56 protein-coding genes, 1 rRNA gene and 1 other RNA gene (1 of these 58 running past the window's edge) are annotated in these 57,671 nt (G+C 61.2%); 9 read left to right on the forward strand and 49 right to left on the reverse strand.

Annotated elements, in window-relative coordinates; genetic code table 11:
* Positions 1 to 64: 64 nt before the first annotated feature.
* Positions 65 to 1,584 (reverse strand): 16S ribosomal RNA (locus tag EII26_RS00005).
* Between the two features lie 320 nt (positions 1,585 to 1,904).
* On the opposite strand from EII26_RS00005, the gene EII26_RS00010 reads away from it, so the two are divergent.
* Complete coding sequence (locus tag EII26_RS00010; protein WP_158612050.1) at positions 1,905 to 2,258, forward strand: cupin domain-containing protein; 354 nt, start codon at positions 1,905 to 1,907, stop codon at positions 2,256 to 2,258.
* A gap of 51 nt (positions 2,259 to 2,309) precedes the next feature.
* Here EII26_RS00010 and EII26_RS00015 read toward each other — a convergent pair whose 3' ends face one another.
* The 3 genes from EII26_RS00015 to EII26_RS00025 all read right to left on the reverse strand — a co-directional run bounded on the left by EII26_RS00015 (position 2,310) and on the right by EII26_RS00025 (position 4,781).
* Positions 2,310 to 2,483: a DUF362 domain-containing protein gene (locus EII26_RS00015; protein ID WP_124887081.1), complete on the reverse strand. Its 174-nt coding sequence runs from the start codon at positions 2,481 to 2,483 to the stop codon at positions 2,310 to 2,312.
* Positions 2,484 to 2,591: 108 nt separating this feature from the next.
* A complete protein-coding gene (locus EII26_RS00020; protein WP_124887082.1) occupies positions 2,592 to 3,590 on the reverse strand; it encodes a hypothetical protein in 999 nt (332 codons plus the stop codon).
* Between the two features lie 105 nt (positions 3,591 to 3,695).
* Positions 3,696 to 4,781, reverse strand: coding sequence for an Ldh family oxidoreductase (locus EII26_RS00025; protein ID WP_124887083.1), 1,086 nt, complete (start codon positions 4,779 to 4,781; stop codon positions 3,696 to 3,698).
* A gap of 200 nt (positions 4,782 to 4,981) precedes the next feature.
* Between EII26_RS00025 and EII26_RS00030 the strand changes: the two genes are divergently transcribed.
* From EII26_RS00030 to EII26_RS00045, 4 genes are all read left to right on the forward strand, one after another.
* On the forward strand, positions 4,982 to 5,992 hold the full coding sequence (locus EII26_RS00030; protein ID WP_124887084.1) for a Zn-dependent oxidoreductase: 1,011 nt from the start codon (positions 4,982 to 4,984) through the stop codon (positions 5,990 to 5,992).
* Positions 5,993 to 6,109: 117 nt separating this feature from the next.
* A complete protein-coding gene (locus EII26_RS00035; RefSeq protein ID WP_124887085.1) occupies positions 6,110 to 7,096 on the forward strand; it encodes a TRAP transporter substrate-binding protein in 987 nt (328 codons plus the stop codon).
* 85 nt (positions 7,097 to 7,181) lie between these two features.
* Complete coding sequence (locus EII26_RS00040; RefSeq protein ID WP_158612051.1) at positions 7,182 to 7,661, forward strand: TRAP transporter small permease; 480 nt, start codon at positions 7,182 to 7,184, stop codon at positions 7,659 to 7,661.
* Positions 7,658 to 8,929 carry a TRAP transporter large permease gene (locus EII26_RS00045; protein ID WP_124887087.1) on the forward strand — a complete coding sequence of 424 codons (1,272 nt, stop codon included), beginning with the start codon at positions 7,658 to 7,660 and terminating at the stop codon, positions 8,927 to 8,929. Before EII26_RS00040 ends, EII26_RS00045 begins: the two co-directional genes overlap by 4 nt.
* Positions 8,930 to 9,043: 114 nt before the next feature.
* Here the strand turns inward: EII26_RS00045 and pgsW are convergent, their stop codons facing one another.
* The 36 genes from pgsW to EII26_RS00220 all read right to left on the reverse strand — a co-directional run bounded on the left by pgsW (position 9,044) and on the right by EII26_RS00220 (position 44,527).
* Positions 9,044 to 9,937 carry a poly-gamma-glutamate system protein gene (pgsW, locus tag EII26_RS00050; protein ID WP_158612052.1) on the reverse strand — a complete coding sequence of 298 codons (894 nt, stop codon included), beginning with the start codon at positions 9,935 to 9,937 and terminating at the stop codon, positions 9,044 to 9,046.
* A gap of 98 nt (positions 9,938 to 10,035) precedes the next feature.
* Entirely contained in the window at positions 10,036 to 11,667 is a 1,632-nt protein-coding gene (locus EII26_RS00055; RefSeq protein WP_124887089.1) for a dipeptidase, read from the reverse strand.
* Between the two features lie 102 nt (positions 11,668 to 11,769).
* Positions 11,770 to 12,945, reverse strand: a complete 1,176-nt coding sequence (locus EII26_RS00060; RefSeq protein WP_233572507.1) for a succinylglutamate desuccinylase/aspartoacylase domain-containing protein — start codon at positions 12,943 to 12,945, stop codon at positions 11,770 to 11,772.
* A gap of 21 nt (positions 12,946 to 12,966) precedes the next feature.
* The gene (locus tag EII26_RS00065; RefSeq protein WP_124887091.1) at positions 12,967 to 13,152 is read right to left on the reverse strand and encodes a hypothetical protein; all 186 of its coding nucleotides are present in this window, start codon (positions 13,150 to 13,152) and stop codon (positions 12,967 to 12,969) included.
* Between the two features lie 21 nt (positions 13,153 to 13,173).
* Complete coding sequence (locus EII26_RS00070) at positions 13,174 to 14,469, reverse strand: citrate transporter (protein ID WP_124887092.1); 1,296 nt, start codon at positions 14,467 to 14,469, stop codon at positions 13,174 to 13,176.
* A 17-nt stretch (positions 14,470 to 14,486) separates the two neighbouring features.
* Positions 14,487 to 15,071: a DUF6305 family protein gene (locus EII26_RS00075; RefSeq protein ID WP_124887093.1), complete on the reverse strand. Its 585-nt coding sequence runs from the start codon at positions 15,069 to 15,071 to the stop codon at positions 14,487 to 14,489.
* Positions 15,072 to 15,389: 318 nt separating this feature from the next.
* Positions 15,390 to 16,457 (reverse strand): butyrate kinase, encoded by a 1,068-nt coding sequence (buk, locus tag EII26_RS00080; protein WP_124887094.1) that lies wholly within the window; start codon positions 16,455 to 16,457, stop codon positions 15,390 to 15,392.
* A gap of 82 nt (positions 16,458 to 16,539) precedes the next feature.
* Positions 16,540 to 17,466, reverse strand: a complete 927-nt coding sequence (locus EII26_RS00085) for a bifunctional enoyl-CoA hydratase/phosphate acetyltransferase (protein ID WP_124887095.1) — start codon at positions 17,464 to 17,466, stop codon at positions 16,540 to 16,542.
* Positions 17,467 to 17,540: 74 nt separating this feature from the next.
* The gene (gene buk, locus EII26_RS00090) at positions 17,541 to 18,623 is read right to left on the reverse strand and encodes a butyrate kinase (protein ID WP_124887096.1); all 1,083 of its coding nucleotides are present in this window, start codon (positions 18,621 to 18,623) and stop codon (positions 17,541 to 17,543) included.
* 73 nt (positions 18,624 to 18,696) lie between these two features.
* On the reverse strand, positions 18,697 to 19,518 hold the full coding sequence (locus tag EII26_RS00095; protein WP_124887097.1) for an aminotransferase class IV: 822 nt from the start codon (positions 19,516 to 19,518) through the stop codon (positions 18,697 to 18,699).
* A gap of 115 nt (positions 19,519 to 19,633) precedes the next feature.
* Positions 19,634 to 21,349 carry a hypothetical protein gene (locus EII26_RS00100; protein ID WP_124887098.1) on the reverse strand — a complete coding sequence of 572 codons (1,716 nt, stop codon included), beginning with the start codon at positions 21,347 to 21,349 and terminating at the stop codon, positions 19,634 to 19,636.
* The gene (locus tag EII26_RS00105; protein WP_124887099.1) at positions 21,328 to 21,879 is read right to left on the reverse strand and encodes a hypothetical protein; all 552 of its coding nucleotides are present in this window, start codon (positions 21,877 to 21,879) and stop codon (positions 21,328 to 21,330) included. The genes EII26_RS00100 and EII26_RS00105 overlap by 22 nt, the downstream gene beginning before the upstream one ends.
* Before the next feature lie 37 nt (positions 21,880 to 21,916).
* Positions 21,917 to 23,104, reverse strand: coding sequence for a hypothetical protein (locus EII26_RS00110; protein WP_124887100.1), 1,188 nt, complete (start codon positions 23,102 to 23,104; stop codon positions 21,917 to 21,919).
* A gap of 83 nt (positions 23,105 to 23,187) precedes the next feature.
* Positions 23,188 to 24,336, reverse strand: coding sequence for a hypothetical protein (locus EII26_RS00115; protein WP_124887101.1), 1,149 nt, complete (start codon positions 24,334 to 24,336; stop codon positions 23,188 to 23,190).
* Positions 24,337 to 24,403: 67 nt separating this feature from the next.
* Positions 24,404 to 26,011: a CTP synthase gene (locus tag EII26_RS00120; protein ID WP_124887102.1), complete on the reverse strand. Its 1,608-nt coding sequence runs from the start codon at positions 26,009 to 26,011 to the stop codon at positions 24,404 to 24,406.
* 126 nt (positions 26,012 to 26,137) lie between these two features.
* Complete coding sequence (locus EII26_RS13580) at positions 26,138 to 27,499, reverse strand: peptidoglycan DD-metalloendopeptidase family protein (protein WP_158612053.1); 1,362 nt, start codon at positions 27,497 to 27,499, stop codon at positions 26,138 to 26,140.
* A 510-nt stretch (positions 27,500 to 28,009) separates the two neighbouring features.
* A complete protein-coding gene (gene rho, locus EII26_RS00130; protein ID WP_124887104.1) occupies positions 28,010 to 29,647 on the reverse strand; it encodes a transcription termination factor Rho in 1,638 nt (545 codons plus the stop codon).
* 316 nt (positions 29,648 to 29,963) lie between these two features.
* A complete protein-coding gene (locus EII26_RS00135) occupies positions 29,964 to 30,401 on the reverse strand; it encodes a hypothetical protein (RefSeq protein ID WP_124887105.1) in 438 nt (145 codons plus the stop codon).
* On the reverse strand, positions 30,395 to 31,243 hold the full coding sequence (locus EII26_RS00140) for a DUF4392 domain-containing protein (protein ID WP_158612054.1): 849 nt from the start codon (positions 31,241 to 31,243) through the stop codon (positions 30,395 to 30,397). Before EII26_RS00140 ends, EII26_RS00135 begins: the two co-directional genes overlap by 7 nt.
* 83 nt (positions 31,244 to 31,326) lie before the next feature.
* Entirely contained in the window at positions 31,327 to 32,283 is a 957-nt protein-coding gene (gene pfkA, locus EII26_RS00145; RefSeq protein ID WP_124887107.1) for a 6-phosphofructokinase, read from the reverse strand.
* A gap of 42 nt (positions 32,284 to 32,325) precedes the next feature.
* Positions 32,326 to 33,093, reverse strand: coding sequence for a hypothetical protein (locus EII26_RS00150; protein WP_124887108.1), 768 nt, complete (start codon positions 33,091 to 33,093; stop codon positions 32,326 to 32,328).
* A 139-nt stretch (positions 33,094 to 33,232) separates the two neighbouring features.
* Entirely contained in the window at positions 33,233 to 34,363 is a 1,131-nt protein-coding gene (gene flhB / locus EII26_RS00155) for a flagellar biosynthesis protein FlhB (protein WP_342447287.1), read from the reverse strand.
* Positions 34,345 to 35,136 carry a flagellar biosynthetic protein FliR gene (locus tag EII26_RS00160; RefSeq protein ID WP_124887109.1) on the reverse strand — a complete coding sequence of 264 codons (792 nt, stop codon included), beginning with the start codon at positions 35,134 to 35,136 and terminating at the stop codon, positions 34,345 to 34,347. The genes flhB and EII26_RS00160 overlap by 19 nt, the downstream gene beginning before the upstream one ends.
* Before the next feature lie 57 nt (positions 35,137 to 35,193).
* The gene (gene fliQ, locus EII26_RS00165; RefSeq protein WP_124887110.1) at positions 35,194 to 35,469 is read right to left on the reverse strand and encodes a flagellar biosynthesis protein FliQ; all 276 of its coding nucleotides are present in this window, start codon (positions 35,467 to 35,469) and stop codon (positions 35,194 to 35,196) included.
* Between the two features lie 40 nt (positions 35,470 to 35,509).
* Positions 35,510 to 36,274, reverse strand: a complete 765-nt coding sequence (gene fliP, locus EII26_RS00170) for a flagellar type III secretion system pore protein FliP (RefSeq protein WP_342447288.1) — start codon at positions 36,272 to 36,274, stop codon at positions 35,510 to 35,512.
* Positions 36,275 to 36,293: 19 nt separating this feature from the next.
* Positions 36,294 to 36,569, reverse strand: a complete 276-nt coding sequence (locus EII26_RS13040; protein WP_158612055.1) for a hypothetical protein — start codon at positions 36,567 to 36,569, stop codon at positions 36,294 to 36,296.
* Between the two features lie 96 nt (positions 36,570 to 36,665).
* Positions 36,666 to 37,028 carry a response regulator gene (locus EII26_RS00175; protein ID WP_124887112.1) on the reverse strand — a complete coding sequence of 121 codons (363 nt, stop codon included), beginning with the start codon at positions 37,026 to 37,028 and terminating at the stop codon, positions 36,666 to 36,668.
* A 215-nt stretch (positions 37,029 to 37,243) separates the two neighbouring features.
* Positions 37,244 to 38,350 carry a flagellar motor switch protein FliN gene (gene fliN, locus EII26_RS00180; protein ID WP_158612056.1) on the reverse strand — a complete coding sequence of 369 codons (1,107 nt, stop codon included), beginning with the start codon at positions 38,348 to 38,350 and terminating at the stop codon, positions 37,244 to 37,246.
* Positions 38,334 to 39,347, reverse strand: coding sequence for a flagellar motor switch protein FliM (gene fliM / locus EII26_RS00185; RefSeq protein WP_342447289.1), 1,014 nt, complete (start codon positions 39,345 to 39,347; stop codon positions 38,334 to 38,336). The genes fliN and fliM overlap by 17 nt, the downstream gene beginning before the upstream one ends.
* A 67-nt stretch (positions 39,348 to 39,414) precedes the next feature.
* Positions 39,415 to 39,864, reverse strand: a complete 450-nt coding sequence (locus EII26_RS00190) for a flagellar basal body-associated FliL family protein (RefSeq protein ID WP_124887115.1) — start codon at positions 39,862 to 39,864, stop codon at positions 39,415 to 39,417.
* A gap of 19 nt (positions 39,865 to 39,883) precedes the next feature.
* A complete protein-coding gene (locus EII26_RS00195) occupies positions 39,884 to 40,612 on the reverse strand; it encodes an OmpA/MotB family protein (RefSeq protein WP_124887116.1) in 729 nt (242 codons plus the stop codon).
* Between the two features lie 3 nt (positions 40,613 to 40,615).
* Positions 40,616 to 41,389, reverse strand: a complete 774-nt coding sequence (locus EII26_RS00200; protein WP_199735002.1) for a motility protein A — start codon at positions 41,387 to 41,389, stop codon at positions 40,616 to 40,618.
* A 53-nt stretch (positions 41,390 to 41,442) separates the two neighbouring features.
* Entirely contained in the window at positions 41,443 to 41,670 is a 228-nt protein-coding gene (locus EII26_RS00205; RefSeq protein ID WP_124887117.1) for a flagellar FlbD family protein, read from the reverse strand.
* Between the two features lie 242 nt (positions 41,671 to 41,912).
* Positions 41,913 to 43,490, reverse strand: coding sequence for a DEAD/DEAH box helicase (locus EII26_RS00210; protein ID WP_124887118.1), 1,578 nt, complete (start codon positions 43,488 to 43,490; stop codon positions 41,913 to 41,915).
* 305 nt (positions 43,491 to 43,795) lie between these two features.
* An RNA gene (gene rnpB, locus EII26_RS00215) (RNase P RNA component class A) lies at positions 43,796 to 44,136 on the reverse strand.
* 34 nt (positions 44,137 to 44,170) lie between these two features.
* Entirely contained in the window at positions 44,171 to 44,527 is a 357-nt protein-coding gene (locus tag EII26_RS00220; protein ID WP_124887119.1) for a DUF1622 domain-containing protein, read from the reverse strand.
* Positions 44,528 to 44,973: 446 nt separating this feature from the next.
* Between EII26_RS00220 and rny the strand changes: the two genes are divergently transcribed.
* A complete protein-coding gene (rny, locus tag EII26_RS00225; RefSeq protein ID WP_124887120.1) occupies positions 44,974 to 46,503 on the forward strand; it encodes a ribonuclease Y in 1,530 nt (509 codons plus the stop codon).
* 41 nt (positions 46,504 to 46,544) lie between these two features.
* Positions 46,545 to 47,354, forward strand: a complete 810-nt coding sequence (locus tag EII26_RS00230) for a TIGR00282 family metallophosphoesterase (RefSeq protein ID WP_124887121.1) — start codon at positions 46,545 to 46,547, stop codon at positions 47,352 to 47,354.
* Between the two features lie 126 nt (positions 47,355 to 47,480).
* On the opposite strand, the gene EII26_RS00235 is transcribed toward EII26_RS00230, so the two are convergent.
* The 8 genes from EII26_RS00235 to rplU all read right to left on the reverse strand — a co-directional run bounded on the left by EII26_RS00235 (position 47,481) and on the right by rplU (position 53,546).
* Positions 47,481 to 48,437 carry a TAXI family TRAP transporter solute-binding subunit gene (locus tag EII26_RS00235; protein ID WP_342447291.1) on the reverse strand — a complete coding sequence of 319 codons (957 nt, stop codon included), beginning with the start codon at positions 48,435 to 48,437 and terminating at the stop codon, positions 47,481 to 47,483.
* Positions 48,438 to 48,572: 135 nt separating this feature from the next.
* Positions 48,573 to 48,920, reverse strand: a complete 348-nt coding sequence (gene rsfS, locus EII26_RS00240; protein ID WP_124887123.1) for a ribosome silencing factor — start codon at positions 48,918 to 48,920, stop codon at positions 48,573 to 48,575.
* Between the two features lie 99 nt (positions 48,921 to 49,019).
* Positions 49,020 to 50,345, reverse strand: a complete 1,326-nt coding sequence (locus tag EII26_RS00245) for an LCP family protein (RefSeq protein ID WP_158612057.1) — start codon at positions 50,343 to 50,345, stop codon at positions 49,020 to 49,022.
* A gap of 16 nt (positions 50,346 to 50,361) precedes the next feature.
* Positions 50,362 to 50,958, reverse strand: coding sequence for a nicotinate-nucleotide adenylyltransferase (nadD, locus tag EII26_RS00250; RefSeq protein ID WP_233572510.1), 597 nt, complete (start codon positions 50,956 to 50,958; stop codon positions 50,362 to 50,364).
* 88 nt (positions 50,959 to 51,046) lie between these two features.
* Entirely contained in the window at positions 51,047 to 52,348 is a 1,302-nt protein-coding gene (gene obgE, locus EII26_RS00255) for a GTPase ObgE (protein ID WP_124887125.1), read from the reverse strand.
* A 258-nt stretch (positions 52,349 to 52,606) separates the two neighbouring features.
* The gene (gene rpmA, locus EII26_RS00260) at positions 52,607 to 52,894 is read right to left on the reverse strand and encodes a 50S ribosomal protein L27 (RefSeq protein ID WP_124887126.1); all 288 of its coding nucleotides are present in this window, start codon (positions 52,892 to 52,894) and stop codon (positions 52,607 to 52,609) included.
* Positions 52,891 to 53,217 carry a ribosomal-processing cysteine protease Prp gene (locus tag EII26_RS00265; protein WP_124887127.1) on the reverse strand — a complete coding sequence of 109 codons (327 nt, stop codon included), beginning with the start codon at positions 53,215 to 53,217 and terminating at the stop codon, positions 52,891 to 52,893. Before EII26_RS00265 ends, rpmA begins: the two co-directional genes overlap by 4 nt.
* Before the next feature lie 17 nt (positions 53,218 to 53,234).
* Positions 53,235 to 53,546 (reverse strand): 50S ribosomal protein L21, encoded by a 312-nt coding sequence (rplU, locus tag EII26_RS00270; protein ID WP_124887128.1) that lies wholly within the window; start codon positions 53,544 to 53,546, stop codon positions 53,235 to 53,237.
* Between the two features lie 442 nt (positions 53,547 to 53,988).
* Here rplU and EII26_RS00275 point away from each other — a divergent pair, with 442 nt between their 5' ends.
* Together EII26_RS00275 and EII26_RS00280 are read left to right on the forward strand one after the other, a co-directional pair.
* The gene (locus EII26_RS00275) at positions 53,989 to 55,266 is read left to right on the forward strand and encodes an L-cysteine desulfidase family protein (RefSeq protein WP_124887129.1); all 1,278 of its coding nucleotides are present in this window, start codon (positions 53,989 to 53,991) and stop codon (positions 55,264 to 55,266) included.
* Positions 55,267 to 55,338: 72 nt separating this feature from the next.
* A complete protein-coding gene (locus EII26_RS00280; RefSeq protein WP_158612058.1) occupies positions 55,339 to 56,835 on the forward strand; it encodes an ABC transporter substrate-binding protein in 1,497 nt (498 codons plus the stop codon).
* An 84-nt stretch (positions 56,836 to 56,919) separates the two neighbouring features.
* Here EII26_RS00280 and EII26_RS00285 read toward each other — a convergent pair whose 3' ends face one another.
* Positions 56,920 to 57,671: the 3' portion of an ABC transporter substrate-binding protein gene (locus tag EII26_RS00285; RefSeq protein ID WP_124887131.1), read on the reverse strand. It continues 400 nt past the right edge of the window; the window shows 752 of its 1,152 coding nt (coding positions 401–1,152); the start codon falls outside the window, past its right edge; its stop codon occupies positions 56,920 to 56,922.

A 57,671-nucleotide genomic window follows, 5' to 3' on the forward strand; every position in this document is an offset into this window, starting at 1 on the left:
CGATAAAACAGCAAGACTTTCGTCCATTCGGAATCGAAAATTCCAACGGACTCCGTCTCCTTAGAAAGGAGGTGATCCAGCCGCACCTTCCGGTACGGCTACCTTGTTACGACTTCACCCCCCTCACCAGACACACCTTCGACGGCTCCTCCCATAAGGTTAGGCCACCGGCTTCGGGTACACCCGGCTCGGGTGGTGTGACGGGCGGTGTGTACAAGGCCCGGGAACGTATTCACCGCAGCTTGGCTGATCTGCGATTACTAGCGATTCCAGCTTCATGAAGTCGAATTGCAGACTTCAATCCGAACTGAGATCGGCTTTTCGGGATCCGCTCGGCCTCACAACCTCGCTTCCCTCTGTACCGACCATTGTAGCACGTGTGTCGCCCTGGACATAAGGGCCATGATGACTTGACGTCGTCCCCACCTTCCTCCATCTTGTCGATGGCAGTCCCATTAGAGTGCCCGACCGAATCGCTGGCAACTAATCGCAGGGGTTGCGCTCGTTGCGGGACTTAACCCAACATCTCACGACACGAGCTGACGACAGCCATGCAGCACCTGTGTACGCTCACTGCCCGAAGGCAGCGTCGTCATCCTTTCAGACTCCTACCACGTACATGTCAAACCCAGGTAAGGTTCTTCGGTTTGCATCGAATTAAACCACGTGCTCCACCGCTTGTGCGGGCCCCCGTCAATTCCTTTGAGTTTCAATCTTGCGACCGTACTCCCCAGGCGGAATGCTTATCGCGTTAACTGCGGCACACCAACATCTCTGCTCGCACACCTAGCATTCATCGTTTACAGCCAGGACTACCGGGGTATCTAATCCCGTTTGCTCCCCTGGCTTTCGCACCTCAGCGTCAGTTACCGTCCAGCAAGTCGCCTTCGCCACCGATGTTCTTCCCAATATCTACGCATTTCACCGCTACACTGGGAATTCCACTTGCCTCTACGGCACTCCAGCACCTCAGTCTCAACTGCATAACACGGTTAAGCCGCATCCTTTAACAGCTGACTTGAAGCACAGCCTGCGTGCCCTTTACGCCCAGTAATTCCGGACAACGCTCGCCCCCTACGTATTACCGCGGCTGCTGGCACGTAGTTAGCCGGGGCTTATTCATGTGGTACCGTCACTTCCTTCTTCCCACATAAAAGAACTTTACGACCCGAAGGCCTTCTTCGTTCACGCGGCGTCGCTGGGTCAGGATTTCTCCCATTGCCCAATATTCCCCACTGCTGCCTCCCGTAGGAGTCTGGACCGTATCTCAGTTCCAGTGTGGCCGGACACCCTCTCAGGCCGGCTACCCGTCGTCGCCTTGGTGAGCCGTTACCTCACCAACCAGCTGATAGGACACGAGCACCTCCAATAGCGCATCGCTGCTTTAACCAAAAGGCCTATGGGGTATTAGGGTCCGTTTCCGAACGTTATCCCCCGCTATTGGACAGCTTCTCATGTTGTACTCACCCGTCCGCTACTCCGTATGCCAATCCGTGTTACCACTTCATGACACCGTCGTTCAACTTGCATGTGTTACGCACGCCGCCAGCGTTCGTCCTGAGCCAGGATCAAACTCTCAGTAGATTGTTACATGACGTTTTGCCTGTGTTTATACGCTGTATTCTTTTGTCAAGTTATAGAAACGACGAACCCCTTCGTCCATCGCCTCGTCGTCGCCCTGACGAGCAACGCGAGGTAATATACCATGGCATTTCTCAAAATGCAAGCATCCTAAATGGACTTAATTTTGAGACTATTACTCTCTCTTGCCGCTTTGCCCTTCACTTCATTATTCCATGGATTCCAACACCAGGGAAAAGGGTATAATTCCCGGGGGAATGCCGCCACCCGTGCCACATCGGCGGCTCCAAACGATCCGAATCACGGAAAGGAAGGGATGCGTCGTGCTGTTCAAAAAGGCCGAACAGAAACGGCTTGTAAGACGGGAAATCCAAGGGGGCAAAGGAGAGGCTCACTGCCTCTACGCCATATCCAAAGGGGAGGGGCCCGAGAAAAGCCGTTTCAAGATGGCGGCAACGATGACCCTCGACCCGGGGGCCAGCATCGGAATCCACACCCACGAAACCGACGAGGAGATTTACGTCATCCTCTCCGGCAAGGGGATGTACACGGACGACGACGGATCCCGAAGCGAAGTTGGCCCCGGCGACATCACCCTGACCATGCGGGGACAGAAACATGGGCTCGAGGTCTCGAACGACGGACCTCTCACACTGCTGGCGTTCATTGCGGAATAAAAGACAAGAGAAAGGGGATGACGTCGGTCATCCCCTTCGTGTTTTGATCCCCTACTGGGAAATGGCGCTCACCGGACAGGCCGACACGCAACTCCCACACTCGATGCAGGTATCGGGGTTGACCTTCGCCTTGCCGTCCGTCATCGCAATAGCTTCAACCGGACACGTCCCAACGCACGCCTCGCACCCTACGCAGGTGCCGGCGTCAACAACCGCTTTGGCCATCTGAATGATTCCTCCTTGTTCGTATTCTGAAAAAGTCGTTCAAAACCCCCACAGTTTTGACGTCGTCATTATAGCACAGCGCAGAATCCCAGCCCCAAACCGTCTCCTCTAGGTCATGCGATGTATGGCATGCGACGCGAAGGGCAGGATGTCCCAGATCGTCTCCGCCTGGCCGCCAGGATAGTTCCGAAGCGCCTCCAAGCTGACGCTCCAGATCTCGAGGGGCGTCGCCGTCCCCGGCAGGAAACGAGCCACAGGCTCCAGGAGCTCCAAGCAGCGCCGAGCCTCTCCCTCCCCCGCGAAGGCGAAGAGGAGCCAGTTGACGCCGTCCTGATCCAGTGCGTCCAGGTCGACGTAGCCCGGGAGGTAGAGCCGCCTCAGCATCGTCAGAAACATGTGGAACTCGCCCACCCTCTCCAGATAGGCGGACAGGTTCTCGCCGACCGGGGGCGGCATGAAGGAGAAGAGGAAACGATCGGTATTGAACAGTCGGCAGGGATCTGCGGGAGGCTGCGGAAACGCGGCATAGGCCTGAAAATCGTAACGACTTTTGTAAAGAAGGTCGAACTCCGCCTCGCACAGACTCGGGATGTTCGCGCTCACCCACGCACGAACCGCCTCGGACGATGGGGGCGGGCGACGGCGTGCAGCCGCCCCCATCTCGGGGAAATCCTCCGCCATCCTCTCAAAAGCGGGGGCCTCCGGATAACGCCAAACCAGGCCATCCTCACGAAGGACGAACAGATCCTCCCCCGTCAGGTCGGGGACCGCGAACCGGAACGGGGCGACGTATTCCTTCACCCCCCACCGCTGCAGGTGCCGTCTGTCCAAAAGCAGCATCAGATCACACCGCAGGGCGGACCGTTCACGGTTCGGCCCCGGGTCTCCCGGCTGCAGGGGCAGGCCATACCTTTCTGCGGCCTCGACAAATCGTTCCCTTCCCTCGGCCGAGAGACTATAGATCTCCCTCTCGAACTCCAGCAGCCCCTCGCCGACCAGGGAATCGGCCATCCTCCGGTCCAATCCCGCCATGTCCAGCATCGGCCGCGTCCAACAGGGGTACTGCCCGTCGAAGGAGAGCAGCAGACCTTCCCTATCCGATTCCAAGGGACCTCGCCTCCTCATCTCGTTCCCCAGTCATGCGGACGATAAAAGGATGCAGGCGCCAGGTCCTCGCACGATATGAAGCCCGAAACGCCTACCCTTCTCCGCCTAAGGCTCCAGGTGCTCCACTCCGAACTTGTCGGCGTACTCGTCCAGGCGCTTCCAGGTGGCGGGATCGAGCCATATCCCCTCCTTCAGCGCCTTCTCCCGGCGTTCGAACTCCTTCTCGCCATGAATATAGATGCGCTCCTGTCCCTCCGCCTTGGGGCTCGAACGGATGCGGTCCAGGATTTCGGACACATGCCTCTGCACCGCCCGGGCGTCGCCGAACAGATCCATGCGCATGACCTGGAAGCAATGGCAGATTCCACAGCCGTCACCGTAGGTCTCGAAGGAGGGCGTTCCCATGGAGAGCCCCGAGGTCAGGAGCTCGACGAGCAGGCCGAGCCCGTACCCCTTGTGCCCTCCATGGGTCTCGGTGGCCCCTCCCAGGTAGAGCTGCCCGCCGTAAGGGCTCTTGTTCTTCCGGTTGATGTCCGCGACGGAGATTGCGTCCGTGGTGTCCACGCCCTTCTCGTCGACGGCCCACCCCACCGGCATGGTCCCGCCGCGCCGCGCCGCGACCTCGATCTTGCCCAGCGCGACGGTCGTCGTCGCCATATCCAGCATGAAGTGCGGCTTCCTTCCGATGGGGATGGCCACACAGATCGGATTCGTCCCCAACAGGCGCTCCTTTCCAAAGAGCGGGATCGCCGCCCTCAAGGTGTTGGTGAACGCCCAGCCGATCATCCCCCGATCGGCCGCCAGCTCCGCCCAGTAACCCGCCATGCCGAAATGGCAGGAGTCGCGGACCACCGTCATGCAGGTCCCGTTCTGCTCCGCCTTCTCCAGCGTGCGGTCCATCGCCATCTTCGAGACGGGAAAGCCAGGCGCCCTGTTCCCCTGGACCACCAGGGATATCGGCGTTTCGTGCACAATCTCGGGCCTGGCCTCCGGTATGTTCTTGCCGTCCCATACCTCGTTGGCATACATACTGACCCGGGCCACCCCATGAGAGGCGTGTCCGCGGGCGTCCGCCTCGACCAGCACCTCGGCGGTGATCTCGGCGGATTCCCTGGGGTATTTCAGCCCCACCTCGAACATCCTCTGCATATACCCCCTCAATTTATCGTAGCCGACCGTCGTCCGATCCATACCTCAGCCATCTCCTTTCTGGATTGAGGCCCGTTTTCGCCCCGACGCCTTCTGTTCACCTTCAAGAAGCTCTCTCATGGCATTTTAGCACAATGAAAGAGAGGCATCTTTTCCGCTCCCAACCGAATTTTTGTCCTCAAATTCGCCCCTTGAGATGGTACAATTGCGGTGTATGCACTGCACAAAGGAGGCCTTTCCTTTTGAAAGCCGTCTACGTCGAAAAACCGGGAAATCTGAAGATCGTGGATCTGCCGATCCCCAAGCCGGAGCCCGGCGAGGTCCTCGTCCGCGTCCGGGCCGCCGGGATCTGCGGCTCCGACATGCACATCTATCACGGCACCAACCCTCTGGCGAAATATCCGCGCATCATCGGCCACGAGTTTGCCGGCGAGATAGCGGAGCCTGGGACGGGCGTGACCGGGCTGGCCGAGGGGGACCGCGTCTCCGTCGATCCCGTCACGAGCTGCGGGAAGTGCTATCCCTGCACCATCGGACGCCCCAACGTCTGTTCCGTCCTCAGCGTCTTCGGGGTCCACAGGGACGGGGGCATGGCGGAATACGTCCGCGTCCCCGCCGAGAACGTCCACAGGATCCCCGACTCTTGGTCCTGGAACAAGGCCGCAATGGTCGAACCCTTCTCCATCTCCGCCAACGTAATGGATCGGACGGAATGCACGAAGGGGGATCGGGTCCTGATCCTGGGGGCCGGACCGATCGGCCTGACGATGCTCATGGGCGCAGTCCATCTTGGAGCGGAGGTTGCAGTGGCCGACGTCCTCGACTCCCGCCTCGATGCCGCCCGATCCTTGGGAGCAGCCCTGACCGTCAACACCAAGGAAAACGACCTGGAAAAAGCCATAGCGGACTGGACCCAAGGGGTCGGCGCCTCCGTCGTCATCGACGCGGCCTGCGTCCCCGAGCTCTTCGCCTCGCTCCTCGGGATGGCCTCCCCGGCAGGACGAGTCGCCCATCTGGGTTTTTCCGAGCGCCCTGCGCAGTTTCTCCCCCTGGACATCACCAAGAAGGAGCTGACGATCTGCGGGTCAAGGCTGAGTCGGCGCATGTTCCCGCGGGTCATCGACTGGTTCTCGAACGGGGTCGATCCCGAAAAGCTCGTCTCCCACACCTTTCCGGTCGAACGGGTCGAGGAAGCCTTCCGCCTGATCGAGGAGAGACCCCTCGAGACGAGCAAGGTGCTGCTCACCTTCTGACACCCCTGAAGTTGTTCGTACACCCTCCCGCGGGCGGAATTCCCAAAGGCCGAGACGGGGCCGTGAGGCGCCGAATCGCGACATCATATCCATCATCTTCAAGGAGGCTGTGAGGAAATGAAGGCACGGAACTGGATTCTGGTGAGCGTCATGGTGTTTTCTCTCTTGCTGGCGGGGCGCGCCCATGCGGCGCCGGAGTACACGCTGAAGCTTGGCCATCTCGCCAACGAAAACCACTCCTGGCACAAGGGGGCGCTCAAGTTCGCCGAGGAGGTCGAGAAGCTCAGCGGCGGCCGCGTTGTTTGCCAGGTCTTCGCCAACGAGGAGCTCGGCAACGAGATGGACACCATCCAAGCCATCCACACGGGGATCGCCCACATGGTCATCACCGGGGAGTCCATGCAGAACTGGGCCCCGAAATGTGCTCTGATCGCCGTACCCTACATGATCCGAAGCGCGGAACACCTCCAAAAGGTGCTCGATGGAGAGATCGGCGCGGAGATCGCCAAGGAGGTCGTCGAGAAGGTGAAGCTGCGCCCCGTTTCGGCCTTCGTGCGCGCGCCCCGCAACCTCACCAGCAACCGTCCCATCAAGGCGCCGGGCGAGCTGAACGGGTTCAAGCTGAGGGTGCCCAACGTCCCCCTCTTCGTGAAGGTCTGGGAGGCGCTCGGGGCAAAACCCACGCCCATGGCGTTCTCCGAGGTCTTTACGTCCCTGCAGCAGAACATCATCGACGGACAGGAGAACCCGCTTGACCTGATCCGCAGCGCCTCGCTCTACGAGGTTCAGAAGTGCGTCAACCTTACCGAGCACGTCTACGGCTGGATCTACCTGGCCATCGGCGAAGATTTCTTCCAGAAACTGCCCGAGGACCTTCAGAAGGCGGTTCTGGAGGCCGGAAAGGCCGCTCAGGCTTACGAACACGAGCTCTTCCTGTCCAATATCGCGGAGGACGAGAGGTTCCTGAAGGAGAAGGGCATGGAGTTCGTGACCGTGGACAAGGCTGCCTTTGCGGCCCTTGCGGGCCCGGCCGTCGAGGAGTTTCTGAAGACGAAGCCCGCCGACGTGCTGGAGCTCTACAAGAAGATCGTGAGCCTTCAGTAGGGGTATCGCCGCGACGACAACCGAAGGCGCCGCCTGCGCGCCTTCGGTTGTCGTCTTTTATCGAAGCCATTGGGGGAGGATGTCCTTGCTCAAGAAATTTTTGGAGCGAACGTTGGAATGGACCTCGTCGCTCTGCTTCGCCGGCTTGATAGCCGTGGTGCTGCTCCAGGTGTTCGCGCGGCTGTTCCTGGCCCGATCCCCGCATTGGACCGAGGAAGCCTCCCGCTTTCTGATGCTCTACATGGTGGCCTTTGCCTCCGGGCTCGCCGCAAGGGACCGCGCCTACGTCAACGTCGATTTTCTCCTCAACATGTTCAAGGGGCGTCTCAGAGCTTTCGTCGACCTCTGCATCGACCTCCTGTCCATCGTCCTGATGGTCACCATTGCCCGGTATGGCTGGGACAACGCGATGGTCGGGCGAATCCAGACCTCGGCCTCCCTGTCGATTCCGATGCACCTCGTCTTCATGGCCGTGGTGTTGCATGCCGTCAGTGTGGCCTTCTACACCGCCATTCACATCATCGACGACCTGGCCGCCCTGTTCGGTCAAAGGAGGTCCTCATGATCACGGTGCTGTTCCTGAGCTTCATCATATTCTTGTTCATGGGGGTCCCCGTAGCCTTCTCCCTGGGATTGTCCTCCCTGATCTATCTCGTGGGGTCGGGAATTCCCCTGATGGTCATCCCGCAGCGTATGTTCGCGGGGATCAACTCCTTCACCCTGCTCTGCATCCCGGGGTTCATCCTGGCCGGAAACCTGATGAATCGGGGCGGCATCTCCGATCGGATCATCGCCTTCGCCAACATTTTGGTCGGGCCCATCCGAGGCGGACTGGCCCAGGCGAACGTCGTGGCCTCCATGGTCTTCGCCGGAGTCTCCGGCACCGCCGTGGCGGACACCGCCTCCTTGGGCTCCCTGCTCATTCCCGCGATGCACAAGGAGGGCTACGATCTGGAGTTCTCCTGCGCCGTCACCGCGTCGAGCTCCTGCATCGGCCCCATCATCCCCCCCTCCATGCCGATGATCATCGCGGGGACCCTGACGGGGCTCTCGGTCGGAAAACTCTTCCTGGCCGGGGCCGTTCCGGGCATTCTGATGGGGCTTCTGATGATGATCGTGACCGCGGTTCTCTCCGCCAGGCGCGGTTATCCCAAGGGGGAAAGGCCCTCGTGGAGGAAGTTCTGGCACGAGTTCTACGGGGGCATCTGGGCCCTCATGATGATGGTCCTGATCTTCGCCGGCATCCTGAGCGGCTGGTTCAGCCCCACGGAGGCCGCAATCGTGGCCTGCATCTACGCCATGTTCGTCGGATTGTTCGTCTACAAGGACCTCAAGCTTCGGGACCTCCCGCAGGTGCTCAAGGAGTCGGCCATCATGTCCGCGGCCATCATCACCCTGGTGGGACTGGCCAACGTCTTTGCCTGGATCCTGGCGAGCGAGCGCATCCCCCAGACGATCGCCCGAGCCATGATGTCCCTGACGAGCAACAAGTACGTGATCATTCTGCTCGTCAACATCTTCCTGCTCTTCGTGGGCATGTTCATGGAGACGATCGCGGCCCTGATGACGCTCTTCCCCACCCTGCTGGCGGTCCTGACCCAGGTGAGCGTCGACCCCATCCAGTGCGCCATGATCTGCGTCCTGAACCTCATCATCGGCTTGATCACCCCGCCCGTGGGAATCTGTCTCTTCGTGGCCTCCAGCATCGGCAAGATCCCGGTGAACCGGATCGTCTCAGCAAACCTCCCCTATCTTCTGGTCTGCCTTCTGGTGCTGGCCCTGGTCTCCTTCATCCCCGCCGTCTCCACCTGGTTGCCCTCGATGCTGATGTAAGGCTTTTGATGCAAAGCCTCTATCCTATTTTTAGTTTTGGGGGAGCGCCGGATATCCTCGGCCCTCCCCTGCCGACAGGATCCTGTGCCTCAAAGAGCCCGGGGACTACGAGCATCATTCCTCTCCATAAGGGATTCCGAAATCCCGACAGATCCCCTTGGCATAGAGCAGGTGCACCACCGGGACACCCCGTTCGAGATATTCGAAGATCAGCCCCCGTTCATTTCCCTGAGGGACGGATACGGGCCTTTCCAGCAACCCGTACCCCACCTCCAGCACGCGCTCGGACAGCCCCATGCTGGTCCAGGCGCCGCCGCAGTTGACGAAACAGCGGATGGGGCGCGGCGTCTCCCCGAAAATCTCAAGTCGCCTGCGGATCGCCTCGGCAAGGCCGGCCGCTTCAATTTTTTCCTCGCACCGGGAATCCAGCAGGACACGCAAGGTCGGCAGGGGATCCTCCAGCAGAACCTCCCCCATCCGGTCCCAGGCTCCGCCGGGCGCGACGGCCCGCAGGCGTGTCCGCAGCAACCCCGACGCGTTCAGGAGATCCAGCATCACGGGAAACGTGAACTCCGGCTGCGTGCCCCCATACATGGAGGACCCGTAGGAGAAGACAAATTGCACGTGGACGCCCAACGTCTCGGCGGCGCAGAGCGCCGCCAGGCAAAAACCCGGAAAGGACGCGCTGGCATTGACGGCCACCCAGTCCCCGGAGGCGACCCCAGCGCGGCGCAGATATTCCGCCACGGCATCCGCCATCTCGGGCCGGGCCGCGGCCCGCTTGTCGGCCAGCTCCCCCAGACTGGTCGTCAGAGGGGAGAACTCCACGCCGATCAGGCCGCTCCGGCCGGGGTCCGCCTCCGGATCGAACAGGCCGCGCCGCTCCTTCTCCGCACATATCAGCGCCTCGCATTGCCGCATCAGATCGGAGGCCGGACCGCGCTCCAGCGCCCGCGCCGGACCTGTCGCCAGGAAAAGCCCCAGCAGGAAAACAGCTATTTTTCTCACATTCTTGGTCCCCCCGCAAGGACGCTCGGAAATTTCGTCCCCCGCCCCGGCATAAAAGACGGAGCAGCCCGTCGGCTGCTCCGTCTCGGTTGCTGCGCTTACTTCTTCTCCTTGGACTCCCGGCGCGGGGTGTCGTACCCCACCGCCTCGTTCCACCATTCGGGGTACGGCGTGGTCTTGAAGTTCGTGTAGCCCAGCGCGTACTTCGCAAACAGATGATCGCCCAAGGCCAGCCAGCGCTGGTTCCAGTCCACGGCGTGGGCGTAGGCGAAGTCGGTGATGAGGTCGATCGCCTCGTCCTTCTTGCCGTCCTTGAAGAGCTCCGCGGCCTTGTCCTGGATCATCCGCGTCTGAACGTAAAGGGGCATGAGCTTGGCGTCACGAGCCTTATGGATATCCTCGCGGGCGGCCTGATAGCGAAGCCCGGCGATCTCCTGCACGCGGGTGTTGACCCACCAGCCGGACTTGGGGTCGTAGTCGTGGAAGCGGTCCCCGATGGAATAGAGCGGCGGCAGTTTCCTCATGATCGGCCACAGCGGGGTGATGTAGGTCGTGTCCGGGGCGCCGTAGCCGTACCAGCTGATGCCGCGGACCTCCTCGGGAAGGTCGCCGCGGACCTGCGCGATGTGGACGTAGCAGGTACGCATCATGTTGATGGAGCGCTCCCAGCTGGCGTCGGGGTTCTTCTCGCTCTTGTTCGCGTAGCGGATGGGGTTCCCCCAGGGACCGGCCTGGATGCCCTTGCTCAGATCGAAGGAAGTCCCCGCATACCAGTCGCCCTTGATCTCGAAGATGTCCTGGACGCTCAGTTTCTTGTCCGGCTTTATGGACATGGGGTAATCGTACTCGTCCGGCCCGAGCTTGAAGCTCTCCGGTGCGAGCAGGGAGAGGGCGCGCCACTCGCGCCGCGTCGCGTAGAGCTCGGTGTTCGGGGAGTAGACGTCCGCGGGGCTGAAGTCCTTCTCGTTCACGTCCTTCGAGTCGATGAAGCCGTTCTTCACGGCGTACTCGACGAGGTCCGGACAATACATCACGTTTTCCTTGTCCGTCAGATCGAGGTGGCGCAGGCGGGCGCGGTTGGCCGCTACAAACACATGATCGTCGGGCATGCGCCATGCCGCCCAGATCTTGTTGCCATAGAACTCGATGATCCAGACCTCGTTGCCGTCCGTCAGGGGCATGGTCTCGCCGGAATCGAACCAGCCGTGCTTCTCGACCAGTTCGCCCATGATCTTGACGGCCTCGCGCGCCGTCTTGGCTCGCTCCAGCATCACGTCCTGAACGATCCAGGCGTCGATGGAGCCGGTCGCGTCCTTCTCCATGATCTGCTGAACCTTCTTGCTGCGCTCGTCGGTGACCTCCACCCCGTTGGTGGCCTCGCTGATCGCCACCCCCTTCTCGTTCATGAAGGAGTAGCGGGAGAAGAAGTAGCGGTAGGTGTGAGGCACCTGTGGCGTCTCGTCGATCTTCTGGGCATCCCCCTCGTAGCCGTGGGCGTCCTTGACGATATCGCGCATGGAGCCCTCCGGCCAATCGGCCTCGGGTACGATGAACAGACGGGAGTTCGCCGTACGGGAATCGTCGTTGTGCGTGATCATGGCACTGCCGTCCACGGTGGCGTCCTTCCCCACCGCGATGACGGTGCAGGCCAGTGCCGCCGTGGACACCAGGAGAAGGAGCAGAGCGGCAACCGAAAAAACCGACAAAAATCTGGAACCTTTGCGTAGCATACCTTTCCCTCCTTGAATGCTCGGAAATTCTCTTGAACCCAAAAACGACCTGGGGCGCGCATTGCCTGGGGACCGCCGCAACGACCCCCTAAAAGCCGAGAATCAGTTCCAATGTACCCGCTCGGGGTCCGCCTTGGCGGGATCGTGGTAAAAGGCGCCGAGGCCCTTCTCCTTCAGGTCCGTGTAATTCGGGAAGGAGACGCGAAGCTCCTTGGCGGGGTCCGCCGTGAAGTCGTTCATCTGTTTGATCATCGCCAGGGTCCCCGAGAGATGACGGCCGACTCGGTCCCACATGGGGCAGCCGACCGCGATGTCGTAGTCGCAGAACAGAAGTTCGTGCTCCGCCGCAGTCTGCAGGAACTCGTCCTTGCCCTCCATCATGAGCGCCTCGGTAATCCTCCCCGCCACGCGATCGATAAAGGGTTCCGGGGTCTCCATCAGAATGACCAGCGCATTGCTGAAATCGCCCACCTCGCGGTGCGTCAGCCCCCGAAGGCTCTTGGGAGAGGCCTCGCACTTCATGGGAAACTCCGTCGCCGAGAGCTCCATCGCGGCCATCATCGCCATGTCCTGGGAACGGTCATGCGCCACGTAGGTCGCCACGACGGGATACATCAAGGAGGCCTCGTGGGCGTCCACGAACAGGGTGATGTCCTCCTTCCGGGTCAGCTCCATGAAGGCATACGCAAGCTGCTCCGTCAGGCTGCCGTCGGGCCGCCCGGGAAAGGTACGGTTGAGGTTCCGGGCGTCCGTGTAATCCAGGTTCTGGCCCGACGGATAGTGCACGTAGGTGAAGGGGTCCGGCCACTGGTCCAGGGGCGACGAGTTGCGGTCGCCGATCCGGTAGGGTTTCCGGCCGAAGGACGTCTCCACGTGGAGGAACTTGGGATAGGCGTTGCCCAGCATCCCGAGGGTGGAGGCGCTGTAGTTGGCGTGTGGGCAGATGAAGACCCGCCCCTTCTCCACCTTGATGTTCTCCATGATGAGGTAGGCCGACAGGGCCGTGGCCGGCTCGTAGGGATGGGTCCCCCCGAGATAGAGCATCGATCCGCCCGGCACCCCGGAGTCATAGAGGTAGACGGGCGTATCCATGCCGGTCCCCTTCAGGGGCGGAAAATAATCGCTCAGCATGAATTTTCGGGTGAAGGCCTCGGAGACGACCACCGACTCCTTCATGTTCCGCAGCTCCAGGAACTCCCTGCCGCCGAGCCACGCCAGCAGCAACGCGCAACAGAGGAGCACCGTCTGGCGCAGTTTCGCGCCCTTTTCGTAGTTCATCATCGAACGCGTCCTGCCTTCCTACTTGATGTGCAGCGCCCGAAGCAGGAAGGGAATGATCGTGTAGGCGTAGACGATGTCGTACACGATGCTCCTTCTCGTGGAGCGGAAGAACAGGCCGCGAATCAGGACCAGCGCGACGAGCCCCGCCAGCACGAAGTAGATCTGATGGATAACCTCGTTCGAGAGGCGCAGAAATTCTCCCATGTCCTCAGACCTCCTTGAGGATCAGTAAACGATGAGCCAACGGAAATGGTTGGCGTAGACCAGCATGCCTAGGGCCACCAACCCCATGAACAGGGCGGGGATGAGGATGGCGCGCAAAAACGACAGGTAGGAGCCCGCATAGCCCGAGACGTCGATCGCGACGCGTCCGGAGATGCGCGACGGCGGCAGACAGTCGCCCAAGGGATAGATCAGGCTCAGCGCCGTGGCGACGATGGTCACGTTGACCCCGACGGAGTTGAACAGAAAGATCAGGGGCGTCCCCAGGATGATGGCGCTGCTGTAGCTGAGGGACCCCTGGGCCAGCGGAAGCACGATCAAGGCAAAGGCATATATCCAATCGACCGGCAGGGTGACGAAGGTGATGGCGATCAGTCCGCGCACCCCCGTGGAGGTCATGACGTTCACCAGGACCCCTACGCTGATGACCGTCGCCAGAAGCGGGAAGACCTGCTCGGAGGTCTCGATCAGCACCCGATACCAACCGCTTGGCCCCAGACGCCTGGGCGAGAGGAGCATCGCAACGGCCGTGCTGACGAGGAAGATCAGAGGAATTCCCAAGATGGGCATGAAAAACGCCGCGTACTTCGAGAGGATCAAAAGCAGAACGAAGACGGCGAGAGGAGCCGAGATGCGGAAGGCGTTCATCCCCTTGGGTGACTCCGGCAGCGAGGCCAGAATCTCCTCCTTGGGCTGGGGCTTTCCGCCACGCAGCAGATAGAAAACGGTGAAGACGGTGATCAATGCTATCGGAGCCAGAAGCGGCACGTCAAAACCCACGTAGGGCATGTTGGCCTGCGCGCACATCAGCATGACCCACAGGTTGATCGGGGGGGCGACGGCGGCCAGCATCGACGTCACGTAGATGAAGGCGACGATGCGCACGTCTCGGATCCCCATGAAGCGCAGGACCGTCGCGACCATCCCGCCCACGACGAACATGGACACGCTCCCCGCCCCCGTGAGGGCCCCCGGGATCAGCATGATCAGGGCCAGGAGGAAGAAAAGCACCCATTTTCTGTCGTAAAAGCGGTCGACCATCCCGCGAACGAGCGCGTCCATCGCCCCCGTGGCGGAATAGAAGTTGATGAAGATGGAGGCGGTCAAAAAGGTGAAGGCCACGTCGAAGTAGGTGAAGGTCCCCTCGACGAGCAGTCGGACCGGAAATCCCAATCCTCCGACTAGAGCCCCCACCACCGCGGTGACCACCATCGAGAGCTCAGGGGACTTCAGCACCCAGCTCGCCAGCGCAAAGGTCGCGACCATGGCGGCCAGGATAAACGTCGTCTCGGCGTACAAAGGGATGCCCCCGTTTCCTACCGGACGTACATCGCCTTGGCAAAAGCGTTGAGGTCCATGGCGCTGTCCAGGTAGGTGATGGGAATCTTATGCTCCTCGGCGAATTTCGTGAACTTGCCGTCCGCGTCCCCCTCCTTGTTGACGACGATGTGATCCGCCCCCGGCAGAATCGCATCGATGGACCGCTCATCCGCACTGCCGGGCTTGCCGCGTCGGGCCTTGCCCTCGATATGGGCGGCGATCACCTGGATTTTCAGCTCCTTGGCCTTGGCCATCATGGCGTTCAGCCGCTCGATCTCCTGGTCGATGGTGATGCCGGAGGCACCGAGCCCCTTGGCCGACGAACCGATGACGACGAGCATGGTCTTGAACCCGCCCTTTTCCAGATCCTCCGGCTTGGGCTCCGCATTGTAGGTCATCTCCTTGACCGCCTCGGAACGGGTCACCAAAAGACGCCCCATCTTCCCCCCGGGACCCTGGCCCGCGTTGGTGATCAGCAGCGGCTGCTCGCCCTTCGGAGCCTCCGCTCCGGTCACGGCGGCAAAAGCCAACGAGCCCGCAGCCAAGACCAGCAAAAAGGACAGTACGGCGATTCTCTTCATAAGGAATTCCTCCCGTCAGAATGATGCGGGCCGATGGCCCGACAAGATCGCTCAAAGTTTTCAAGGGGAAAGGTTCCGTCTGAAAACGGGAAGAGACCAAAAGTTCAGCTGCGGAGAAAAAGCAAAAAATAATGCATAAATCCATGCTATCTCCAGCTTCTCCCTTATTTATGATATCACGAAAATCCCTGTCCGAATTGAAAGACTTGCAGTCTGCCCTCCCCCTCGAGGAAGCCCGAACACAAAAGCTCCCCGGTCTATCGCCGGAGAGCTTTGTACAAACTGGACGAAGGAGAGGACACAAGTTCAAAAGAAGCGTCAGTCGTAGTCCAGCGCGCTCTCCTCCCCGTTGAGAACCCGCAGGGCCCCCTCGGCCAAGGCCTGCATCTCGTCCTCGCCGGGATAGCGCAGGATGCGAGCGATAAAGCCGACTCGAGCCGTCAGGGCCTCGCACAACCGATCGCTGTACGCCAAACCGCCCGTCAGGACGATCGCGTCGACGGATCCCTTCAGCACGGCGGAGCAGGCTCCGATCTCCTTGGCGATCTGGAGGCACAGGGCATCGAAGACCAGTACGGCCTTCGCATCTCCGGAGGAGACACGCTTCTCCACCTCCCGGAGGTCGTTGGTCCCCAAATGCGCCACAAGGCCGCCCCTCCCGCAGATCATCCGCTGCACCTCGGTCAGTGTATGCCGGCCGCTGAAACAAAGTGAGGCCAGAGCACCGACCGGAAGGCTTCCCGATCGCTCGGGGGACATGGGCCCCTCGCCATCCAGGGCGTTGTTGACGTCGATCACCCGTCCCTTGAGGTGCGCTCCGACGGAGACCCCGCCGCCCATGTGCGCCACGACCAGATTGCAGTCCGCCAAGGTCTTGCCCAGTTCCGCCGCTGCACGGCGCGCCACGGCCTTCTGGTTCAGGGCGTGAAAGATCGAAATCCTCGGGATCTCGGGAAGCCCGGAGACCCGTGCCTCGTCGGCCAGCTCGTCCACGACGACAGGATCGACGATAAAGGCCGGGACATCGCCGGCGGCCGCTGCAAATCGTACGGCCAGGGCGGCTCCCAGGTTGCTGGCATGAGAGCCGTAGGCCATGCTTTTCAGATCCTGAAGCATCCGAGCCCCCACCCGATAGGTTCCGCCCGGAACCGGCTTGAGGAGGCCTCCGCGCCCCACGACCGCAGAGAAGGAGGACGCCTCGATGCCCTTCTCCTCGAGAATCTGCGCTATGCGTTCATAACGAAATCCCTCTTGCTCCGCCACCGAGGCAAACGGCTCGAGCTCGGAAGCGTCGTAGCGCTGCGTCTCCGTCCAAAGACAACGGGCCCCCTCGAAGAGGGCGATCTTCGTGCTGGTGGAACCGGGATTGATGACAAAAATTTTCATCGCAACCACCCCTTCCGTGAAAAAGGGCCCCGGCGGCGGGGACGGGCAAAACGGATGATGCCGGTCGAGGCCCTTGGTTCGATCAGCCCGCGTGATGGGCCATCATGACGGCTGCGGCGATGGAGAGCATCTTGGCGCGCGGAGAGTCCGCGCGGCTCGTCAGGATGACCGGGGCCGCAGCGCCGACGATGATTCCCGCCGTCTCGTTCTTGGAGAAGTAGACGATCGCCTTCGCCAGCATATTCCCGGCGTCGATGTGCGGGACCAGCAGGACATCCGCATGTCCCGCCACCGGGGAGGAGATCTTCTTGATCTTCGCCGCCTCCTCGTTGATGGCGTTGTCCAGGGCCAGGGGACCGTCCACGACGCAGTTCCTGATCTGCCCGCGCTGGTTCATCTGAACGAGGGCACAGGCATCCAGCGTGCAGGGCATGTCCGGATTGACCATCTCGACCGCCGCAAGACAGGCGACCTTCGGGCACTCGACGCCCAGGGCCCGGGCGAAGTTCACGGTGTTCTGCAGGATGTCGGCCTTCTGCTTCAGATCGGGGTAGGTGTTGAACGCCGCATCGGCGATGAAGAGGATGCGGTCGTATCCCTCGATCTGATGGAAGTAGCAGTGGGAGATGACCTTGCCGCTCCGGAGCCCGACCTCCTTGTTCAGCATCCCGCGCAGAAAATGGTCGGTGTGCAGCTGCCCCTTCATGTAGATGTCCGCGCGTTTGGAGGAGACCTCCGCCACGGCGACCAGGCCGCATTTGGCCTCGCTCCTCTCGTCGATGACCGTGTAGTCCTTCTCCGAAGCTCCGGCCTGAGCGATGCAGGCCTTGACCTTATCCACGTTTCCGACCAGGGTCGCATCGACGAGCCCGGCCTTCCGGGCCTCCTCGATGGCGGATATCAGGCCCGCATCCTCCGCCATGGCGACGGAAATGCGCTTTCTTCCCTTGCTCGCGCAGAGCTTCTTGGCCTCCTCGATCATCTGAGACAACGAACGAATTTGTTCCATAGCCGAAAAACCTCCCAGTTTTGTGATAGTTTGAAGCCTTTATGCGGCCGGGCCCGGCCGACGCGCAATCCCCTTTAACGGATGACGCTCGACGCGTAGTCCCGCGCCGTTTCCTCGCCCCTCAGGACCCGAAGTCCTCCCTGAGCCAGAGCCAGAAGCTCGTCCTCCCCAGGATAGACCAGGCAGGGGGCGATCCATTGCACCCGTTCCTGGAGCATTCGGATGAAGCCGCCATCGTTAGCGATCCCGCCCGTAAAAACGATGGCGTCAACGGATTCCCCGATCGAGACGGCCTGCGCCCCGATCTCCTTGGCAATCTGCCAGACCATCGCCCTGCGGTACAACGCAGCCTCTTCGTCCCCCGCCTCGACGCGTCGGTTGACCTCCAGCATGTCGTTCGTCCCAACGTAGGCGCGGAGCCCTCCACCGGAGGTCAGCTTGCGGCGAACCTCCCCCTCGCTGTAGCGCCCGCTGAAGCAGAGCCGCACGAAATCCCCCACCGGCAGCCCCCCGACGCGATCCAGCGAAAAGGGCCCCCACTCGTTGGCACTGTTCACATCGACGGCACGTCCCTTGCGGTGGGCCACCACGCTCACTCCGCCTCCGAGGTGAGCCACCACGCAGTTGACGGCATCCCAAGGCCTTCCGAGCTCGCGCGCCGCACGCCGGACCATCGCCTTGACGTTGAGCGCATGTAGAAAGGAGGGCTTGACCAGCTCGGGAAGCCCGGTCACCTTCGCCTCGGGCATCATCTCGTCGACGGAGACGGGGTCGACGATGAAGGCGGGGGCGCCCCACGACTCGGCCAGGGCAAAGGCAAGGACGCCCCCGAGGTTCGAGGGATGATCCCAAGGTCGGCCAAGCCTCAGACGCTGGACCAGGGAAGGGTCGACCCGATAAGTTCCCCCGGGCACGGGATCGATGATCCCCCCGCGCCCCACCACCGCGTCCAGGTGAACGTCCTCTCCATCGTGGGCGGCGAGGGCCGAACGGATGTGTTGCATGCGAAAATCGAACTGGTCCGCGACCGCGCCAAAAATCGCCAGCTCCTCCATGGAATGCCGCAGCGTGTCCTTCCACACGCACACCTCCCCCTCGAATCGGGCCAGCTTAGTGCTGGTGGAACCGGGGTTGATCGTCAAAATGGAGAACGTCATCGGGACCTCTCCCTCCCTGATTTTTGTCGGCCACTCATTTTACGGTCACGTCCACGGCCCGGGCGCATCGAAGTCATTCCAGCCATCTCCGGATATGACCGAGGTAGAGCTCGGATAGCCGCGCGGTTATCGGGCCCGGGCGGCCGTCACCGATTATCCGATCCCCTATCTGCGACACGGGAAGGACCTTCTTCACGCTTCCGGTGAGGAAGGCCTCCGCAGCCCCGGCCAGCTCCCCGAGCGTGGGGCAGCGCTCCTCCACCGGTATGCCCTCCCCGCGTGCGATCTCCAGGATGGCCCTGCGCGTCGTGCCCCCGAGGACCCGCGACAACGGCGCCGTGATCAGAACTCCGTCCCGTACAAGAAAGAACGAGCTGTGCCCTCCCTCGGTGATCTCGCCCCCCGGACAGTAGAGCACCTCGAATGCGTCGGGACGGGACAGGGCATAGGTCGCCCTGTAGTCCACGCTTTTGACCTCCGGATTATCGCGCCCCGCATCGACCGGCTCGAGCACGACACCCCTCCCGTAGAGCTCGGGCGACGGGAGGCTCAGCCTCTCGAAGACGGCAAAAAAACGAGGGGACACGAACCCTCTCCCGGGCTCGAAGATATCGCCCCCGGAGAGATAGACCTTGATCTGCACCTCCATGTCCAGGCGGGCGATCCCCTCCCGCACGACCTCCCGCATCGCCTCGAGGGACAGGACCGGACGGATCCGGTACCGCTCGGCCCCCGCCAGAAGGCGCTCCAGGTGCGGCGTCAGCATCAGGGGCCTCCTCTCATACGTCCCAATCGTCTCGAAGACCCCAACGCCCCTTTGGATCATCAGATCGCTGACGGGCAACACGGCCGCCTCGGGCGGAACGAAGCGCCCGTCGATATAACACAACTCCATCACGAAAGCCCCCGAACTCGAAGAGATGGGCATCGATGGACGCCCTTGAAATACCTTGAAACGAGGATGTTCTATCCTTACAAGCGCACCCTCCGCGGCACCGCCGCCCCGTGCGTCATCGCTCCGAGGCCAGGGGCAAATCCCGGGGGCGCTCGAAAGGATCCTCGTCCGTATCCTGACCGAAGGATGCCGGAGTTTCCGGAAAAGCCAGGATGGACAGGGTCAGGCCGATCCGGTCCTCCGCCCCGGAGGTGCGGTCGTCCACGTAGTGCAGTTCCCATTTCATACAGTCGGTGATCCACTGCAGGGCGTAAAAGACCTCGTCGACCTCGGACTGCTGGAGGTCGTAGCTGCCGCGGACCAGTCCGAACATCTCCCGTCCCAGGGGGAAGCGCAGTTTCTGGCGAATTTTCTCCGCCTCTCGATATCGATCCCAGAGCATGGCCCCCTCCCCCCAGACGTGACGACGCTCGTATGCCGTGGCGAGCTCGAGGCCTCCCAATCGATAGCGCAGCCCCATCAGGCTCCAAAGGATCTGCTGATCCGCTCCGTCCTTGTCGTAAAACCAGGCTTCGCCCCATGATTTCGAAAAAAGTTCCACCTCGGTCCCCAGGGCTTTTTCGAAATAACTGCGAAACCCCGCCCCGTAGCGCGAGGTCGTGTCCCCTCTGTAGCCGGCGGTCTCCTCACGATAGGTGCCCCATGAGGCCGAGAGCGACAGCCAGGACTCGGGGGACGTACGGAACCAGGGCGAACGCACCTGCAGCTCCGCCCGTCGGTCGAGCCGTCCCTCGTATTGGTGGGCCGAATCCTTCTGGTCCTTGACGTACTCGCTCTTGGTCCAATTCAGGGCCGCAAACCACCCCGCCCGCTCGAAGAGCAGGGAGGCGTAAGGGTGCCAGATCGTCTCGTCCCAGAGCTCGTCCCAGGAATAGGCGACGCCGCCCTTGATGGAAAAGCCGCCGCCGAAGGACTGCTCGGCCTCGATCATCCATTCGGTACCGATGTCGCTCCACAGGGCCACACCAAGGGACAGGGCCCCCGTGTCCCAGGCCAGCGCTCCCGTGATTCCCCCCCCGGTTCCCCGAGTCCGGCTGCTTTGCAGGTAGGGCATCACCGAATACTTCAGAGCCCTGCGTTCGATCTGGACCACATAGTCCATGGGCGAGGTGAAAAGGTAGGTATCCCCCAGGTAGATCCGCGGACGTTTTGCCGTAACCTTCCGTCCGGGGACGAAGGAGATGCTCTTGGACTCGAGCCGATAATGGGGATGGTCCAGCGCGCAGGTCGTCAGAACGACGTCGTGCCATTCCGCGACGTAGTCATCCGGACGCCCGGGACGTCCTCGGACCATCCCCCTCTCGACCGCCAGATCCCAGGGGAAAACTTCGATCTCTCCCCCATACACGTAGAGGGTCCCCGCCCCCACGGGAAGGTTTGCCCGGGCCCCGGACAGGATCCCCTCCTTCGTCGCCAGGTCGTAGTCGAGCCGGTCGCCAGCGAGGGACTTGTCCCCCGCCTGCAGGACCACCTTCTCGCCCGGAAGAGGCATGGCTCGGACCTTCTGGGTCTGAGCATCGTAGTCGATGCGTTCGGCCCGTATGGTCGCTCCCTGATAGAGCAGGACGGCCCTGCCCTCGGCCCTCGCCTGCCCCGACTCGTCGTCGTAGGAGACCCTGTCCGCGTTCAGCACGACCTTAGCGGGCTCGTCGGCGAAGAGCGGACCGCCCCCGCACAGGACGGCAACCAGAATCCAGCCCACGAACCACGGGCTCCGAGCCCTGGGGGCACCGGAGAGGGACGGCAGGGCTACCTCAAAGGTTTCGTCCATGTAACCGAACCTCCTTTTTCCAAAAGCACGACACCGCTCTCGTCCATGCTGGCCTCCGGCGTTCTCAGAACGAACTCGTCATCGTAAAGGGTCAATCCCAAGGGAAACCGGAACTCGTTGCGCGCCTCACGCCACTCGAGCTCCGGGCTTTCCAGATTCAGCACCCGATCGGGCGTCTCGAGCGTGCCCAACAGCCCCCTCAGCACAGCCGCCCTCTCGTCGTTCGAGTAAACCCCGTACGAGCCGAAGAAATACCATTCCCCGCCGGACGCGAGCCGACGCCGTATGTCTATCGACCGCACGGAAACCCCCTCGCCCAACTTCTCGGCAAAAGGAAGGCGGACACGCCAGGCATCCCCCGAGATCTCGCGGTCGAACTCCAGGTTTTCGATGACGATGCCGGGCATGCGCAGCAAGCCCTCCCGGAGAAGGTCGACGTCGAGACGTATGTCGCGCATCACGTAGCGCACCAGAACCGCTACGCCCAGGCAGGCCATCAGGAGCCACAGGCCCCCTCTGCGCATCCTCATCCCCCTCGTTCTCCAAGGGCTCCAATCAAGCCGCGGACTACCATACGACCTTCCAGGAGGACTCCTCCCGGACGATACCGAGGGTACGAACGACCAGGGAGCGGAACATCAGAAAGCGCCGGTCCGCAATCACCTTGGCCCGTTCTTCCCCGAGCCAGTCGATCCTGTACCCACTCTTCAGCCCTGCCCGAAAGTCAGCGGCCTTGGAAATTTCCTTTGCGAAGTTCTCCTGTGACAGAGCCCTCCGTGATGAGGCGGCGAGCATCGCGTACATCTCGTCCGGCCGGTTGTCCGACCACAGGGCCAGGAAGCGCCGCAGCACCTGCTCCCGGCTCACATAGGCGTTGTCCACGTTTTTGGGCGGCGTTTCCTCCCTCACATCGGGAGAGGACGCACCCCGCTCCCGCACCGATTCCACGAAGGCAGCCATGTCCCCGGAATCCTCCGAGAGAAGCGGCGGAATGGGACGGGGCGCGACGGGCGGCGGGGGCGGCGTCACGACCGGGGGCGCAACCGGTGTGGGCCTCTGGGGGACGGACCGGGAGAGGCCCCGCTTTTTGGGGGACTTCTTCGGCAGCTCGACGACCACGACCCCCGGGTCCTCCTGCGTCGGAGACTCCGCGTTCCACGTCTCCGAGCCCCGCGCCCGAGCGAAGGAGAACAGGCGTTCGTCGTGAACGCCCATTCCCCTCACGGCAACGGCAAAGTCCGCATCCACCTGTTTCGGGAAAAAGACCAGGCCCTGGACGACGCCGTTCACGGCCTGATCCAGCTGCGAGTCGTAGCGGACGGGACGAAGGCGCTCGCCCGAAGAGGTGACCAGGAGGACGTTGTCGGAGACAGGCGCGAGGCTGACCGGCCTGGGTCCAAAGGAGTAGACCGTCAAAAGGAAGGGCTCCGCCTTTCCCATTCTGAGTTCCGAGACGAAGGTATCGCGATACGCCCGCCGCTCGGACTCGGACATCCCGACCCGCAGCGCCTCGGCGTCGACCCAGGGATCGACGAGCTCCTCCGGATAATGCACGATCCAGACGAAACAGTCCCTGCCCCAGTGGGTCACCGTCCAGCGCTCCAAGATCCTTATCGTGTCGTCGAAAGGATTGGCCACGGCCGCATCGCAACGATCTCCTCCCGCTTCAGAGACGATCCAGAACGACAGCAATCCCAGACACGCCCACTTGAAAGGGACACGCAAAAAAGCCCCGCCTCTTCGAATTCCGGACACTCCGCCACCTCCCTTCATGAGTCGCGACCAAACGCCCCGCCCCGGAGGCGGCGGCACGGGGGGATTTCAGGCTTTGAAGGACGTCAGTTGATCTTCTGCTCGGGAGGAAGCTCAAAGGCGTCCCCCTCGGAGGAGGGCTGTGCGGAAGGACGCTTTTTGATGATGATATCCCTCTCGGAGTCGGCCGAGGGCGTGCTTGCCCCTCCGGCAGGTTGCCCTACGCTCTGTCGGATGACCGCGCTCGGATCGACGCGCAGGCTCTCCGGGACGACATAGGCGGAGACTGTGACGTCATCGGAGGTCTGGACGAAAGTGAGGGTCCCCTCCGGGATACGAATGGAGTTGCCCCGGATGAAAAGGCCGCCGATGAGACCGACGGGGCCCAACAGCGCCGCTCCGGCAAGGCTTGCCGCTCCGGCCCCTATGATGGCGCCCTCTCCCTTGTCCCCGCTCTTCTGAGCGGCCTCGACCGCCTTTTTGGACGCCTCTCCCGTGGTCACCCTGGGACGCTGCGGTCCCAGAGGCAGCAAGGAGTTGAAGGTCAGCCGAACCTCTCCCGGAACGCCGAAGGCCCTCGGCTTCTTGACCTCCCGCACCTCGGTCTCGACCAGCGAACCGCGCGGAGCGACCAGGCAATCCTCCACGAAGAGGTCGTCGGTCAGCGCAAGACGAACGAGGTCCCCCTTCCGGTTTTTGGCGGGGCTCAATTCCTCCATGAAGCGCACCTTCAGGACCGTCGCTGCGGGCAGGGTAACGCTGCGGAAGGTCACCGGATCCGATACCAGCGTGGCCAGAATCCGCTCGACACGCATCGCGACGGGCTTGCCGTACTGGAGATCCCCATCCATATCCGTCTCCAGAGTCTCAAGACGCCTCAGCGCGGACCTGGATCCGTGGATCCTCTTGCCGACGATCCACTCGGCAACGCCGAGCTTGAAAATCATGGAGGGCTGTTCCTCGGTCCCGACCTCCAAAAAGTTGAGAATCGCCGAATGGCGCTCCGCGATGCTGCCGGGCAGGCTGCGCCCGAAGAGCTCCCTCTCGATCCCGTTCAGCCGCTCGATCAGCCCGCCCTTGCTCGGTTCTCCATAAACAAGCGTCTCGATCCGCTCCATCATCAGGCTGGAGGAACTCTTTTCATCGTCCGCGGGAGCCGCGACCGCACAGGAAGCGATCGACAGGCACAACAGCGCCGCCCCCAAAAGTAACCCGCCCCAAAACTTTCTGTTCAAAACGTTACCTCCTCTTCTCAAGAAAGACTCGACGACGGCGAAGTCCTCTTCAAAACCTTCGAAACGCCTACCCCCTGTCGTTCCGGAAGCGCCGCGCAGCGCCGATGAAACCGGAGAAAAGCGGATGGGGGCGCGTCGGCCGGGACTTCAGCTCGCCATGGAACTGTCCCCCGAGGTACCAGGGATGCTCCGGCAGTTCGACGATCTCCACAAGCTCCCCATCGGGACACACCCCGGAGATCTTGAGCCCTCCCCTCTCCAGGCTCTCCCGATACGCATTGTTGAATTCGTAGCGATGACGATGGCGTTCGCTGATTTGAAGGGAGCCGTAGGAGCGTTCCGCCAAGGTCCCGGGCACGACATCGCAGGGATAGGCCCCCAAACGCATCGTTCCTCCCATTTTATCAATATGGGCCTGTTCCTGCATCAAATGAATGACGGGATGGGGACTCGAGGGGTCCATCTCTTCGCTGTGCGCCCCGGCCAGGCCGCAGACGTTACGGGCATACTCCACGACCATCATCTGCATGCCCAGACAAATTCCCAAAAGCGGCACGCCCTCCTCCCGGGCATAGCGGATCGCATCGATCATTCCCTCGACCCCTCTCGAACCGAACCCGCCGGGAATCAGAATTCCGTCGGCCCCTCTCAGGATCTCGGCTGCCCCGGAGGACTCAAGCTCCGCCGACTCCACGGCGCGGACCCGGACCTTTACGTTATGGCGCACTCCGGCATGGTAGAGAGCTTCCACGACACTCAGATAAGCGTCCTTGTGCTGCACGTATTTCCCGACCAGCGCAATCTCCACCCAATCCGGAGCATCCATGAAACCGTCCACCACACGGCGCCAGTCCGACAGGTCCGGCTCCTTGCCGCAGGGCAGCCCGAGGCAGCGGAGAATCAAAGAATCCAGCCCCTGACGATGAAGACTGAAGGGGACATTGTAGATCGTCGGCTCGTCCTGGACCTCGATCACCGCTTCCGGGGGAACCGTGCAGAACAAGGCGATCTTGTTCTTCATCTCCTGGTCCATGGCATGGCTCGTGCGACAGACCAGAATGTTCGGGAGAATGCCGATCCGGCGGAGCTCCTGGACACTGTGCTGAGTGGGCTTCGTCTTGAGCTCCTTGGCCGCCTCCAGCCAGGGGATGAGCGTCACATGGCAGTAGACCACGTTCTCACGCCCGACTCGGTCCGCCATCTGACGAATGGCCTCCAGGAAGGGCTGCCCCTCGATATCGCCCACGGTCCCCCCGATCTCCACGATCAACACGTCCAAGCCCTCGCTCGCCCGAACCAGGCGTTCCTGGATGTCGTTGGTGATGTGGGGAATCACCTGAACCGTTCCGCCCAGATAAGCTCCCCGTCGTTCCTTTTCGATGACGTTCAAATAAATTTTACCGGTCGTGATGCTGTTCTGCTCGCTCAGTGTCTCGTCGATGAAACGCTCGTAATGCCCCAGGTCGAGGTCCGTCTCCGCCCCATCGTCGGTGACGAAGACTTCGCCGTGCTGAAAAGGGTTCATCGTTCCCGCGTCAACATTAAGATAGGGATCCACCTTGATGATCGAGACCCTGAAGCCCCTCTTCTTGAGCAAAGTCCCCACGGACCCCGCCGTGATTCCTTTGCCCAGCGAGGAGACCACTCCTCCCGTTATGAAAACGTACTTCGCCATTGTCCGTCTACCTCCCCGACCATCAGGTCAGAACGCTAAAAAATCGATACGCTCAAACAAAAAACGGGACCAGAAAAAAAAAACTTCTGGTCCCTGCACGGTTTCTCGAAGAATATGCTGTGTCGGTTATTTAAGGTACTGCAACGGATTGACCGGGCTGTTCCCCTTACGGACCTCGAAATGGAGGTGTGGTCCGGTGGATCTGCCGGTCGTTCCCACCCTGGCGACGTTCTGCCCCTGGCTCACTTTCGCCCCCTGTCCCACCAGAAGCGTGCTGCAATGGGCATAGAACGTCGAATGCCCTCCCGCATGTTCCACGACGACGACCTTGCCATAGCCGCCCATCCAGCCCGAATAAGCCACACGCCCATCGCGGGCTGCCCTGATGAGCATTCCCCGATCCGCCTTGATATCGATTCCGGTGTGGAAGTCCCGACGCCGAGTGACCGGGTGCCGCCTCCAGCCGAAGGGACTGTTGATGCGCCCCATCACGGGCCATCGATAGGACCGGACACCCTTTTGAACGTCCCTCCCCTTGGACGGAGGGCTCTTGGCTTTCTTGCCCTCCGACTTGACCTCGGCGACGGCCTCGGGACGGGCGCCGGGGAGGAAGATTTCATCGCCGGGCTTCAGGGAGACGAGGTCCACCGTCGGGTTGACCTTGCGCGTCCGCTCGAGGTCGACCTGGTAGCGCTTGCAGACCTGCTCGATCTTCTCTCCCTTGCGCAGCGTGTAGAAGATTCCGTCCTGATTGGGTATGCGCAAGACCGCACCGGGCCGCAGGGTCGCGGAACTCTTGAAGGTATTGCTCCCCACCAGGGTATCGAGCTCGATGCTCTGGGCATTGGCGATGGACCAGAGGCTGTCGCCCTGGACCACGACATAGGCCAGGACTTTGAGGGGCTTGGATTCCTCGCGCAGAGAAGCGACCCGAATCTGCCGGGTACGGACCTCCTCCAGCGTGTTCTCCACCTCTTCCGGATTGTTGGGGATCAGGAGAATCTGATTTGTGGCCAGGCGATTGGCATCCTTCAGGCCGTTGGCCCTGAGAATATCCTGAGCGGTCACCCCGCCATGGCGAAGGGCGATGTCCGAAAGGGTCTCGCCGGATTTTACGACATGCTCCTTCCAGCTCGAACCGACATCCGTCAAACGGATTCCCGCCTCCGGCAGCTCCATGTCCGACATGTCCTCCATGCCGTCATCGGGAAGCCGTGTCCCGTCATCCTCCGTACTGAGCACGATGGACTCGAAATCGGAAAGATCCTTGGGCAAAGGACCAAAATCCTCAGCCACGTCCTCCACAGGGAGCGGCAGGGGCAAATTGGCCACCCGAGCCTCGGGAAGCTTCAGCTCCAGCTCCCGAGGAAGGGAATCGTCCGTCGGCCGGGAAGGGCGCTGCCCGGTTATGCCCAGGGTCAGGCTCTCCGGCACGGGCTCCTGAGGCCGGGGCGGAACGGGCTCCCCGCCCTCGGAATAATCGCTCATATCGACGGAGACAAACCCTTCCAACGAGACAAGGGGAGCCTCACGGTTTTCCATAAGGCTCCCCCAGGCGACTCCCGAAAATCGTCCCCATGCCGAAAACATCAGAAAAGCAGCCAAGCCCATCGTGCAACACACGACGGCACAAAACCCCCAACTGAAACCCGATCCCTTCCTACTCCGGGAGACGGCTTTTCGACCCTCTTTTTTGCGATCGAACGCTTTCAACAAACATTCCTCCCGATTCCGCCGAAACGAAACTCAGACAGAAAAACCGACCGCTCCGGCATGGTCAATCCTCCATGCATACCCAAACGAACGAAGAACACCGCCCCTGGCTCCCCTCGGCCCGGGAAGCGGTTTTCCTTGTTTGAAGGCATGAAAAGCTCAGTTGAAACAGACCTTCGGTCTTTTTCCCACGAGAAAAGCGGAGGGGAAATCAACCTCGCTGAGCATTATAGCACATCCTCACAGCAGGCCTGAGCAGCAGAAAATGCGTTTTTCCGCTTTCTCCTAGAGGAGCTTGATCGACATCAGGAACTCGCGATTGTTGCGCGTCTGGCGCAGCTTGTCGAGAATCAGGTTCAGCGCTCCCGCCTCGTCGACGCTTACGATGCGCTTCCGAAGGACCCAGAGCCTGGCCAGTTCGTCCTCCGGAATCAGGAGCTCCTCACGCCTGGTCCCCGAGCGCGTGATGTCGATGGCCGGAAAGATGCGCTGCTCCGCCAACTTCCGGGAAAGATGCAGCTCCATGTTCCCCGTTCCCTTGAACTCCTCGTAGATGACGTCGTCCATGCGGCTCCCGGTATCCGTCAAAGCCGTTCCGATGATCGTCAGGCTCCCCCCCTCCTCGAAATTGCGGGCTGCGCCGAAAAACCGCTTGGGAAAATAGAGTCCCGAGGGGTCGAGCCCTCCCGAAAGGGTACGCCCCGAGGGGGGAACGGTGAGATTGGACGCCCGGGCCAGACGAGTGATCGAATCGAGCAGGATCACCACATCCCGCTTGGCCTCCGCCAGACGCTTGGCCTTCTCCAACGCCAGATTGGCCACTCGGATGTGCTCGTCCGCAGGGCGGTCGAACGTCGAGGCGATGACCTCCCCGTCCACGGAACGGGATATGTCCGTTACCTCCTCGGGCCGCTCGTCGATCAGGAGCGCCATCAAGATGACATCCGGATAGTTCGAGGAGATCGCCTTGGCGATGCGCTTCAGCAGCGTCGTCTTCCCGGCCTTCGGGGGAGAGACGATCAGGGCCCTCTGTCCCATGCCTATGGGCGCAAACATGTCGACCAAACGCGTCGCCCAGTCGCCCGGGCCGGTCTCCAAGTTGATGCGGACATTGGGAAAAATGGGGGTCAATTGACCGAACTGAGGACGCCGTCTGGAATGTTCGGGGTCGGAAAAATTGACGGTCTCCACCCTCAAAAGCGCCTCGTAATGCTCCAGTTCGCGCGGGGGGCGGATCAGTCCCCAGATCACGTCCCCGTTCCTCAGGCCAAACCGGCGTATCTGCGATACCGACAGATAGACGTCGTTGTCCGTGGGCAGCATGCCCTTGGGTCTCAGGAAGCCGAACCCCTCGGGCAGGATCTCGAGCGTTCCTCCTCCGAACCGATAGTTCATGCTCTCCGCCTGCGCCCTCAGGATGGCGATGATCAGATCGTCCTTCCGCAGAGTCGATGCTCCGGCAGCATTCAGCTCCCGGCCAATCCTGCGGAGATCCGCCAGGGTCTGGGACGCGAGATAACCATAGGTGTGCTTGGGCTTAGGATGAGAGGGGGATTCAACTGGGCTCGGGGCGGGAGCCTCGAAAATGGCGGGCTCCTTCACGGAAGGCTCGACAGCGGCCGACTCGGTCTCGTATCCGCGATCGGGAGGCAATGGGGAGCTCTCCGCCGTCCGCGTCTTATCGACCGCCTCGGAGTCGGTGACGGCCTTCGCCTCCGCCTCGGGCGGAGCGGCTTTTCGGGGCCGACCGCGCGGCCGGATCGCCTTTTTGCCCGACTCCTCGGCTGCAGGAATCGCGGAGGGCTCGGGCACCTCTCGGACCGAAGCCGCACTTTCCGGCTCCGCGTTCAGGTCGTGCGCCTTGCTCGCGGCCGGGCGCCCCCGCTTTTTGGGGGCCGCCCCCTCCTTCAGCTGCCTCACCATGGAACGCCTGGCCCCTGTTCGTCATACATCATGATCGATCACCTCGAACACACATTTTCTTGAAAAACTCCAACGATTACGATAATCCCCAATCCGCCGTGCAGGAGGCATCCGGACGCGAAACTTCCGGTCTTCCGCACGCTTTGCGCCCCCTCCTCGCGCTCACTCCGGTTTCATGAAAGGAAAGAACCCCGAGCCGCACCAACCCACGAGCGACGACAAAAAAGCGGAAAATTTAGAAAGGGGATGCCACGGGCAAAACCACTCCGATGCGAAGCAACATGTCGCCCACCCTCCGAAAGGGGCGCACACGGACTCAATAGATCTCGAAATGGAACTCCGGTATCGCCTCGGAACGGTACTGGAGGCCGACGGTATAGCCTCCCCGCGGCAGAGGCACGCCGCTCTCCTGAAGCAGGCAATACATCCTGGACCCCGAGGGAGCCGGCAAAGGGTAGGTCTCCGCCTGAACGACCCTGTCCCCCCAACGCCAAACGACCTGAATTTCGCTGCCCTGGTCGGCGCGGTCGTAGTCGAAACGCAGACAGACCTGCCTTGCCCCGTAGGGGAAACGGGATATCGTTCCCGTCAGGAACCTCCTATCCTGCAAATCGACGTTGACCGTCACGTTGGATACCTGGAAGTTCTCGCCGAGCCTGACGCTGTTCCGCCTGACGATCAGAAATGAAAGCAGAAGCAGCACCAGGGTGAAAAGAACGGGAAGCAGCAAGAAGGGCTTGTGCTTTTTCAACATGATGCCGACTCAGGAGAAAATGAGCCCTGTTCCTCGTACCATCCCCGGATTTGTGACGCAACCGAGGTCAGGTCGCCGAGAGAAAAACCGTCTACGGAGAGGCCGGCGACGCCCAAAACGCCGTCCACCGCCCCCTCCTCCCGGAGCGCCGAAAGCATCCGCTCCTCCTCGCCGTCGCGCAGACCCAGCCAGCGGCCGGAGCGGACCGATAAAAGCGCCGAAAGGGCATATCCCCCCCAATTGGAGACATCCACGGGAAGGCATACCGTCGCGGGAACGAGGGAAAGAAACGGAGCATAATCGGGCAGAAGTCCCGACAGAGGCTCGTACAAGGCCCCCATCCCGGCTTCGTTGCCGCCGTCTCCGATCCCCAGGACCGGAATCCCCGCCCCCAGCGCTACGAAAGCCAGATCGTCCAAGGGGACGATGTCAGAGCTGATATCCTCGCCCCTCATGTTGTAGTGGCGCCCGTCCTTGGCCTTCCCCGGCCGCTCCAGAAAGACCAGGAGGTCCGTATTCGCGACCGACGAAAAGTCCGGCTCCGCAAGGCAGAGGGCGGACGGCCCATCGACGCTTTTCGAGCAGGCGAGCAGGGCGGGGAAATTGCGCTCGTCCGTCACCAGAAAAACCCTCTTGCCCAGAAGTTCGAGAGCTCTCCCAAGAATGACGGCCCCAAGGGGCCCATCCGTCTCGGGAGCCCCGGCGGATGGGATGAAGAACCCCGTGACAATGGCGACGTCGTCTGCATCCGAACAGAGGGCCAACGCCCTCTCCCAGAGCGACGGACTGCAGAGCAGGGACGCACCTCGCCCTCCCCGGTCGGAGGCGACGATGCGCTGCAACGCAACTAGGTTCGCCCCCGGGAGCAGCGGGCTGGATGAATGGGCAAGCGAACGAGGAGACATCTCGACCCTGCGGAAAAGCGTCAGTTCAGTTTGTCGACCAACCCCAAAAGCTCCGGGCTGAGGGTCTTGTGTTCGCTCCAGGAACGCTCCAGATCGCTCAGAACCATGCGATGATTCACGTTCCCCACCATGTAGCCCGACTTCCCGATCAACAAGGATTCGGTGGCGTAAGCCCCCATCCGGGAGGCCAAAAGCACGTCGAAGGAGGTGGGGCTCCCCCCCCTCTGGATATACCCCAAAACGGTCACACGGGCGTCATAGCCCCCCGTGTCGTGGAGCTTGTTCCGCATCTCGCTGGCGGACATCACGCCCTCGGCCAGGATGATGAGCGTATGGCTCTTCCGTTTCTCGTGAGAGAGCCGAAGTCGCTGGCAGAGGTTTCCGATGCTCAGGGGAAGCTCGGGCACGACCACGTACTCCGCCCCCGAAGCCACGGCAATCTCGAGCGCCAGGAACCCGGCGTTTCGCCCCATCACCTCGACGATGAACAGACGGTCGTGACTGGAGGCCGTATCGCGGAGCCGAATGACGGCCTCGAGCGCCGTGTTGACCGCGGTATCGAAACCGATCGTCTCATCCGTCCCGGCCACGTCGTTGTCGATGGTCCCGGGAATGCCGATGACCGGCATTCCCATGTCGTGCAGCGCCTTGGCTCCATGAAAGGAACCGTCGCCCCCGATCACGACCAAGCCGTCAATCCCGGCCTCCCGCATTCTGGCCATGGCCTCGGCCCGCCCCTCGGGCTTCATGAACCTCTCGCTGCGGGCCGTCTTGAGAATCGTCCCTCCGCGATGGATGATCCCCCCGACCGAGGAGCGGGATAGAGGCAGAAAATCCCCCTCTATCAATCCCTCATAGCCCCTCATGACGCCGACGCACTCCTTGTCGTTGAAGAAACAGGTGCGGGCCACCGCACGAATGGCCGCGTTCATGCCGGGAGAATCCCCTCCGCTGGTCAGTACGGCGATGCGCTTCACGTCAGCCTCTCCCTTCCAGAGCCTCAAGCGAGCTCTCAGCCATCAGCGAGCCTGCAGCTCGTCTATGCGGGCGCCAACCTCACCGAGCTCCTTATCGAGAGCGTCGATCTGCGTCTGAAGTTCCTGCCGGTCGGCGTTCAGTTTTTCCATACGCTTGATCAAACGGTCGAGCTCGAGGCGATCCATGGCCTTGCCGGTCCCAAGAGCATCCGGATTGTCCTTCGAGATATCCCAGACCCAGAGGACGTCCCCCCTGGCTGTGGTCGCCTGGCTTACGGAACCGCTGAGTGAGAGGCGGATGTCCTTGGCCCCCTCCAGGATGTCCTTGCCCGTCTTGGGATCGTAACGCGGGAAGGAGACCATCCCATCCCGCCTTCCGGAGATCTTGAAATTGAAACGCTTGTCATAATCGGAGGGGCTGTAGCGCTTCTTTCCGATGAAGAGCGTCAGGTGCCGGTCGAACGGCTGAGCGTACATGGGCACCCCCGTCACGTTGAGATCCAGGTGAAAGGCGATGGATTCGTGCAGATTCAGGGTCTTCAGCAAGGTGTACTTGTAGTTCTCCATCTCGTCCTTCGTCCAGAGGTTTTTTTCCGCCTCCGAACGAACCAGGGCCTCGATGTATTCCGCCGAATAGTAGGTGACCTTCAGGTCCACCGTCTGCAGCCCGGTCTTCTCTGAAAACGAATTGGTCCGCGTCCATTTCTTCAGTATGGCGTCGTTGTCTACGGCCCAGGCGGACAGGGCCACGAGACAAAAGGCCAGTGCCGCCCCCCAAATTTTTCTCGTAAAAAAAGTCCTGATGTGCATCTGTACATTCCTTTCCCGGCTCAGGGCCGCGCCCGCGAGGTTTTCCGCGACACGAGACTCTAAAATTCGACGTCCCCGTGTGATTATACAACAGGAGACGAGGAAACAAACGAGTCCGACACCTACTGGCGCCCTTCGGCTACCCCGCCCGCAGGCGATAGACCATCGCCAGAATCTCCGCGACGCCCCGATAAAGCTCCTCGGAGATCTCCTCTCCGATCTCGACCCCTTCAAAGAGCGCCCAGGCAAGAGGCTTGTCCTCGATGACCGGCACCCCATGAGCCTGAGCCACCTCACGAATCCTCCGGGCCACAACCCCGCGCCCCTTGGCCACGACCTGAGGGGCGCTCATGAGCTCCCGATCGTACTCCAATGCCACGGCGAGGGTCGTGGGGTTGGTTATGACCACATCGGCCTTGGGCACCGAGGCCATCATCCGCTTTTTTGCCAGCTCCCGCTGCTTCTGACGGATCTTGCTCTTGATCTGAGGGTCGCCCTCCATCTGGCGATACTCCTCCTTGATCTCCTGACGGCTCATGCGGATCGACCGCTCGAACTCCCACTTCTGGTACATATAATCGACCAGGGCCATGATGAGCAACATAACGGCCAAACGCATCGCAAGGGACCAGAGCATGTTCCAGAAGGCGACGCTTCCGTGTCCCAGAGAAAGCTGCATGGCCCTCAGGGAAACGGGCAGATAGTCCTTGATGGCCGCATAGATCACGAGGGCAAACACCGCGGCCTTGAGCAATCCCTTGAGGAGCTCCACCAGGGAGCGCAGGGAGAGAATCTTTTTCATCCCCGATATCGGGTTGAGACGCCCCAAGTTGAGCTTAAAGGGTTCGACCGTGATCGTCCACCCCACCTGCCAGACAACCACCGCCACGGCCAGGACGACCACAAGCAAACCGAGAGGCAGCCAGGAAAAAAAGTAGTTTTTGACAGCTTCGATGAAGATCGAGCGGAACCACCCCTCGCGCATCAGCAGCCCGTCCCCCATAAAGCGGATGGAGAGCTGAAGAAGCCCGAACAAAAGCCCATAAATGAACGGCCCCAACAGAAGCAGCGCCACTAGGCCGGTCAGAATCTCGACAGCGGCCGTCAAATCCTTGCTCGAGCAGACCCTGCCCTCCGATCGGACCTTCTGGCGCTTTTTGGGAGTCGCCGGCTCGGTCCTTTCCTGAGCAAAAAACTGAACGTCGAAAGGAACGCTCCTGACCGAGGGAGGGGGCCCCGCCGGGAAGCGAATCACGGTGCTCCCCGCCACACCAGGGCGCCCGCCAGAGAAAATTCTATCCACCGTTCGAGCTGCACGTAGATCAGATCCACGGTCAGCGGCAGGGCGACGGCAAGGACCAAAAAACCCAGGGCGACCTTCACGGGAAGCCCCAACACGAAGATGTTCATCTGCGGCACCGTCCGCGCAAGAAACCCCAGCCCCACATCAGCGAGCACCAGGGCACAGTAGAATGGGATGACGATGCGCATGCCCAGCACGAAGAGCCCTTGAATCCAGGCTCCCAGCGACATGTCCCCGGAGGGGAAGGGGTTGAGCCGCCCCAGCGGAACCAGGGTCAGGCTCTCCACAACGGACCGGACCATCAGAAGGTGTCCGTTCCAGCGAAAATAAAACCACATCCCGACCAGGAAGTACAGCTGCCCCAAAACGGATCCCTGGCTCTGCGTCATGGGGTCGACGACCAGAGCCATGGAGAACCCCATCGCCATGCCGGCCTGTTCCCCCGCAACCCGCAGAGCGACCAGGGGCAGCGAGGCCAGAAGCCCGATGGCAATCCCAACCAGGATCTCTCGCAACGCCAAGAGGGAAAGCGAAAGGGGATTCTCAAACAGCATCACGGAAACCTCGCCGGACACCGCACCGATGGAGACGACGGTCAAGAGGACCGCGCAGAGATACCGAAAGGGCAACGGGGACATCGTCGCGGCAAAGAGCGGCGACGCAAAAACCATCCCGACGAAACGAAGGTGTATAAGCAGGTAGACGAAAAGAAGCCGGGTTGGCAGCTCAACCTCTCCCATTGCGCATCCTCCTCGCTCCCCTCGTTCTTGGTGCCGCGTCGATACCAGGCCCCGAAGTCACTGGATGAAGCGTTCCAGCTGACTCAGAATCTCCCGGGTCATCACGAGTAATCTGGCGCCAATCCACGGCCCCAACAGGACGATGCAGAGAAAGACGGCCAGAATCTTGGGGATGAAGATCAGCGTCTGCTCCTGAATGGACGTCGCCGTCTGAAGGATGCCGATGAGCAGCCCCACGACCATGGCCACCAGCAGTATGGGCATGGCGACCGCCAGCATGGTCCAGATCGCGCCGCTCATGGTATCGTACAGGCTGAGGGTCGTCACAGGCATGTTCTCTCCTCCACCGTCAGGGCTCCGTAGCACCCAAGAGCTAAAGGACGTTCGTAAAGCTCTTCAGAAGACTGAGCACGACCAGATTCCAGCCGTCCGCCATGACGAAAAGCAACAGCTTGAAGGGCAGGGACACCATCATGGGCGGAAGCATCATCATGCCCATCGCCAGCAGGACGCTCGAGACCACCATATCCACGACGAGAAAGGGGATGTAGATGACCACCCCCATCTGAAAGGCCGTCTTCAGCTCGCTCAACATGAAGGCCGGAACCAGTACGCGGGTCGGAACGTGATCCGTTGACTCGGGCTGATCCAGTTTGGCCATGGAGATCATCAGGGAAAGCTCCTCCTGCCGCGTGTAGCGGAACATGAACTCCCGTACCGGCGAGATCGAGTTCTTCCAGGCCTGCTCGGCGGAGACGTTCCTGGCCAGATAAGGCGAAAGCCCCTCTTCGTAAACCCGGTTCCACGTGGGATACATGGTGAAAAGAGTCAAAAACAGCGCGAGTCCGGTGATGACCTGCTGCGGGGGAGACTGCTGGAGCCCTATGGCACGCTGAACGAAGCCGAGGACGATCACGATGCGCGTGAAGCTGGTGATCATCAACAAGATGGCAGGAGCCAGGCTGAGGACGGTCAAAAGCCCCAACAGCTGCAGGGAAAGGGCCACCTCCTGTGGGGAGTCGGCCGGAGCGACCCCAAGCCGCAGCGACGGCAAGGGCATGCTCCCCAAATCCGCGGCCAAGGCGGTCCCCGGGAGAACGGGCAGAAGGAGAAACGCGCTCAAAAAAAGCAGCAGCACAAGCGCGGATCGAGCTCCGTCAGCCCTCCTGCCGAGGTGACGGCTCCTCGTTCGAGCCCACCCATTCTTCATACTTCCACCTACCCATCAGGCGGGCCCCGCCTCCGCCCGAGGTAAAGGCAAGGACATCCGGTCCGCATCGCACCACAAAAAAGACATCCCTACCCAGAGGCAAGGATGCCAGAACCTTCACGGACGCACCGCTCCCTCCCGAGCCGCCTCTCCTCCTCGAGAAGCGCACCAGGACGACGGCACAGACCGACAGGACGCCCAACGCAAGCAAGACTCGAGTCACATAGGCAAAAAGACCGGCCTCCGCTGTCAATCGTTCGCTCCTTCAGTGCCCGATCCGCCCCAAAGCCCGGGCTCCGGACACGAATCTACCTCGTCCCTAGGCAAGAACCTTGGAGATGGCCTCGATCACACGCTCCGGCTGGAAGGGCTTGACGATAAAATCGTTGGCCCCGGCCTGGATGGCCTCAATGACCATGGGCTGCTGCCCCATGGCGGAGACCATCACGATCTTGGCATTGGCGTCGAGCGCCTTGATGGCCTTGACCGCATCGATACCGTTCATCTCGGGCATGGTGATATCCATCGTCACGATATCGGGCTTGAATTTCTGGTACGCGGCCACCCCCACCTTGCCGTTTTCTGCCTCCGCGACCACTTCAAAATCGTTCTTTTGAAGAATGTCCTTCAACATCATACGCATAAAGGCCGCGTCATCCACAATAAGAACCTTTTTGCCCATGCTGCATCCCTCGCTTACTCAAATTCTCTGAACTCAAGCCTCGTCCGTGTTCCGTTTCTCGACCTCGGACAAAAAATCCTGTTGATCCGGTTTAGCACTTGGTTTTCAAAAGAAAAGACGACCCGCAACGAACTGATTATATCACGAATTCCCCACATACAAAGCGGGCGGACACGAGGTTGTCCACACCCCAAAAGGCAAATCGAACGCCGGCGTCATGCGGAATAGACTTTGCTCCCCGCCCCCAGGACGTCCGTAATGCGCACGCCGAAATTTTCGTCGATCACGACGACCTCGCCCTTGGCGATCGGCTTTCCGTTGACCAGGATGTCCACCGGCTCCCCCGCCATCTTGTCCAGTTCGATCACGGATCCCGTAGTCAGGGCCAAGATCTCGGAGATGTTCTTGCGGGTCTTTCCCAACTCCACCGTCACGCGGACGGGGATATCGGCGATCATGTCGATACGGCTGTTGCCACCTCCGGAAGTCCCGTGTCCCAAGGGAAGGAATTCGGCGGGATGCACGTCCACCGCGGGCGCGGGGCGCTGTGCCGCCCCCGACACGGCGGAAGCGGGAGCACTCGGCCGTTCCGCCTGACGCATCGGCGGAGCGGAGGCCGGTGGCTCGTCCGGAGGAGGGACCGAGCTTTTGGGCGTCTGTTCCCCCATGATCTGGCGCATGAGTGCCGCCACAGCCAAAGCGGAATCGAGCGGCATGGAACTCCATACCTTGAACGGATTCAGCCCATCCACCCGAACATCGGCAGGGCTCACCCAGAGTTTGGCCTCCGCATCAAGCTGGGGAAAGGGCCGCCACTCCCCCGCAGCCAAAGCCGACGCGGAATTCTCCGGCATCAGACGGCGGCCGCCCAACAGTCCGCTGAGGCTCGTGAACGAGGACCCCACGACCTGGCTCAACCCCTCCTGAGCCGCATTGAGGTAGAGTTCGCTGGGCTCCGAGGGCAGTTCCTGTCCCTCTCCTCCCATCATCAGATCCGCAAGAGTCAGGGCCCCATGCTGCTCCACAACGAGGGTCAGCGGGATATCGTCAAACCCTCCGCAGGTCGTTCGAAAAACGAAGGGGGATTCCGGCAGCTTCGCGACAAACTCCTCCTGGGACAAAACCTCCGCGTCCTCCAGGAGCGTATCGACATCCTTTCCCGACAACATGCCGAAAACGCTGTTCTCGGCATTCGAAAAAATGGACGCCACCTCGCCCAGAAGCTGAGAATCCTCCATGGAGAGCCCGGCTCCCGAGTCCTCTCCCAACACGCCCCCCGAGAGCAGCGCGTTGATCTCGTCCTGGCTAAGAAGATCGTCCATCCTCATCTCCTCCTTCCGCCTCTTCCTGCCCGGCCGCGCTCATCACCTGGGTCAATTCCGCGGCAACCCGGCCGTCCAGGGTTCCCGGCCTGGCCTTGAAACGCACGTGATTCCCCACGCGGACGGCAATTTCGCTTTCTCTGGTCTCGTCCAGCTTGATGACGTCGCCGGGCTCCAGCGCATAAACGTCGGCCAGGCTCAGTACCGTGTGCCCGAGCTCCAGGGTGAGCGGCACCTTTACATTCTTCAACGAATTGACGATGTGGTCCCTCTCGTCCTCGTCCCGCTTGCGACTCGTCGAGGCAAACCACTGCTGGGAGGAGAGCTTGTCGACGATCGGCTCCATGAGGAAATAGGGGAAACAAAGGCTCAGCATCCCCTCCATATCCCCGACCTTCAGTTTCATGATGACCAGCAGGACCATGTCCCGAGGCGGGCAGATCTGAACGAAGAACGGGTTGCTCTCCATGCTTTCGAAACGGAAGCGGACGTCCACCACCGTGCTCCAGCTGTCCTCGAGGAGCTCCAGCATGCGCATCAGGACGCGTTCCGTCACCGTTTTTTCGATGTCCGTGAGTTCCCTGACCTTGCCCGAAAAATCGCCCTTGCCCCCGAGCATCCGGTCGATGATCGAGAATACGAGATTGGGATTGATCTCCAGAAGAATGTTCCCGTTGAAGGGATACATCTCGATCGTTCCGATGACCGTCGGCTGCACGAGCGAATTGACGAATTCCTCGTACGCCAGCTGATCCACCGAGGCGACCTCCACCGAGACCATGGAACGAATGAGAGTCGACATGACCGTGGTCATCTGTCGGGCAAAGGACTCGTGGATCATTTGGATGGCCCGAAGCTGGTCTTTGCTGAATTTATCCGGGCGCTTAAAGTCGTAGACCTTGATCTTGTACTCCCCGGAGTTCTGGGAGATCGCATCGAGGTCCACGCTCCCGCTGGTCAGCGCGCTTAAAAGCGAGTCAATTTCGCTCTGGGACAAGACGTCGGGAGCCAGAGGTCATCACCTGCCTTTACGTTTAGGAAACACATCGGCCGAGAAGTTCGGCCTACTGAAGCACAAAGGATTCGAACAGGACCTGAACGATGGGGGCTTCCCCCTTGATCTCAGGAAGGATGGCGTTCAAGGACCGTTTGATATCCCCGGCGAACTGCAACGCGCCCTCGGCACTGGTCATGTCGTCGTAAACCTTGTCCTTGACCATAAGCAGGACCTCGTTTTTGATCCGCAGAAGCCACCCCGGGGCCTGTACGATCTCGGCCGCCTTGTCGTTCAGAAGTTCCAGCGACATCGTAAAGCTGATGACATGCTTTCCCGCCCCCGCCAGGTTGCTCGTGAACTCCCCGACGGATACGATGGGCCCCGGCGCCTTGACCTGGCGCCCCTCCTCCACGGCTCCGCCCTTCGACGCCATGGTACGCCCCACCAGCAGACCACCGCCGAAACCGGCCCCGAACATCACCAGCCCCACCACGACGAAGATAACGATACGTTTCATACGGCCCCGTTCAACCCCTTTAACGTTTGGGATATTGCGAAAGAAACACGAGATCGACCCGGCGATTCAAGGCCCTGTGCTCAGGCGTGTCGTTAGGGACAACCGGTTGGTTCGGCCCGAAACCAACGGCCTGGAGCTTCAGGGGATCGATCCTTCCCTCCGTCTCCAGGTAGGCGGCCACCACCGCCGCCCTCATGGAGGAAAGCCCCCAGTTGTTGCGATAGATCCCCCCCAGCAGCGGAACCGCATCGGTATGCCCCTCCACGGCAACGGCCGGGACCTTGTCCCGAACCAGCGCTGCGATCTTGTAGAGAGCACGCTGCCCCTCCAGCCTCAACTCCGCGCTTCCCGAGGCGAAGAGAAACTGATCCGATATCGATACCGCAACTCCCCGCTGATTGATCGAGACCCGGATGGACTTGTCCAGCCCCTCCGCGCGCAGATAACTGTTGACCGTGTGGGCGACATGACGCGTATCCATCTCGAAGCGTGGCGCGGAGCCGGCATCCCGCCCCTCCTCCCCGCTCCGGTTGGGCTGGGTCGATTCCTCCGTCGTGACGCCCCCCCTCAAAACCCCCAAGGACCCCCTCAAGGAGATCAGGGCCTTCTGGAACTTCTGAGAGTCGATGGAGGACATGGCGAAAAGCAACACGAAAAAACAGAGGACAAGGGTCACCATGTCCCCATAGGTCGCCATGTAAAGCGGAGCTCCCGGAGGAGGGGGGGGAGCCTTCTTCTTTCGGGCCAAAGATTATTCCTCCTTCTTCTCCAGGCTGCCCCTCAGCTTGGGAGGCAGAAAGACCTTGAGCTTTTCCTCGACAATGCGCGGATTCTCCCCCGCCTGTATGGCCAGGATGCCCTCGACCATCAGCTCCATCGCGACGATCTGCTGAGAGGATCGAGCGGCGAGCTTCTTGGCGATGGGAACGGCAAACATGTTCGCCACCATCGACCCGTACATAGTCGTGATCAGGGCCACGGCCATACCGGGGCCCAGGGCGCTGACATCCTGAAGGTTGCCCAGCATGGCGATCAGGCCGATCAGGGTTCCGATCATTCCATAGGCCGGCGCCAGCTCCGCCATGGAATCGAATATGGACTTGTTGGAGAGATGCCGGTCCTCGCGAATCCCGATCTCGGTGTCCAGAATGGCCTTCACCAGTTCGGGATCCGTACCGTCGACGACCAGCTGTATGGACTTTTTCATAAATTCGTTGTCGAGTTCGCCGACATCCGCCTCCAGGGCCAGAAGCCCCTCGCGGCGCGCCTTCTCGGCAAAGCTGACGATCGTCTGCACCATTCCCAGAAGGTTGGGCTCCTTGGAGATGAAGGCGCTCTTGATCACACCGCCGACCGCTTTGAGCTTGTCCCCGGGGTAGGAGATGATGACGGCTCCAATCGTCCCTCCGATCGTGATCAGAAGGGAGGGGAAATCGACATAGGCCCCCAAGTTTCCGCCCGAGGCCATTCCCCCGATGACAAGAATCCATGCGATAAGAAAACCTACGACAGTGGTCAGATCCAAAATTCATCAACCTCTCGCCAAGTCTCTATCCTCGAGATGCGATCTCGCCAACCCTATTCGGTGTCCCTCGACTCGGCCGAGGAGTCCGCCACAATGCAGGAATACCCTGCCAACCGTCTGAAGGCCACGATCCTGTCGCGAATCTCCTGGACTCCCTCCCGAACGACATAGCGATGACCATTTAAGAGGCGTATCACGGTGTCCGGCGTGACTTCAACGGTCTCAATCATATCAGAATTCAACAAAAAAAGCTCGCCATTAAGGCGATGCAACTCGATCATCGTCTTCTCCTCACGGTATGAAGCAGGAGTTCGTCCCTATCACGAAGAGAGCGACAACGCCGCCGCCCCATAAGCAAAAAAACGGAGCCCCTCTCCGTAAAAGCTGCAGGACCTTATTGATTGTATACGAAAAACGCTCAAAAGACGAGAAGGGACAAATTTTTCCGGGGAAAATCATCAAAGGCCGCTCTAGTTCATCGGTCCTCCTTCGGTCGGAGCCGGTTGTTCTTGCCCACCTCGTCTCACCGGCTGGTCTCGATCTCGCCAATTTTCTCCTCGAAGCCGTAGATGGTGGGGTCGATCTCGTCTACGGTCCGGTTCAGGTCCTCCAGCCCGCGGAAACGGCGTCCCCTGGGCAGGCGGTTGGCAAACCGCTTGACCTTCAGCAGCGCCTGAAGGTAGTTGCGCTCGAAGGGCAGCACCATCTGTGCGGCCATCAGAGCGCTCGGCGTGGCTTCCTCGAAGAACAGCAGGGCCATCTCCAGATTTTCGTCGATGTCCATCTCGTCGTACCAGATTTCGGCCAGGATCGACCGGTAGCGGTTTCGGTCCGCTCCATGCACCAGCTTGCGCACCACCCGATCAATCTTGCGCATCCCCGCCCGCAGCATCTCCAGAACGATCGCGGCATCCGCCCTGGGCAGCGAGTACTCCGCGATATACTCCGCCTCCACCTCCGGCAGGGCCTGCTTGCGCAACAGCCGGCCATAGGAGGGACGAAGCGTCACGACCGCCGGCTCGGATGGGGCCTCGACCAAAGCTCTGAACACCTCTCCCGTGTCGAAGCCCCTCCGCTCGAAGGGCGAGGCCTTGAGCCAGGTCACGAATCCGGGGTCGAACAGCCCCTTGCGGCCCGCTCGCCCCGCCATCTGGAGGAACTCGTTCTTCGAGATGGGCTCGTCGTGGTGATACTGCACCAGTTGAGCGAAGACGACATACTGTGCAGGCAGGTTCACCCCCAGGGCCAGGGCGTTCGTGCCGCAGACGACATCCAGAATGCGCTCGCGAAAGGCCGACTCCACCAGCAATTTTTCCTTGGGAAACATGCCCCCGTGGTACACCCCCACGCCGTTCAGCAGCGGCGGGGCGATCTTCGGCACCTCCAGAATCCCCGCCAGCTCCTTCAGACGCTCTCGGGCGTCGCGGGCAAGGGGCGTACGCGTTCTCGAGATCGCAAAGGCCAGATCGGACGCCCCCTTTTGGGAGAACAGAAAGATCAAGGCGTCGTGAACGCCCCCCACCGTCATGGGATTATCCGGGGTGAAGATCAGGCGGGTCGTCCTCTTCCTGCTCTCATGGATGACAAAATCACGGGAACAGATCTCGGAGAGATAGCGTCCTACGGACCGAACCCCGCCGAGGGTGGCGGACATCACCAGAACGGGAGTCCTGGGGTGCGTGGCGCGTATCCCGTCGATGTAGGTACGGGCACGGTCGGGGTCGTTGAAGATATAATGGAACTCGTCCACGATCAGCCTCTGGTCGGGCTGATCCGCGTACTTCATGGTGTAGATCTCCTGGGTGCAGCAGATGATTCGAGCTCCCTCGTTGCGCTTGAAGTCGCCCGTCTCGATGCCGACATCCAGTCCCATCCGCCTCAGGTCCATATAGCGCTCGTTGCTCAGAGCCTTGATGGGAGCAGTGAAAACGATACGTCGGGCGTCCGGCAGGCAGCCCCGCCCCTCCCGGTCCAGCAGACCCGCCCAAAGATAGGCAACCAGAGTCTTTCCCGACCCTGTCGGGGCCGAGAGCACGGCACTTTGTCCCTCGATTCGGGAGAATGCGTCCAGTTGCCAATCGTAAAATTCCAGTTTACCCAAGAAACTGTATGCTCCCCTCGCGTAATTTTGGCACCCGAGGCACGCGCAATCGCAAGCGCTTTCGGGGGAATACGACGGAAAGACAGGCCCTCCGCGCTCTCATCCGCGAAGGGCCCGATACCGATTCTCAGTCATGACTGGGCTTCATTCACGCAGGCGGCCGACCTTTCCCGAGGACGCAGATCTTCGATCCCATGTCGTTTGGCCGCATCGAAGCGCCTAACCGCGACTGAACCACGCGGACGGACATCGTCCTCCTGTCGGACACCAAGGATTCGGAGCTGAAATGGCACCATCCGTTTCAAAAAGCGAGCAGCTCATAAGCCGGGTTCTGTATACGGTAACCATTTATCTGGGAGGCTCCTCGCGGAGCCCCTCGAGCGATCGTACCCGGGGGTCGGCGGGCCGCCTCATCCCCCCCTATTCGATCTTGCTCCGGATGGGGTTTGCCAGGCATGCGGCTTACACCGCATCCGGCAGGCTCTTACCCTGCCTTTTCACCATTACCCCCTTCAAGAGGGCTGTCTGTTTTCTGTGGCACTTTCCTTCGGCTCGCGCCGACCGGGCGTTACCCGGCATCCTGCCCTGCGGAGCCCGGACTTTCCTCCGCGGCAATTCCGGCCGCGGCGGCTACCCGAGCTGCTCGCCAACCATTGTACCACGCCCATGAAGGGCGGCCCTCATTCGTGGCGGGATACGAAAGAATGGCGCCCCTTTCTCTGGTGGCGGATCTCCCAGTGAATCATCAGCGCCATCAAAGCCCGCAGTACGACAATGGCCCCCACGACCAGGATCTCCTCCCAACTCTGGACGACGACCGTCCGTAAGATCTCGCCCCCCAGCTTGAACTCGAGCCCCGAGGCCAGTCCCTCGGCCAGTCTCAGACGGTCGAAATGCAGACGCTCGCTCGTCCTCACCGTCCAGTAATCCCAGAACGCCCGAACTCCGGAGACAAGAATGACTACGAACCCCATAGCCTCCAGAAGATGAATGCCCAAGTAAAGTGCCTGAAGGCTCATGCTCGACAAGAATTCCATAGTTCCCATACTCCCTCCGAACGTTTGATCGCATGACCGCAGCCCAGGGGCTCGGCCCCATCCTCCCGCCTCGAAAGACCAGAACCTGCCGTGGGAAGGCAGTCGGGAGCTCCGCCCCCGATTATAGCATTGGACCACTTCCCACCCCATTCTCCCCGATTCCCCTTTCTCCGTAAAAAGCCGTCAAAAAAGAACGATCGGAGCTTGTTAATCGCTCCAGGGAAATGTACAATTTATGAATGTGCCGGAAGAGACCTTTCATCTTCGGGGTACCGTCCACGCCCGGACGCCCCCCTGAAAACTTTTCACGACATATCGTTTTCCGCCGGAGCACGAGGTACCACCTTGAGAATCCTTCCTTGCGCCCTTGCGGACGATGAACTTGGCACAAACATCAACCGTTCTTGTCCCTACAGAACGAGAACAAAAGAAGGAGAGGCAATGCCATGCAATTTCTCACTTTGATACTGGCTTTGGCAGCCGGGGCCGGTATCGGCTACCTGGTGCTGAGGACGTTGGACAACACGCGCATCACGGGCGTCAGACACCAAACGATGGCTATGCTGCAGGAGGCCAACGAAGCGGCCGAACGGGCCAAGAAGGAGCGGCTGACGGAGGCCAAGGAGGAGATCTTCCGGCTTCGTCAGGACGCGGAGCGGGACATCAAGGAGCGCCGCAACGAATTGCAGCGGGCCGAGCGGAAGATCGAGCAGAAGGAGGAGAACCTGGACCGCAAGCTGGACAAGGTCTCCCATAAGGAGGACGAACTCCGAAACAAGCAGGAAGCCCTCGAACAGCGGGGTACGGAACTCGAGGCTCTCATCCAGCAACAGAACGCGAAACTCGAGGAGATCGCCGAACTGACCCGCGATCAGGCGCAGGAAATCCTGCTCCGCAAGACGGAGGAGGAGTCCCAGTATCTCATCGGCCTTCGCTTGAAGGAACTGGAGGAGAAGGCTCAGAGGGAGGCCGACCGCAAGGCTCGGGACATCGTCGTCTCGGCCATGCAGCGTTGTGCGGTGGAACATGCCGGCGAGGCGACCGTGAGCGTCGTCTCCCTGCCGACCGACGACATGAAGGGGCGCATCATCGGACGGGAGGGGCGCAACATCCGCGCCTTCGAGACCCTGACGGGGGTGGACCTGATTATCGACGATACTCCCGAGGCCGTGACGCTCAGCAGCTTCGACCCCATTCGGAGGGAGATCGCACGCCGATCGCTGGAGCGTCTTATCTCGGACGGACGGATCCACCCCGCGCGCATCGAGGAGCTGATCGATAAGGCCACGAGGGACGTCGAGGAGGACATCGTCTCCGCGGGAGAGTCCGCGATCCTGGAGATGGGAATCAAGAACATGCACGCGGAGCTGATTCGGACTCTGGGGCAGCTCAAGTTCCGCTTCAGCTACGGGCAGAACGCCCTCTCGCACAGTCTCGAGGTGGCACACATTTCCGGCGCCATTGCCTCCGAACTGGGCCTCGACGAGGAGATGGCGCGCCGGGCGGGGCTGCTGCACGATTTGGGAAAGGCCGTCGACCACCAGGTAGAGGGACCCCACGCCTCCATCGGAGCGGACCTCGCCAGGCGTTTTGGGGAAAAACCCGAGGTAGTCAGCGCCATCGCCTCCCATCACGACACCATGGAGGTCAACTCCGTCTACGACGTCATCGTCTCCGTGGCGGACGCCATCAGCGCGTCCCGTCCCGGCGCACGACGCGAGAGCCTCGACGCCTACATCAAGAGACTGGAGAAGCTAGAGGAATTGGCCCAGGCGTTCAACGGCGTCTCCAAGGCCTACGCAATCCAGGCGGGGCGGGAGGTTCGCGTCGTCCTCTCCTCCAACAACACGGACGACGGCACGGTGCACAAGCTGGCTTACGATATCGCCCGAAAGATCGAGGCCGAGATGAAGTACCCCGGCCAGATCAAGGTGAACGTCTCGCGCGAGATGCGCGCCACGGAGTTCGCGAAGTGACCCGCCCCCCCGACGACGCCTTATCGGGGGAAGGAGCGGTCATGCGCGTCCTGTTCGTCGGCGACATCGACGGGCGCCCCGGCAGGGCTGCCCTTGCCGCGGCCCTGCCAGCTCTCCGCAAGGAATGGTGCGGCTTTGACTTCGTCGTGGTCAACTGTGAAAACGCCGCGGCCGGAAAGGGCATGACGGGAAAGATCTTCGAGGAGCTTCTGGCCCTGGGGATCGACGGTATGACCTCAGGAAACCACATCTGGGACAAAAACGCCTTCTACTCCATCCTGGACGAGGACAACCGGGTGCTGCGGCCCGCGAACTATCCCCCCGGATGCCCGGGGACGGGCTTCACCGTCCTGCAGCGCGGCGGCAAAAGGCTCGGGCTCCTCAACCTTCAGGGGCGGGTGTTCATGCCCCCCATCGACTGTCCCTTCCGCTGCGCGGACGCGCTGCTGGAGGAGCTTCGGGATAAGGAAGGGCCCGAGATTCCGATACTCGTGGACTTCCACGCGGAGGCCACCTCCGAGAAGAAGGCCCTGGCCCTCCATTTGGACGGCCGCGTCTCCGCGGTTTTCGGCACGCACACGCACGTCCAGACGGCTGACGAACAGATCCTGCCCAAGGGAACGGCCTTTCTCAGCGATGTCGGGATGACGGGGGGGCATGGGGGAGTCATTGGGGTCACCGCAGAGACGGTCCTGCCCCGTTATCTCACCGGCCTTCCCTCTCGATTCGAGGTCTGTGAGGACTCCCCCTTCATCAATGCGGTGGTTCTGGAGGTGGACGAAGCCAGCGGGGCAGCGACGCGTGTCGAACGCATATTCCGGAGGGTCGACTTCTCCGACGACATGAAGTAGCGCCCGCATTTTTTGCGAATCTCGAAGGGGGAACGGGGCGTACCGAACTTCGGTACGCCCCGTTCCCCCTTCGAGATAAAGGTTCGTGCGCCGTGCCGATACGGCATGACCGGCGGATACCGGCCGCTATCGGACTTCAGGTACCGCCATCCCCTTCTCCTTGTAATACTTTGCGGCACCGGGATGGACCGAGATGGAAGCCCCCTTGAGCGCCGTTTCGAGGGAGATCAGTTTCGCCTTGTCGTGAACGGGCTTCAGCTCATCGAGATTCTCGAAAACGGCCTTGACGATGTTGTAGACCAGATCGTCCGGCATCGTCGCGTCACAGACCAGGATGGCCATCACCGCCGGGGTGGGAGTATCGTGGTCGACGCCCTTGTAGGTCCCGGCCGGGACAACGTCCTTCGTGAAATAGGGGAACTGCTTGACGAGGTTGTCCAGCAGCTCCTCGTCGAAGGCCACCAGATCGATGTCCTTCTGGGCAGCCAGGGCCATCACCGCGGCGGTGGGATACCCCGCAAGCAGGAACCCGGCATCCAGCTGACCGTCCTGGAGGCGTTCGGCCGTGTTGGCAAAATCCAGGAAGTCCGTGTTCATATCCGAATACTTGATCCCCGCGGCGGAAAAAATCGAGTTCAGGCTGCCCGCGACGCCCGATCCCGGCGCCCCGACGGAGACGCGCTTGCCCTTGATCTCCATCAGAGTCCTGATGCCACTGCCCTTCACCGTGATGCACTGCACGTGCTCCGGATAGAGGGAAGCGATCATTCTCAGGTTCTCCACGGGCTTGTTGAAGGGCTTCTCCCCCCTGATGGCCATGTAGGAGACGTCGTTCTGGACCAGAGCCATGCTCACTTCGTGACCGGCGATCAGATTGATGTTTGCCGCGGAGGCGTTGCCCGTCTCGGCCGTAACTTCGACGTTGGGCACGTGTTTGTTCATCACCTGGGCCAACCCGCCGCCCAAAGGATAGTAAGTCCCGGCCACGCCGCCCGTAGCGATAGAGAGAAACGTCTTCTCCGCCGCCGAAGCCGCAAGCCCCATCGTCAGGACAAATCCCACCACAATCAAAACGCTCAGCATCCTCTTCAAATCGAACACCCTCCTCTTCACACCGAAAATAAAAGCACGGAACCTCGAAAGCAGAAAAACTCCGCCTTCAAAAAATATTACTACAAAATGGAGGATGGCGCCAGCATTTCAGGGCAAAGGGCGGGCCTATTCCCGATATTCGTAGTGAAGGATCTCGGCCTCGCTCCACAGCTTTTCAAGCTTGTAGAACTCCCGTCCCTTGTGGCTGAAGACGTGAACGGCAACCTCTCCCGCGTCGACCAGACGCCAGTTGGAGCTGCTTTCGCCCTCGATCTGTACCGTCAGTCCCCGCCGTCTCAAGGCCTCCTCCGCAGCTTCCAGCAAGGTCTTCATATGGACCTCGGAATTTCCCGTCGCCAGAATGAAGACATCGGACAGCGTCCCCGCCTCCCCGAGGTCGAGGACGGCAATATCCTGGGCCCTCTTGTCCGCCAGCGCCGAACAGACGTCATCGTAATCGTTGAGCCTTCCCATAAACCGCAACACCTCGCTTTCAGATTCGGATTGCCGTGGCGACGGCCTGCGAGCCCCCGCCGCTTTGGCCTCCACAGAATCACACGGAGGCCGTACACATCAGAAGTTCAAGGATTCCAGCCGTTTGAAGACGACTTCCTTATCGTGCCCAAAGATAAGGGAGACCATGGTGGCCCTCTTCTCCTCCCGGACCAGACCGGGATTGGTTATTCCGCAAAGCTCCGCCAGGGCCAGGGCTGCCTGTTTGTCCCTCTCCGTCCCGCCGGCGGGATAGACGACGTTGGTCGTGTGGTAGTCGAAATGCCGAGCGTTCCCGGCATAGGGCACCTCGATGCCGATCCGCTGAAAGAGCCGGGAGGCCTTTTTGCCCAGACCGGACTCGCCGTCCCCGTTCAGGACACCGATCTTGCCGATCTGCTCCCGAAGCGCCTGCAGTCGCTCCTCCGTGAGGGGGGCGGACGGAAGCACATCCCCCGAGGCCGAGGACAAATCGGAATCCTGACTGCGGGGAGGAAGCTTTGCCGCCAGTTCGAGGGAGAGCTCCACGGTATCGAGAATCCAGTAGCTCAGATTGCCGCTGTACCCCGCCTTGCCCGGGGCCATGAACATCCGTACCCGATCCGGAGGGAGCGCGTTGGCAAACTGCATGAGCTTCAGGGCCTCGAGCGGCGTCAGGTCGGTATCCACGGCGGATACGACCTCGTCGATGAGGGCCGGGATTCGGGGCAGAATGGCGGGCGATTTCAGTTTGGCCAGTACGATGTCCATGAACTTCTGCTGCCGCTGAACCCGGCCGATGTCCCCCAGAGGATCGTGACGGAAGCGCACGTACTCGAGAGCGGTCTTGCCGTCCATGTGCTGCTGCCCCTTGGGAATATTGATGAAAAGCTTGCCCGAGTAGTCGGTATACTTCAAACGCTTCTCCACATAGATGTCGACGCCGCCCAAAAGGTCGATAATGCGCGGAAAACTGCGATAGTTGACCTTCACGAAGTAATTGATCGCCATCCCGGTCAGGTTCACCACCGTGTCCTTCAGGAGGCCCATCCCGCCATAGACGTAGGCATGATTGATCTTGTCCCAGCCTCTGCCGGGGATCTGCACCCGCGAGTCCCTTGGTATCGAGGCCACGCGTACCGCCTTGTTGTCGGCATCGAAAATCGCCAGGGCGATCGCGTCGGTTCGGGAACCGCCGTCGACATCGTCAAGCCCGACAAGCAGAACGTTCACCGTTCCCAGGACGGGGTCGATGTAGGGGCCCTCGACTTTTTTGTCCTGCGAAACGTCCTCGCTCCCCACCGCCAGGGCATGTCCCAGATCGAGGGGATTGTCGGGGAAAAGCACCTCCTTCAGACGCAGGGCAACCCCACCCGACGTCGCCAGGAGGATCAGAAAGACGATTCCCAGGATCTTGAAGAATCTCACCGCGACACCTCCATAGTCATCTGTAAAGCCCCCCGGACTCGATATACGTCTCGACCAGGTGCGGAACCAAAAAGCGTATGCCCCGTCCGTCCCTGGCACGCTGGCGAATTTCGGTGCTCGAAATGGCGAACTGAGGGATCTCTATCAGCTCGAGGCCACTACGAATTTCCCTGGGCAGGGAATCGAGCCCCTGGACGGAATAGCCCGGACGCGTGACCGTAACCAGAGTGCAGAGCGAGGGCAACAGCATATAGTCCACCCACGTCTCTATGGCAAGCAGGGCATCCAGGCCCGTGATGAAAAAAAGGTTCTCGGGCGGAATCCCCTTCTCGATGAACTCCCTCAAGGTGTCCACGGTGTGGGAGGGATACCCCCGGTCGATCTCCGTCCTGGAGACAGAAAATTCCGGCACTCCAGCCGTCGCCAACAGCGTCATGGCATAGCGATCCTCCGGCGGAGTGATCCGCCGGTCCCGCTTGTGCGGAGGAGAGCCCGTGGGAACAAAGACGATCCGATCGAGATTCAAGCGGCGGCGACATTCCTCGGCCGCAAGCAAATGCCCGTAATGGATGGGGTCGAAGGTACCTCCCATGATGCCCGTCTTGATGGACACAGCGCAAGTCCTCCCATTCCGGTCTGCAGAGGTGGACGCCAGACGTTCCGACGCACCTCGAAAAGATGGCTCGCTCCGATTTTCACTCTCAGTCTATAATTTTATCAGGCTGGAAGTCGAATTCCACCTCGCCGATCATCACCTTGTCGCCCTCCCGGGCGCCCGCCTCCTCCAACGCCTCTTCGACCTTGAGCCGCTTCAGAAGGCGGGCGAACTTCACCATCGCGTCCTCCTGGTCGAAGTCGATCCGCCGAACGGAGCGCTCCAGGTTCTGGTGCTCAACGCGGAAACCGCCGTCATTGAGGCGACGGATCTCCACGGGCTCGAGCCTTCCGCCCCCCCGCCGCGGGAGCTCCTGAACGTCCAGGGGCTCCGCCAGGGAAACCGTACCCTCTGGGCGGGGATGAAGACGGACGAGATCGACAATCGCTCCGATCAGGGCGGGAATCCCCTCCCCCGTCAGCGCGCTGACAAAAAGACAGGGCACCCCCAGCCGCTCCATTTCCTCCTCGAGGAGGGCGACATTTTCGTCCACCCCGGGCAAATCCGTCTTGTTCCCCACCACCAGACAGGGCCGTCCGGTCAGGTCCGCCCCGTAGGCCTCGAATTCGTTCCGGACGATCCGCCAATTTCCCAGCACATCGGGCTCGGAGAGGTCCACGACATGCACCAACACCCGGGTTCGCTCCACATGACGCAGAAAGTGAAGACCAAGCCCCTTGGCCTCGTGGGCCCCCTCGATCAGCCCGGGCACATCCGCGACGACAATCTGCTGGTCGTCCACGGCCAGGACCCCCAAATTGGGGGAGAGGGTCGTGAAGGGGTACCCCGCGATCTTCGGCCTCGCGCCGCTGATGGCCGCCAGAATGCTCGACTTCCCCGCATTGGGGAATCCCACCAACCCGACGTCGGCAATCAGCTTGAGCTCCAGGAGCAAGGTCCGTTCCTCTCCAGGGTCTCCCTTCTCCGCAAATCGGGGGGCACGGCGCACGGAGCTCGCGAAATGGGCGTTGCCACGCCCGCCACGCCCCCCCTTGGCCGCGACAAAGGTCTGCCCCGGCTCCACGAGGTCGGCGACAATCCGCCCCGTGGCCTCGTCCCGAACCAGAGTCCCGCAGGGCAGAAAAATGCGCAGGTGCTCCCCATTCGCTCCGGTCTGCATCGCCCCCCCTCCGTGGCCCGCATGACCGGCCTGAAACCGTTTGTTGAACTCGAAGTCGGCCAGGGTGACCAAGCCGCCCACCGCCTCGAGGATCACGTCCCCCCCCCGGCCGCCATCGGCTCCGTCCGGTCCTCCCTTGGGGATGAACTTCTCTCTGCGAAAGCTGAGGGCCCCGTTGCCCCCGCGCCCAGCCTTCACCATTATTCTGGCCAGATCGATAAACTTCACTTGCAGCACCACCAAAAGCAGGCGTTTTCCCGATGGGGAATAGGCCTAGAGTAAGCCCTCAAGGGCAATCCGACGACACGCGCCAAACGACAGTGCCCTCGAACAGAAAAAAGGAAGGCCCCAAGAAGACAGGGCCCTCCATCAAAACTCAGGGTAACAACGCCGACGAAGCAAAGAATCTCGGGCCGCAGGAAAAGCATAGACACGAGGATACGGAAACGCGTCCGTATATCCTCGTATTTCCTGCTCGAGCCCCGCTTAATGGGCAGCGTCCGGAACGATGGAGACGTACTTGCGGTCTCCGCGGGTGGCGTACTCCACCTTCCCCGGCAACAGGGCGAAGAGGGTAAAATCGCGGCCGAGCCCCACGTGTTTGCCGGGGTGTACCCGGGTTCCGCACTGACGCACCAGAATACTACCCGCCGTCACATCCTGACCGGCATAGACCTTGATCCCCCTGTACTTGGGGTTGCTGTCCCTGCCGTTGGTGGAACTGCCCTGACCCTTTTTATGGGCAAAGAACTGTATGTCGAACCGAAAAATCATAATCGCACCTCCGCAACACGTACATGTCCGGGATAGCCGGACTCGATTTCCTTCAAGGACAACGCGACCGTCCGCGTCAGAAGATCCAGGGATTCCGCAAGCTCCTCGGGCCAGAAGACCTTGACTAAAGGGGCCTTGGGGTCGACCTCGCAACGCAGATCCTGGATCCTGGCCACCTCGGAAAGGCCGAGAAGAAGCCCATGAACGAGCGCCGATACCGCAGCGCAAACCACGTCCGTTCCTCTGGGAGCGCTCCCGGAATGTCCCCGGCTCTCGAGCCCGACAAGCGTTTCCTTCCTCCAATGGAGGGTGACGCAGATCACGCGACGGCCCGCGTGGACTACCCGTCGATTCCGCGGATGACGATCTCGGTAAAGTACTGGCGATGCCCGCGCAGACGGCGATAGTTCTTCTTGCTCTTATACTTGAAAACGAGGACCTTCTTGTCCCGGGCCTGAGCGAGGATCTCCGCCCTTACGCCGGCGCCCGAGACGTACGGGGCCCCGAACTTTGTCCCGCCGTCGCCCCCCACCATCAAAACCTTGTCGAGGACGACCTCGTCGCCGACTCCTCCCTCCAGGCGCTCGACACGGAATCGGTCGCCCACCTGAACGCGATACTGCTTGCCACCCGTCTCCAGAACTGCGTACACGATATTCTTCCTCCTTCCGCTGGCTCAGGCCCTCCCGCCGAAAAGGCAAAGGAGATTACGCCTTGACCATGCGACACATAACTTGATGATTTTACGCATAGACAGGTCATCCGTCAACCCGGCCGGAGCGGACGCGCGTTTTCCGTCGATCTTTGCGGGGATGCCCACCTTGGGTGCGATGCACCCCTTCATGCGTTTGCCCCCAATGAAGAACGCAGGCGATTCGTATGGTCCTTGCTTCGCCGGCTCTCCGCCCGCTCTTCCTCCGGAGAGGAACGCCTCCTCCCGGAACGGTCGTGAATGGATTCAGGCCGTGATGCCAATGCAAAAAAGGAGTTTACACGATAAAATGGAAAGGTTAGCGAGCTTGTCCAAGGTTACGGGGACACTGCGAAGTCGGATCTTATTCCATTCTCGAAAAAGTGAAAGGCTGTGACACTTTATGTTTACGATCACGGAATTTTTGCGGCAGGAGGTCAGGCCCGCACTTGGATGTACCGAGCCCGGAGCCGTGGCGCTTGCCGTCGCCAAGGCCTGCGAGCAGTTGCCGGGCCTGGCCGACACCCTGGAGGTCGTCGTCAGCAACAGCATCTACAAGAACGGCATCGCGGTCGGCATTCCGGGCACCGACGGGTTGAGAGGCAACGAGATCGCCGCCGCTCTGGCAGTTTTTTGCGGCAAGAGCGATTACGGCCTGGAGGTCCTCAAGGACGCAACCGCCCAAGACCTGGAGAAGGCCCGCAAATTCATCGAGGAGGGAAAGCTGACGCTGACGGCCAACGGGCGCCCCGGCGTCTACGTGGAGGCCACGGCCTCACGCGGGGCCGAAACGGGAACGGCGATCATCCGGGATTCCCACTCCAACATCGTGGAGGTCCGCAAAAACGGACAACCCCTTGCCCGAGCCGAGGAGAAACGGTCGGGCTCTCGTGCCCCCTCGGTGAGCGAGGAGGTGGCACGGACCGACTTCGAGTCGCTTGTCGCCCTGGCGGACACGCTCTCCCCCTCCGACGTCGACTATATATGGGAAGGGATCGAGATGAACCAACGGATCTCGAAGCACGGTTTTGCGCACAAAGTCGGGCTGGGCCTGGGTCGCACCGTGCGCGAGGCGGCCGGCCCGGGCTACGCGCACGACCTCGCGGCCAAGATCAAGGCCATATCCGCCGCGGCCTCCGACGCCCGGATGGCGGGGGTCTCCATGCCCGTCATGAGCAGCGCCGGATCCGGCAACCACGGAATCACCGCCATCCTTCCCGTCTACGTCGTCGGAGAACACCATCAAAAAAGCCGGGACGAAATCGCACGCGCCATCGCCTACAGCCACCTGGCCACCAGCTATATCAAGAGCCGGATGGGACGCTTGAGCCCGGTCTGCGGCTGCGCCGTCGCCGCAGGGGCAGGAGCGGCCGCGGGGATCGTAAAACTGCTGGGCGGGGACGACCATCAGGCCCAGAAGGCGATGGAACTGGTCATGGGCAACATCGTGGGCATGGTCTGCGACGGGGCCAAGGAGTCCTGCGCCCTCAAGGTGGGGACCGGTGCCACGGAGGCCTTCTACGCCGCGAAGATCGCGCTCTCCGACGGGGGAATGGAGGTTTCCCAGGGTGTGGTCGACGTCTCGGACTTCGCCGCCACCGTCGTCAACGCCGCGCGGCTCAACAGCGAGGGCATGAAGAACGTCGACAACACCCTGATCGACATCATATCATCGCACTGAACGTCAGAGCTCAACCCAGCCGAGGGTAAATCCCTTTTCCGAAAAACGAAAGGAGACGTGTTACGCATGCGTTTGAAGTTCCCCCTGCTATTGTCCGTATTCCTGGTCCTTGTCGCCGCCCCCGCATCCTTGGCTCTCGGCGATACGCTGACGGTGGCCGCCGCTTACGACGCCAAGGCGCTCGATCCGGCAGTCATGATCGACGCTCCGGCCAGCTTCGTCAGCATTCACATCCATGAAAACCTGCTCCGCATCGACGAGAATTCGAAGCTCCTGCCCCAACTTGCGGAGAGCTACGAACAGCTCGATCCCACAACCTATCGGTTCGTTCTGCGCAAGGGGGTCAAGTTTCACAACGGCGAGGAGCTCAAGGCATCGGACGTCAAGTTCACCATGGAGAGGGCCATGTCTCCCGCAGGCTCGGCCACGCGCGCTTACAGCAAGGATCTGGAGTCCGTGGAGGTCGTCGACGACTACACGGTTCTGCTGAAGCTGAAACAGCCCTCCACCCCCTTTCTGATGCTGCTCACGCTCTCCTGGGGCGGAATCGTCAACGAGAAGGCCGTCAGGGCCGCCGGGGAAAAATATGCCATGGAGCCGGTCGGCACGGGACCATTCCGCTTCGTCGACTGGCAGAAGGGCGATCGGATCACTCTGGAACGTTTCGACGACTACTGGGGCAAGAAGCCGCACTACAAGACCCTGATCTTCCGCAGCGTCCCCGAGCCCACGAGCCGCGTGGTCGAGCTGGAGACCGGCGCGGTCGACCTCGCCCTCGAGATTCCCGTCAACGAGATCGACCGCGTCACGAGCGGACAGGACACCAAGCTGCTGCGCACCCTGTCGAGCTCCTACACCATCATGGGATTCAACTGCGAACGCGCTCCCTTCGACAACCCGGAGGTCCGCAAAGCCATCTCCCTGGCCGTGAACACCGAGGGGATCCAAAAGGCCATCCGGCGCGGAGAGGGCTCCGTCCCCCTTGGGCCGCTCCCCGCCTTCATGCCCTACTTCGACCCCAACCTGCCGAAACACGAATACAACCCGGAGAAGGCCAAGGCCATTCTGGAGAAACTGGGACTCAAGAATCTCAAAATGGCGCTTTGGACCAACGAGAAGAAGGAACGCGTGGATATGGCCACGATCATTCAGGCCCAACTGGCAGAGATCGGCGTAACGGTCGACATTCGCGTGATGGAGTGGGGGGCCTACTTCCAGGGGCTCAAGGAGAAGGCGAACGACGCTTTCATGATGGGATGGATGAACAACGTCCCCGACCCCGATCCCCTTTGTTCGGGCGTTTTTTTCTCCAAGGTCAAGGGACAGACAAACTGGTGCTTCTTCGGGGACGACCGCATCGACGAGTTGATCGCGCTGGGGCGACAGACCCCGGACGGCCCCGAGCGGGGCGCCATTTACAAGGAGCTTCAGCACCGGATCGTGACGGACCTGGTCCCCTGCCTGTATATGGACGCGGACGAAATACGGGTGGGGGCGAACAAAAAGGTCCAGGGCTTCGTACTCTACCCCAGAGGGTACCAATCTTTGGCGGAAGTGTACTTCGAGTAGCTTCAAGAGCCCTCCGAACGTCATAACCACATGACGCGAACGGGCCTCCGGAGTCCGCGGAGGCCCGTCGCTATTGGTACTTTTTCAGTTCGCCATGGGCTCCCACTTCTCCAAGAAGACCAGCTTGCCGTCCCTGGCCTGGAAGATCGAAGCGGGTTTGTTCATGGGGTTGTGCGTCTCCTTGTCCACGGTCCACTTGAAATGCGTGACCTGCAGATCCTTAGTATTCTCGATCGCGTCCTTGACAGCCTCTCCCTCGGCCAAACCTGCGGCTGCGACAGCGTGAGCGATCATCAGCACGATGTCGTAGCCGAACACCGCATTCATGACCTCCGTGGCATCCCTGCCGTAGACCTTCTTGAACTCGGCCTTGAAGGGATCGAGAATGGGGTCGTCCGCGCTCACGGGATAAACCCAGTAAGTTCCCTCCATCGCCTTGCCCGCAATCTCGAACATGTTGGGACTGTAGCCGTTGCCGCCCATGAAATGAGGCGTCCAATCAAGCTCCGCCGCCTGCTTGATGACCAATGCCATCTCCTTGTAGAGCATCGTCAGCGCCACCGCATCTGCGCCCCACTCCTTCGCCGCGGTCAATTGCGCCCGAAAGTCGACGTCTCCCCCCCGGTAGGCCCAGAACCTGTTTTCTACCCCCAGCTCGTCCGCCCGCTTCTGAACATACTCCGTCAGCCCCTCGGAATAGGCGTCGCCAATGTCGCCGATTATCGCTAATTTCTTGGCCCCGCATTTCTTAATCAGATAGTCCGCTATGACCATCCCCTGATACGGGTCCGTGTAGCTGATGCGGAACATGTAGGGCCTGACCTTACCCGTATCGG

Origin of the sequence: Fretibacterium sp. OH1220_COT-178, assembly GCF_003860125.1 — a bacterium.
GTDB lineage: Bacteria > Synergistota > Synergistia > Synergistales > Aminobacteriaceae > CAJPSE01.

Excerpts from the sequence above, each read along its gene's own strand:
- EII26_RS00015 (WP_124887081.1), bottom strand. The coding sequence starts at position 2,483 with ATGGCCAAAGCGGTTGTTGACGCCGGCACCTGCGTAGGGTGCGAGGCG.
- EII26_RS00025 (WP_124887083.1), bottom strand. The coding sequence starts at position 4,781 with ATGGATCGGACGACGGTCGGCTACGATAAATTGAGGGGGTATATGCAG.
- EII26_RS00035 (WP_124887085.1), top strand. The coding sequence starts at position 6,110 with ATGAAGGCACGGAACTGGATTCTGGTGAGCGTCATGGTGTTTTCTCTC.
- EII26_RS00045 (WP_124887087.1), top strand. The coding sequence starts at position 7,658 with ATGATCACGGTGCTGTTCCTGAGCTTCATCATATTCTTGTTCATGGGG.
- EII26_RS00055 (WP_124887089.1), bottom strand. The coding sequence starts at position 11,667 with ATGCTACGCAAAGGTTCCAGATTTTTGTCGGTTTTTTCGGTTGCCGCT.
- EII26_RS00060 (WP_233572507.1), bottom strand. The coding sequence starts at position 12,945 with ATGAACTACGAAAAGGGCGCGAAACTGCGCCAGACGGTGCTCCTCTGT.
- EII26_RS00065 (WP_124887091.1), bottom strand. The coding sequence starts at position 13,152 with ATGGGAGAATTTCTGCGCCTCTCGAACGAGGTTATCCATCAGATCTAC.
- EII26_RS00075 (WP_124887093.1), bottom strand. The coding sequence starts at position 15,071 with ATGAAGAGAATCGCCGTACTGTCCTTTTTGCTGGTCTTGGCTGCGGGC.
- buk (WP_124887094.1), bottom strand. The coding sequence starts at position 16,457 with ATGAAAATTTTTGTCATCAATCCCGGTTCCACCAGCACGAAGATCGCC.
- EII26_RS00085 (WP_124887095.1), bottom strand. The coding sequence starts at position 17,466 with ATGGAACAAATTCGTTCGTTGTCTCAGATGATCGAGGAGGCCAAGAAG.
- buk (WP_124887096.1), bottom strand. The coding sequence starts at position 18,623 with ATGACGTTCTCCATTTTGACGATCAACCCCGGTTCCACCAGCACTAAG.
- EII26_RS00095 (WP_124887097.1), bottom strand. The coding sequence starts at position 19,518 with ATGGAGTTGTGTTATATCGACGGGCGCTTCGTTCCGCCCGAGGCGGCC.
- EII26_RS00100 (WP_124887098.1), bottom strand. The coding sequence starts at position 21,349 with ATGGACGAAACCTTTGAGGTAGCCCTGCCGTCCCTCTCCGGTGCCCCC.
- EII26_RS00105 (WP_124887099.1), bottom strand. The coding sequence starts at position 21,879 with ATGAGGATGCGCAGAGGGGGCCTGTGGCTCCTGATGGCCTGCCTGGGC.
- EII26_RS00120 (WP_124887102.1), bottom strand. The coding sequence starts at position 26,011 with ATGGCGAAGTACGTTTTCATAACGGGAGGAGTGGTCTCCTCGCTGGGC.
- EII26_RS13580 (WP_158612053.1), bottom strand. The coding sequence starts at position 27,499 with ATGAGCGATTATTCCGAGGGCGGGGAGCCCGTTCCGCCCCGGCCTCAG.
- rho (WP_124887104.1), bottom strand. The coding sequence starts at position 29,647 with ATGGTGAGGCAGCTGAAGGAGGGGGCGGCCCCCAAAAAGCGGGGGCGC.
- EII26_RS00135 (WP_124887105.1), bottom strand. The coding sequence starts at position 30,401 with ATGTTGAAAAAGCACAAGCCCTTCTTGCTGCTTCCCGTTCTTTTCACC.
- EII26_RS00150 (WP_124887108.1), bottom strand. The coding sequence starts at position 33,093 with ATGCACATCAGGACTTTTTTTACGAGAAAAATTTGGGGGGCGGCACTG.
- EII26_RS00160 (WP_124887109.1), bottom strand. The coding sequence starts at position 35,136 with ATGGGAGAGGTTGAGCTGCCAACCCGGCTTCTTTTCGTCTACCTGCTT.
- fliQ (WP_124887110.1), bottom strand. The coding sequence starts at position 35,469 with ATGCCTGTGACGACCCTCAGCCTGTACGATACCATGAGCGGCGCGATC.
- EII26_RS00175 (WP_124887112.1), bottom strand. The coding sequence starts at position 37,028 with ATGGGCAAAAAGGTTCTTATTGTGGATGACGCGGCCTTTATGCGTATG.
- fliN (WP_158612056.1), bottom strand. The coding sequence starts at position 38,350 with ATGGACGATCTTCTTAGCCAGGACGAGATCAACGCGCTGCTCTCGGGG.
- EII26_RS00190 (WP_124887115.1), bottom strand. The coding sequence starts at position 39,864 with ATGAAACGTATCGTTATCTTCGTCGTGGTGGGGCTGGTGATGTTCGGG.
- EII26_RS00205 (WP_124887117.1), bottom strand. The coding sequence starts at position 41,670 with ATGATCGAGTTGCATCGCCTTAATGGCGAGCTTTTTTTGTTGAATTCT.
- EII26_RS00220 (WP_124887119.1), bottom strand. The coding sequence starts at position 44,527 with ATGGAATTCTTGTCGAGCATGAGCCTTCAGGCACTTTACTTGGGCATT.
- rny (WP_124887120.1), top strand. The coding sequence starts at position 44,974 with ATGCAATTTCTCACTTTGATACTGGCTTTGGCAGCCGGGGCCGGTATC.
- EII26_RS00230 (WP_124887121.1), top strand. The coding sequence starts at position 46,545 with ATGCGCGTCCTGTTCGTCGGCGACATCGACGGGCGCCCCGGCAGGGCT.
- EII26_RS00235 (WP_342447291.1), bottom strand. The coding sequence starts at position 48,437 with ATGCTGAGCGTTTTGATTGTGGTGGGATTTGTCCTGACGATGGGGCTT.
- rsfS (WP_124887123.1), bottom strand. The coding sequence starts at position 48,920 with ATGGGAAGGCTCAACGATTACGATGACGTCTGTTCGGCGCTGGCGGAC.
- rpmA (WP_124887126.1), bottom strand. The coding sequence starts at position 52,894 with ATGATTTTTCGGTTCGACATACAGTTCTTTGCCCATAAAAAGGGTCAG.
- EII26_RS00275 (WP_124887129.1), top strand. The coding sequence starts at position 53,989 with ATGTTTACGATCACGGAATTTTTGCGGCAGGAGGTCAGGCCCGCACTT.